52 protein-coding genes (2 of these 52 running past the window's edge) are annotated in these 57,316 nt (G+C 69.1%); 30 read left to right on the forward strand and 22 right to left on the reverse strand.

Annotated features, from left to right (window positions below; genetic code table 11):
* A protein-coding gene (locus tag ACIRQ9_RS01330) for a cupin domain-containing protein (RefSeq protein ID WP_404165876.1) crosses the window boundary here: on the reverse strand, positions 1 to 59 show its start. Its footprint begins 259 nt before the window's first position; the window shows 59 of its 318 coding nt (coding positions 1-59); its start codon is at positions 57 to 59; its stop codon lies beyond the left edge, outside the window.
* Positions 60 to 119: 60 nt separating this feature from the next.
* Here ACIRQ9_RS01330 and ACIRQ9_RS01335 point away from each other — a divergent pair, with 60 nt between their 5' ends.
* From ACIRQ9_RS01335 to ACIRQ9_RS01355, 5 genes are all read left to right on the forward strand, one after another.
* On the forward strand, positions 120 to 497 hold the full coding sequence (locus ACIRQ9_RS01335; RefSeq protein WP_404165878.1) for a phage holin family protein: 378 nt from the start codon (positions 120 to 122) through the stop codon (positions 495 to 497).
* Between the two features lie 6 nt (positions 498 to 503).
* Positions 504 to 995: a low molecular weight protein-tyrosine-phosphatase gene (locus ACIRQ9_RS01340; RefSeq protein ID WP_404165880.1), complete on the forward strand. Its 492-nt coding sequence runs from the start codon at positions 504 to 506 to the stop codon at positions 993 to 995.
* The gene (locus ACIRQ9_RS01345) at positions 992 to 2,137 is read left to right on the forward strand and encodes a cystathionine gamma-lyase (protein ID WP_404165881.1); all 1,146 of its coding nucleotides are present in this window, start codon (positions 992 to 994) and stop codon (positions 2,135 to 2,137) included. Before ACIRQ9_RS01340 ends, ACIRQ9_RS01345 begins: the two co-directional genes overlap by 4 nt.
* Before the next feature lie 233 nt (positions 2,138 to 2,370).
* Positions 2,371 to 3,276 carry a LysR family transcriptional regulator gene (locus tag ACIRQ9_RS01350; protein ID WP_404165883.1) on the forward strand — a complete coding sequence of 302 codons (906 nt, stop codon included), beginning with the start codon at positions 2,371 to 2,373 and terminating at the stop codon, positions 3,274 to 3,276.
* A gap of 86 nt (positions 3,277 to 3,362) precedes the next feature.
* Complete coding sequence (locus tag ACIRQ9_RS01355; RefSeq protein WP_351934129.1) at positions 3,363 to 3,845, forward strand: NUDIX hydrolase; 483 nt, start codon at positions 3,363 to 3,365, stop codon at positions 3,843 to 3,845.
* Between the two features lie 4 nt (positions 3,846 to 3,849).
* Here ACIRQ9_RS01355 and ACIRQ9_RS01360 read toward each other — a convergent pair whose 3' ends face one another.
* The gene (locus tag ACIRQ9_RS01360) at positions 3,850 to 5,268 is read right to left on the reverse strand and encodes a globin domain-containing protein (protein ID WP_404165886.1); all 1,419 of its coding nucleotides are present in this window, start codon (positions 5,266 to 5,268) and stop codon (positions 3,850 to 3,852) included.
* 306 nt (positions 5,269 to 5,574) lie between these two features.
* On the reverse strand, positions 5,575 to 6,207 hold the full coding sequence (locus ACIRQ9_RS01365) for an HAD family hydrolase (protein ID WP_404165888.1): 633 nt from the start codon (positions 6,205 to 6,207) through the stop codon (positions 5,575 to 5,577).
* Between the two features lie 189 nt (positions 6,208 to 6,396).
* On the opposite strand from ACIRQ9_RS01365, the gene ACIRQ9_RS01370 reads away from it, so the two are divergent.
* On the forward strand, positions 6,397 to 7,263 hold the full coding sequence (locus tag ACIRQ9_RS01370) for a GNAT family N-acetyltransferase (protein ID WP_404165890.1): 867 nt from the start codon (positions 6,397 to 6,399) through the stop codon (positions 7,261 to 7,263).
* Between the two features lie 145 nt (positions 7,264 to 7,408).
* Here the strand turns inward: ACIRQ9_RS01370 and ACIRQ9_RS01375 are convergent, their stop codons facing one another.
* Positions 7,409 to 8,617, reverse strand: a complete 1,209-nt coding sequence (locus ACIRQ9_RS01375) for an MFS transporter (protein ID WP_404165892.1) — start codon at positions 8,615 to 8,617, stop codon at positions 7,409 to 7,411.
* 136 nt (positions 8,618 to 8,753) lie between these two features.
* On the opposite strand from ACIRQ9_RS01375, the gene ACIRQ9_RS01380 reads away from it, so the two are divergent.
* Both ACIRQ9_RS01380 and ACIRQ9_RS01385 read left to right on the forward strand, forming a co-directional pair.
* Positions 8,754 to 9,212, forward strand: a complete 459-nt coding sequence (locus tag ACIRQ9_RS01380) for a MarR family winged helix-turn-helix transcriptional regulator (protein ID WP_404165894.1) — start codon at positions 8,754 to 8,756, stop codon at positions 9,210 to 9,212.
* Positions 9,213 to 9,221: 9 nt separating this feature from the next.
* A complete protein-coding gene (locus tag ACIRQ9_RS01385; RefSeq protein ID WP_404165896.1) occupies positions 9,222 to 9,674 on the forward strand; it encodes a GNAT family N-acetyltransferase in 453 nt (150 codons plus the stop codon).
* Positions 9,675 to 9,734: 60 nt separating this feature from the next.
* On the opposite strand, the gene ACIRQ9_RS01390 is transcribed toward ACIRQ9_RS01385, so the two are convergent.
* Together ACIRQ9_RS01390 and dnaB are read right to left on the reverse strand one after the other, a co-directional pair.
* Positions 9,735 to 11,129 carry a serine hydrolase domain-containing protein gene (locus ACIRQ9_RS01390; protein ID WP_404165898.1) on the reverse strand — a complete coding sequence of 465 codons (1,395 nt, stop codon included), beginning with the start codon at positions 11,127 to 11,129 and terminating at the stop codon, positions 9,735 to 9,737.
* Positions 11,130 to 11,184: 55 nt separating this feature from the next.
* Entirely contained in the window at positions 11,185 to 12,660 is a 1,476-nt protein-coding gene (gene dnaB, locus ACIRQ9_RS01395; protein ID WP_404165900.1) for a replicative DNA helicase, read from the reverse strand.
* A gap of 460 nt (positions 12,661 to 13,120) precedes the next feature.
* Between dnaB and ACIRQ9_RS01400 the strand changes: the two genes are divergently transcribed.
* On the forward strand, positions 13,121 to 14,458 hold the full coding sequence (locus tag ACIRQ9_RS01400; protein WP_404165902.1) for an MATE family efflux transporter: 1,338 nt from the start codon (positions 13,121 to 13,123) through the stop codon (positions 14,456 to 14,458).
* Positions 14,459 to 14,619: 161 nt separating this feature from the next.
* Here the strand turns inward: ACIRQ9_RS01400 and rplI are convergent, their stop codons facing one another.
* The 4 genes from rplI to rpsF all read right to left on the reverse strand — a co-directional run bounded on the left by rplI (position 14,620) and on the right by rpsF (position 16,326).
* Entirely contained in the window at positions 14,620 to 15,066 is a 447-nt protein-coding gene (gene rplI / locus ACIRQ9_RS01405; RefSeq protein WP_351934107.1) for a 50S ribosomal protein L9, read from the reverse strand.
* 18 nt (positions 15,067 to 15,084) lie between these two features.
* Positions 15,085 to 15,321: a 30S ribosomal protein S18 gene (rpsR, locus tag ACIRQ9_RS01410; protein ID WP_006381652.1), complete on the reverse strand. Its 237-nt coding sequence runs from the start codon at positions 15,319 to 15,321 to the stop codon at positions 15,085 to 15,087.
* 46 nt (positions 15,322 to 15,367) lie between these two features.
* A complete protein-coding gene (locus tag ACIRQ9_RS01415; protein WP_404165904.1) occupies positions 15,368 to 15,961 on the reverse strand; it encodes a single-stranded DNA-binding protein in 594 nt (197 codons plus the stop codon).
* 74 nt (positions 15,962 to 16,035) lie between these two features.
* Positions 16,036 to 16,326, reverse strand: coding sequence for a 30S ribosomal protein S6 (gene rpsF / locus ACIRQ9_RS01420; RefSeq protein ID WP_005482942.1), 291 nt, complete (start codon positions 16,324 to 16,326; stop codon positions 16,036 to 16,038).
* A 266-nt stretch (positions 16,327 to 16,592) separates the two neighbouring features.
* On the opposite strand from rpsF, the gene ACIRQ9_RS01425 reads away from it, so the two are divergent.
* The 3 genes from ACIRQ9_RS01425 (at position 16,593) to ACIRQ9_RS01435 (ending at position 19,279) form a co-directional block, all read left to right on the forward strand.
* On the forward strand, positions 16,593 to 16,895 hold the full coding sequence (locus ACIRQ9_RS01425) for a hypothetical protein (RefSeq protein ID WP_404165906.1): 303 nt from the start codon (positions 16,593 to 16,595) through the stop codon (positions 16,893 to 16,895).
* 165 nt (positions 16,896 to 17,060) lie between these two features.
* Positions 17,061 to 18,182, forward strand: a complete 1,122-nt coding sequence (gene femX, locus ACIRQ9_RS01430; protein ID WP_404165908.1) for a peptidoglycan bridge formation glycyltransferase FemX — start codon at positions 17,061 to 17,063, stop codon at positions 18,180 to 18,182.
* A gap of 65 nt (positions 18,183 to 18,247) precedes the next feature.
* Complete coding sequence (locus ACIRQ9_RS01435; protein WP_404165910.1) at positions 18,248 to 19,279, forward strand: alanine racemase; 1,032 nt, start codon at positions 18,248 to 18,250, stop codon at positions 19,277 to 19,279.
* A 104-nt stretch (positions 19,280 to 19,383) separates the two neighbouring features.
* Here the strand turns inward: ACIRQ9_RS01435 and ACIRQ9_RS01440 are convergent, their stop codons facing one another.
* Positions 19,384 to 20,883 carry a glycosyltransferase family 87 protein gene (locus ACIRQ9_RS01440; protein ID WP_404165911.1) on the reverse strand — a complete coding sequence of 500 codons (1,500 nt, stop codon included), beginning with the start codon at positions 20,881 to 20,883 and terminating at the stop codon, positions 19,384 to 19,386.
* Positions 20,884 to 21,100: 217 nt separating this feature from the next.
* Here ACIRQ9_RS01440 and ACIRQ9_RS01445 point away from each other — a divergent pair, with 217 nt between their 5' ends.
* Complete coding sequence (locus ACIRQ9_RS01445; protein WP_404165913.1) at positions 21,101 to 21,472, forward strand: hypothetical protein; 372 nt, start codon at positions 21,101 to 21,103, stop codon at positions 21,470 to 21,472.
* 88 nt (positions 21,473 to 21,560) lie between these two features.
* Here the strand turns inward: ACIRQ9_RS01445 and ACIRQ9_RS01450 are convergent, their stop codons facing one another.
* Positions 21,561 to 24,227 carry a transglycosylase domain-containing protein gene (locus tag ACIRQ9_RS01450; protein ID WP_404165915.1) on the reverse strand — a complete coding sequence of 889 codons (2,667 nt, stop codon included), beginning with the start codon at positions 24,225 to 24,227 and terminating at the stop codon, positions 21,561 to 21,563.
* Positions 24,228 to 24,590: 363 nt separating this feature from the next.
* On the opposite strand from ACIRQ9_RS01450, the gene ACIRQ9_RS01455 reads away from it, so the two are divergent.
* The 3 genes from ACIRQ9_RS01455 (at position 24,591) to ACIRQ9_RS01465 (ending at position 27,801) form a co-directional block, all read left to right on the forward strand.
* Positions 24,591 to 25,271 carry a helix-turn-helix transcriptional regulator gene (locus tag ACIRQ9_RS01455; protein WP_404165917.1) on the forward strand — a complete coding sequence of 227 codons (681 nt, stop codon included), beginning with the start codon at positions 24,591 to 24,593 and terminating at the stop codon, positions 25,269 to 25,271.
* 43 nt (positions 25,272 to 25,314) lie between these two features.
* Positions 25,315 to 26,397, forward strand: a complete 1,083-nt coding sequence (locus tag ACIRQ9_RS01460) for an inositol-3-phosphate synthase (protein WP_404165919.1) — start codon at positions 25,315 to 25,317, stop codon at positions 26,395 to 26,397.
* A gap of 141 nt (positions 26,398 to 26,538) precedes the next feature.
* On the forward strand, positions 26,539 to 27,801 hold the full coding sequence (locus ACIRQ9_RS01465; protein ID WP_404165921.1) for an MFS transporter: 1,263 nt from the start codon (positions 26,539 to 26,541) through the stop codon (positions 27,799 to 27,801).
* 110 nt (positions 27,802 to 27,911) lie between these two features.
* Here ACIRQ9_RS01465 and ACIRQ9_RS01470 read toward each other — a convergent pair whose 3' ends face one another.
* The gene (locus ACIRQ9_RS01470; RefSeq protein ID WP_404165923.1) at positions 27,912 to 29,381 is read right to left on the reverse strand and encodes a CCA tRNA nucleotidyltransferase; all 1,470 of its coding nucleotides are present in this window, start codon (positions 29,379 to 29,381) and stop codon (positions 27,912 to 27,914) included.
* 287 nt (positions 29,382 to 29,668) lie between these two features.
* Between ACIRQ9_RS01470 and ACIRQ9_RS01475 the strand changes: the two genes are divergently transcribed.
* From ACIRQ9_RS01475 to trxA, 7 genes are all read left to right on the forward strand, one after another.
* Positions 29,669 to 32,077 carry a DUF6049 family protein gene (locus ACIRQ9_RS01475; protein ID WP_404165925.1) on the forward strand — a complete coding sequence of 803 codons (2,409 nt, stop codon included), beginning with the start codon at positions 29,669 to 29,671 and terminating at the stop codon, positions 32,075 to 32,077.
* A 46-nt stretch (positions 32,078 to 32,123) separates the two neighbouring features.
* Positions 32,124 to 34,457 (forward strand): murein biosynthesis integral membrane protein MurJ, encoded by a 2,334-nt coding sequence (murJ, locus tag ACIRQ9_RS01480; RefSeq protein ID WP_404165926.1) that lies wholly within the window; start codon positions 32,124 to 32,126, stop codon positions 34,455 to 34,457.
* A 119-nt stretch (positions 34,458 to 34,576) separates the two neighbouring features.
* A complete protein-coding gene (locus ACIRQ9_RS01485) occupies positions 34,577 to 36,268 on the forward strand; it encodes a protein kinase family protein (protein ID WP_404165928.1) in 1,692 nt (563 codons plus the stop codon).
* Between the two features lie 19 nt (positions 36,269 to 36,287).
* The gene (gene sigM / locus ACIRQ9_RS01490) at positions 36,288 to 37,013 is read left to right on the forward strand and encodes an RNA polymerase sigma factor SigM (protein WP_404165930.1); all 726 of its coding nucleotides are present in this window, start codon (positions 36,288 to 36,290) and stop codon (positions 37,011 to 37,013) included.
* Complete coding sequence (locus ACIRQ9_RS01495) at positions 37,010 to 37,918, forward strand: anti-sigma factor family protein (protein WP_404165931.1); 909 nt, start codon at positions 37,010 to 37,012, stop codon at positions 37,916 to 37,918. The genes sigM and ACIRQ9_RS01495 overlap by 4 nt, the downstream gene beginning before the upstream one ends.
* Before the next feature lie 206 nt (positions 37,919 to 38,124).
* Positions 38,125 to 39,093 (forward strand): thioredoxin-disulfide reductase, encoded by a 969-nt coding sequence (gene trxB, locus ACIRQ9_RS01500; protein WP_404165933.1) that lies wholly within the window; start codon positions 38,125 to 38,127, stop codon positions 39,091 to 39,093.
* Between the two features lie 46 nt (positions 39,094 to 39,139).
* Positions 39,140 to 39,472, forward strand: a complete 333-nt coding sequence (gene trxA / locus ACIRQ9_RS01505) for a thioredoxin (protein WP_404165935.1) — start codon at positions 39,140 to 39,142, stop codon at positions 39,470 to 39,472.
* 111 nt (positions 39,473 to 39,583) lie between these two features.
* Here the strand turns inward: trxA and ACIRQ9_RS01510 are convergent, their stop codons facing one another.
* The 9 genes from ACIRQ9_RS01510 to rpmH form a co-directional block, all read right to left on the reverse strand.
* Positions 39,584 to 40,201 (reverse strand): GNAT family N-acetyltransferase, encoded by a 618-nt coding sequence (locus ACIRQ9_RS01510; protein ID WP_404165936.1) that lies wholly within the window; start codon positions 40,199 to 40,201, stop codon positions 39,584 to 39,586.
* 308 nt (positions 40,202 to 40,509) lie between these two features.
* On the reverse strand, positions 40,510 to 41,613 hold the full coding sequence (locus ACIRQ9_RS01515; RefSeq protein ID WP_404165938.1) for a ParB/RepB/Spo0J family partition protein: 1,104 nt from the start codon (positions 41,611 to 41,613) through the stop codon (positions 40,510 to 40,512).
* Positions 41,610 to 42,683, reverse strand: coding sequence for a ParA family protein (locus tag ACIRQ9_RS01520; protein ID WP_404166391.1), 1,074 nt, complete (start codon positions 42,681 to 42,683; stop codon positions 41,610 to 41,612). The genes ACIRQ9_RS01515 and ACIRQ9_RS01520 overlap by 4 nt, the downstream gene beginning before the upstream one ends.
* Positions 42,684 to 43,106: 423 nt before the next feature.
* On the reverse strand, positions 43,107 to 43,823 hold the full coding sequence (rsmG, locus tag ACIRQ9_RS01525; RefSeq protein ID WP_351316538.1) for a 16S rRNA (guanine(527)-N(7))-methyltransferase RsmG: 717 nt from the start codon (positions 43,821 to 43,823) through the stop codon (positions 43,107 to 43,109).
* A 118-nt stretch (positions 43,824 to 43,941) separates the two neighbouring features.
* Positions 43,942 to 44,451, reverse strand: coding sequence for a protein jag (locus ACIRQ9_RS01530; RefSeq protein ID WP_404165940.1), 510 nt, complete (start codon positions 44,449 to 44,451; stop codon positions 43,942 to 43,944).
* Positions 44,452 to 44,466: 15 nt separating this feature from the next.
* On the reverse strand, positions 44,467 to 45,780 hold the full coding sequence (gene yidC, locus ACIRQ9_RS01535; protein ID WP_404165942.1) for a membrane protein insertase YidC: 1,314 nt from the start codon (positions 45,778 to 45,780) through the stop codon (positions 44,467 to 44,469).
* A gap of 3 nt (positions 45,781 to 45,783) precedes the next feature.
* Positions 45,784 to 46,149 carry a membrane protein insertion efficiency factor YidD gene (gene yidD / locus ACIRQ9_RS01540; protein ID WP_404165944.1) on the reverse strand — a complete coding sequence of 122 codons (366 nt, stop codon included), beginning with the start codon at positions 46,147 to 46,149 and terminating at the stop codon, positions 45,784 to 45,786.
* The gene (gene rnpA, locus ACIRQ9_RS01545) at positions 46,146 to 46,517 is read right to left on the reverse strand and encodes a ribonuclease P protein component (protein ID WP_351316548.1); all 372 of its coding nucleotides are present in this window, start codon (positions 46,515 to 46,517) and stop codon (positions 46,146 to 46,148) included. Before rnpA ends, yidD begins: the two co-directional genes overlap by 4 nt.
* Positions 46,518 to 46,538: 21 nt before the next feature.
* On the reverse strand, positions 46,539 to 46,676 hold the full coding sequence (gene rpmH / locus ACIRQ9_RS01550) for a 50S ribosomal protein L34 (protein ID WP_005482975.1): 138 nt from the start codon (positions 46,674 to 46,676) through the stop codon (positions 46,539 to 46,541).
* Positions 46,677 to 47,049: 373 nt separating this feature from the next.
* On the opposite strand from rpmH, the gene dnaA reads away from it, so the two are divergent.
* The 7 genes from dnaA to gyrA form a co-directional block, all read left to right on the forward strand.
* Positions 47,050 to 48,978 (forward strand): chromosomal replication initiator protein DnaA, encoded by a 1,929-nt coding sequence (gene dnaA / locus ACIRQ9_RS01555; RefSeq protein ID WP_404165946.1) that lies wholly within the window; start codon positions 47,050 to 47,052, stop codon positions 48,976 to 48,978.
* A gap of 1,088 nt (positions 48,979 to 50,066) precedes the next feature.
* The gene (gene dnaN, locus ACIRQ9_RS01560; RefSeq protein WP_385673484.1) at positions 50,067 to 51,197 is read left to right on the forward strand and encodes a DNA polymerase III subunit beta; all 1,131 of its coding nucleotides are present in this window, start codon (positions 50,067 to 50,069) and stop codon (positions 51,195 to 51,197) included.
* Positions 51,198 to 51,382: 185 nt separating this feature from the next.
* On the forward strand, positions 51,383 to 52,258 hold the full coding sequence (gene gnd, locus ACIRQ9_RS01565) for a phosphogluconate dehydrogenase (NAD(+)-dependent, decarboxylating) (protein WP_404165949.1): 876 nt from the start codon (positions 51,383 to 51,385) through the stop codon (positions 52,256 to 52,258).
* A gap of 26 nt (positions 52,259 to 52,284) precedes the next feature.
* Positions 52,285 to 53,406, forward strand: a complete 1,122-nt coding sequence (gene recF / locus ACIRQ9_RS01570; protein ID WP_404165950.1) for a DNA replication/repair protein RecF — start codon at positions 52,285 to 52,287, stop codon at positions 53,404 to 53,406.
* On the forward strand, positions 53,403 to 53,930 hold the full coding sequence (locus tag ACIRQ9_RS01575; RefSeq protein WP_404165952.1) for a DUF721 domain-containing protein: 528 nt from the start codon (positions 53,403 to 53,405) through the stop codon (positions 53,928 to 53,930). Before recF ends, ACIRQ9_RS01575 begins: the two co-directional genes overlap by 4 nt.
* Positions 53,931 to 54,349: 419 nt before the next feature.
* Entirely contained in the window at positions 54,350 to 56,389 is a 2,040-nt protein-coding gene (gene gyrB / locus ACIRQ9_RS01580) for a DNA topoisomerase (ATP-hydrolyzing) subunit B (RefSeq protein ID WP_404165954.1), read from the forward strand.
* Positions 56,390 to 56,431: 42 nt separating this feature from the next.
* On the forward strand, positions 56,432 to 57,316 hold the 5' portion of the coding sequence (gene gyrA, locus ACIRQ9_RS01585) for a DNA gyrase subunit A (RefSeq protein WP_404165956.1). 1,719 nt of this gene lie beyond the right edge of the window; 885 of the gene's 2,604 nt are visible here — the first part of the coding sequence; it begins with the start codon at positions 56,432 to 56,434; its stop codon lies beyond the right edge, outside the window.

Below are 57,316 nucleotides of genomic sequence, written 5' to 3' on the forward strand. Positions count from 1 at the left end.
TAGGCCCCGTCGTTGGCGGCGCGCTCCGCCTCCAGTTCGTCCAGCCGGAATGCCTTCATCGCCGTCGTTCGCCCTCGCCTCACTGCTTGCATCGGATCTCGTCTGCCACGATCAGACACATGATGAATTTCCTAGTCAAGACGATCGCCAACGCGGGTGCCCTCGCCGTCGCCGTGTGGCTGCTCGACAAGATCACGCTGACCGGTGACAGCACCACCAAGAAGGTCTTGACGCTGATCCTGGTCGCCCTGGTCTTCGGCCTGGTGAACTTCCTGGTCAAGCCGATCGTCAAGATCCTTACCTTCCCGCTGTTCATCCTCACGCTCGGCCTGATCACCCTCGTGGTCAACGCGCTGATGCTGCTGCTGACCTCCTGGGTCTGCGACAAGCTGGACCTGAGCTTCCACGTGCAGGGGTTCTGGACGGCCGTGCTCGGCGGCCTGATCATCTCGATCGTGTCCTGGGCCCTGAACATGATCCTTCCCGACACGGACTGAGCCCCGATGACCTACCGCGTCTGCTTCGTGTGCACCGGGAACATCTGCCGCTCCCCGATGGCCGCATCCGTCTTCCGCGCCCGGACGGCCGAGGCCGGGCTCGACGACCGCGTCGAGGTCGACAGTGCCGGCACCGGCGGCTGGCACGAGGGCGACGACGCCGATCCGCGCACCGTCCGCGCCCTTGAAGAGCACGGCTACGAGGCCGAGCACACCGCGCGCCGGTTCCAGGCGTCCTGGTTCGACCGCCTAGACCTCGTGATCGCCCTCGACTCCGGCCACCTCAAGGCACTGCGCGCCCTCGCCCCCACCGACGAGGACGCCCGCAAGGTACGGCTCCTGCGCTCCTACGACCCCGAGGCCGCCGACGCCCTCGACGTACCGGACCCGTATTACGGCGGTCCGGACGGCTTCGAGGAGTGTCTTGAGATGGTGGAGGCGGCGAGCGAGGGACTGCTCGCCGCCGTACGCGACGCAGTGGAGGGAACGGCGATATGAATGAACACGGCTCCGACTCCGGCCTGACGGGTGAGGGCACGCGCGCGGTGCGCGCGGGACTGCCCGAGCCGGTCAAGAACGAACCGACCCTGCCCGGTCCGGTGTTCGCCGCGCACTTCCATCTGCCCGGCGAGGTCAGCGGGCCCTACGCCTACGGCCGTGACGAGAACCCGACGTGGACCCACCTGGAGCGCGCCATCGGCGAGCTGGAGGCACCGGGCGAGGACGTCGAGACGCTGGTGTTCGCCTCGGGCCTCGCGGCCGTCTCGGCCGTGCTCTTCTCGCAGCTGCGCGCCGGGGACGCCCTCGTGCTGCCGTCCGACGGCTACCAGGTGCTGCCCCTGGTCCGCGCCCAGCTGGAGGCCTACGGCATCGAGGTGCGCACCGCGCCGACCGCGGGCGACGCCCAGCTCGACGTCCTGGACGGGGCGAAGCTGCTGCTGATCGAGTCGCCGTCCAACCCCGGGCTCGACGTGTGCGACATCCGGCGGCTGGCCGTGGAGGCGCACGCGCGGGGTGCCCTCGTCGCCGTGGACAACACCCTCGCGACCCCGCTCGGCCAGCGGCCGCTGGCACTGGGCGCCGACTTCTCCGTGGCCAGTGGCACCAAGCAGCTCACCGGACACGGCGACGTCCTGCTCGGCTACGTCTGCGGACGCGACGCCGAGACCATGGCCGACGTACGGCGGTGGCGGAAGATCATCGGTGCGATCTCCGGGCCCATGGAGGCCTGGCTGGCCCACCGGTCTCTGGCCACCCTGCAATTGCGCGTGGACCGGCAGAACGCCACCGCCCTGGTGCTCGCCGAGGCGCTCGGCGAGCGGCCGGAGGTGACCGGGCTGCGCTACCCGGGGCTGCCGGACGACCCCGCGCACAAGATCGCCTCACAGCAGATGCGGCGCTACGGCTCGGTGGTCTCCTTCACGCTGCCCACGCGCGCGCGTGCCGACCGTTTTCTGGAAGCCCTGCGGCTGGTCGACGACGCGACGAGCTTCGGCGGGGTGCGCTCCACGGCCGAGCGGCGGCGGCGCTGGGGCGGGGACGACGTACCGGAGGGCTTCATCCGGCTGTCGGTCGGGGCCGAGGACCCCGAAGATCTGGTGGCCGACGTGCTCCGCGCCCTCGACGAGTCGGATCAGTGACCGCATTACGGACGCTCGGGCCGGTCCTGCTACGCATGACGGACGGTCCGAGCCTCCCCCCTCGTGGCTCGGACCGTCCCGGTTCCCGCGCGTCAAGAACCGCGTGACCTAGGCTAGTTGACTCTGCGTCAGTGTCCAATCACTGTAGGGACAGAGACCTATCGACTTATTTATAGTTGGGGATCTGCCCCCCCGAGGGCCGGTACGGGGCTGGGTGAAGGGAAGGGCGAACGATGGACCTGGCCTTGCTGCGGACCTTCGTGACCGTGCACCGGGCCGGCTCCTTCACCCGCGCCGCGGCCCTGCTCGGACTCTCGCAGCCGGCCGTGACCTCACAGATCCGCACCCTGGAGAAGCAGCTGGGCCGTCCGCTCTTCCTACGCAAGGCCCGCGGGGTGACCCCGACGACCATCGGTGACGAACTCGCCCACAAAGCCGCACCGCACCTCGACGCTCTCGTGGAGATAACGGAACGCGGCCTCCACGACGACTCCTCGGTGCGCACCCTGCATCTCGCGGGGCCGCCCGAGTTCACCGCCGAGCGCGCCCTGCCCGCCCTCTCGGAACTCGCCGCCGACGACGGCCAGGCGTTCGCGCTGCGCGCCTCGTTCGGCAATGCCGAGGAGACCCTGGAGGGGCTGTCCGCCGGCCACCACGACCTGGTCATCAGTACCGTCAGGCCGCGCGGCGCCCTGCTCACCGCCACCGCCCTGTGCGACGAGGAACACGTCCTGGTCGCGGCTCCCCGCTGGGTCGAGGAGATCGGCGCCGGGACGGTACGGGACAAGGGCGCGCCGGTCCTGGAGAACCTGCCCGTCGTCGAGGTGCACGAGTCGCTGCCCTTCGTCTCGCGTTACTGGGCTTCCGTCTTCGACGCCCGCCCGGCCGCCTCCGGCACCGTCGTCGTACCCGATCTGCGGGCCGTTCTCGCCTGCGCGGTCGCGGGCGCCGGTCTTGCCGTGCTGCCCCGCTATCTGTGCGCGGCCGCCCTGGACCGCGGCGAGGTCCAGGAGCTGCACGAGCCCGCGATACCCCCGTTGCGGACCTACTTCCTGGTGGCGCGGACCGGCACGCTCGCCCTGCCGCATGTGGCGCGGGCACACGAGTGGCTCCACCGTGCCGCCGCGGACTGGGGCTGAGCACATCGGGCGGTGTTGACGCGCTGCGGCCGTCCGGTGGCGGTTCGCGATGTTTCACGTGGAACGAGCTGGGCCACATTTCTCCCATGACCGTCCGACCCGTGGTCAAGCGCACCGCACGTGCCGTCCTCCTGGACGGCGACGACCTGATCCTGATCAAGCGCACCAAGCCAGGTGTCGATCCCTACTGGGTCACCCCCGGTGGCGGGGTCGAACCGGAGGACACCACCGTCGTCGACGCCCTCCACCGCGAGGTGCACGAGGAACTCGGCGCCAAGATCACCGACGTGGTGCCGTGCTTCGTGGACACCGTGGAGCACATCGGCGACACCGGCAGTGCCACCGGCGTGAAGGTGCAGCACTTCTTCGTCTGCCGGCTGGAGTCCATGGACCCGGCTCTGCGGCACGGCCCCGAGATCGAGGAGCCCGCCGGCGAGTACGAGATCGTGCGCGTCCCGTTCACCCGTGTCGGGATCGCCTCCGTGCACCTCGTGCCGCTCTCCCTGCGCCACTACCTCGACGGCAACATCGAAGGCGTGCGAGCCATGCATGCCCCCGACCTCGGCTGACGGATCAGTCGCCGACGAAGACCAGTTCCTCGACCGAGTCATGGCGGATGCGGTGCGCCGGGATACCGACGTCCCTCAGGGCGTGCACGCCGCTGCGGATCATGCCGGGCGGCCCCGACAGGTAGGCGTCGTACTCGCTCCATGATCCGTACGTGCGGATGGCGTCCGGGAGCTGGAGGTGCGCCTGCTGGTCGGTGATCGCCCGGACCGAGAGCCAGGGGTGGCTCCGCTGGAGCCGGAGCAGGGGGTCGATGTCGTACAGGTCGTGGTCGGTGCGGGCGCCGTAGAACACCTCGACCGGCCGGCGTGCGCCGCGTTCGGCGATGTCCTCCACCAGCGCCTTGATGGGGGCGATGCCGGTGCCGCCGCCCAGACACAGCAGTCCGTTGTCCTTCGTGTGGTCGACGGTCATCGAGCCGACGGGCGGCCCGAGGCGGATGACGTCACCGGGACGGGCCCGGTGCACGAGTGCGTTGGAGACCCAGCCCGCCGGCACGGCCTTCACGTGGAACGTCAGCAGCCCGTCCGAACGGGGCGCGGAGGCGAAGGAGTAGTGCCGCCAGACCCGTGGCCACCAGGGCGTCTCCACGCTCGTGTACTGCCCGGCGAGGAAGGGGTACGGCTGGTCGGGGCGGACGGTGAGCACCGCTACGTCCGGGGTCCTGAGGTCGTGGGCGACGACCTGCGCGTGCCACCAGGCCGGTGCGCGCAGTTCGTCCACCGACGCCGCGTCGATCATCACCTGCGACATCGTCGTGTACGCCCGTACCCAGGCCGCCTCCGTCTCCGGGTCCCAGATGGCCGCGGCGTACTTGCCCAGCGCACCGATCAGGCATTCACCGACCGCCGGGTAGTGCTCAGGACGGGTGCCGTACTTGCGGTGGCCGCGGCCCAGGTTCTGGAGGTACTCGACCAGGACGGGCGTGTTGTCGATGTGTTCGGCCGCGGTGAGCAGCGCCTTCAGCAGCCGGTCCCGCTGGGTGTCCATGGCGGCCGGGAACAGGGAGCGCAGTTCGGGGTGACGTACGAAGAGCAGCGCGTAGAAGTACGAGGTGACCTTGTCGGCGACCGGGCCGACCTCGGCCATGGTGTTCTGGATGCGTGCCGCGTCCGGGGAGGCCCCCGAGCCCGGCTGCGTGGGGCGCTGCGGTGGGACCTGCTGCCCCGCCGCGGGGGCGTGCTGCCCGGCGGCAGGGCCCTGAGCGGGGCCCTGGAGGCCGGCGGGCTCCTCCGTCGGCCGTATTCGCGCCTGAGTCCCTTCCGGCGCGGGAGGGCGGCCCTGAGGCGGTTCCTGGCGGTTGCCCGGCCCCGCGCCCGGGTGTTCGGCGGCGGGCTCGACCGGGGCCGCCTTGCTGGGGGACGTGAACCAGCTGCTGCCGCCGGCCTCGTCGTTGCCCGCCGACGTGGTGGTCGGAGCATCCATGGTGTGCCTCGCCTCGAACATCTTTCGGTCGGTCTGCGCACTTCACTGAGAAGGTGCTGGTCTTCCCCCGTTGACGGCTGGCTCTTCCTGGTCCGGCCCGTGGCCGACCCACGGCCACATTGAACCCGCGCTTCCTTCGCGTACGGACAAGTAAGGCGAAAGTGTGACATGGACCGCAGTCACTCCCGATGGGACATCTCGCCCCGGACGGGAACCGGAGTCGACCCTACCGGCCGCCGCCCCCCACACAAGTCCCCTCTGTATCCCCCACCAATCCGACAACGGGCGAACCATTCGGTCCCTCAACTACCGGGCGCCACGAGTCAATTCGTAGGCATCCCATAGATCCCGGCCCGTGTACGAGTACGTCGCGAGACCGGCGAGATGTCCGTCCGCGTTGACCGCCACGGACATCGGAACCACGCGGAACAGTTCCCTGTCCGACAGCGAGTCCCCGTAGGCGACACAGTCCGCACGGCCCACTCCGAACTCCGCGCACAGGCGGTCGGCGATGGTCACCTTGGCAGCGGCGTCGAGAAGGCCCGCCGGATCCACCGGGTCGACGAAGGGCACCGCGGGGAAGCGCGATCCGACGGCCGCGTGGGCGCCCCAGTCCAACAGCCGTTCCACGAAGAACGAGGGCGAGAGCGAGACCACAGCGCAGTAGTCACCCGCTGCCCTGATCTCGGCCCAGACATCCCGTATGCGGGCCAGCCAGGGCGCTCCGTCGAAGGCAGCGGTCACCTTCGCGACGGTCAGCTCGGCCCAGAGGGTGTAGACCCGCGCCGCGTACTCGGGCGGGGACATCCGGCCCGCCGACATCACCCGGTCAAGCTCCACCGTCTCCGCTTCCAGACCGAGTTGACGGGAGATCTCGACGGGCGCGGAGGTGCCGTGCAGCAGGGTGCCGTCCAGATCGAAGAGGTGAAGTCTCGCCATGCGTCCCGAGGCTACTGGGAAGCCCCCTCGTCCTGGCGGGGTCCCCGGCTGCGACCGCGGCGATGTTTCACGTGAAACGTCCCCTGTCTGTCCAGGGGTTGTGCACCGGGCTACCGCATGGCCAAAACCGCGTGCGTCTCCCTCGAAACGGGTGGACGCCATGGGTTCGGGTCGGACAGCCTGACCTGCGTGCCCACTCCTGCCGTCGCCACTCTGCCCATTCGCCGGCTGACGCCACGCGACCTCATCGCCTGCGCCGACTTGTCCGAGGACCGGGGGTGGCCGCGCGAGGAACACAAGTGGCGTCTTCTCCTGTCGGCCGGAACGGGTCACGGCATCGACGACCCCGCCGGAGGCCTCGTCGCCGCCTGCGTCGTCACGGAGTACGGCTCTGGGCAACGTCCGGATCTCGGTGCGATCGGCATGGTCCTGGTGGCCACGCGGCACGCTCGCCAGGGCGTCGGACGCCGGTTGATGCGCCACATCGTCTCGGCGATGGGGACGATCCCCCTGACCCTGTACGCCACTCCCTACGGCCGTCCGCTCTACGAGGAGCTGGGATTCAAGACCACGGGACGCTCGGAGATGCTGACCGGACTCTTCACTCCGGGCGGTCCTCCATCGCGCGTGGCGACGCGGAAGGCCACCGCCGAGGACCTCGGTGCCGTCCTGCGGCTGGACGAGGAGGTGTTCGGTACCGACCGCACCCCTCTCATCGCCCGCCTGCCCGCGTTCTCGGACCAGTTCCGGGTGGCCGTGGACGGCGGAGAGATCGTCGGCTTCGCGGCCGCCTGGCCCAACATGGACACGCACGTCGTCGGGCCGCTGATCGCCCGTGACACGGAGACGGCGAAGTCCCTCGTCGCTTCCCTCGCCGCCCACACCGACCGGCCGCTCCGCACCGACATCGACGTCCGTCACGAGGAACTGCTGGCCTGGGCCAAGGAACGGGGGCTCGCCTCCGTGGCCATGAACTCCGTCATGACCTACGGCATCACAGAGTTGCCGGGAGACTGGACCCGGCGGTTCGCGCCGCTGACGGTGGCGGCGGGCTGAGGCTCCGCCCGCACGGCGGCCGCCGGCCTCCCGGAGGAGCCGGCGGGCCGCGTGGACCGAGGGTGTGGTCGCGGGAGTGCGCGCGGCGTCCACGGCGAAGCCGCGGTCCTGGCCGGGGTGGCGCCGCCGACGCCTTGCGGCCGGCTCAGTGGTGGACAGACTCGCGGCGCGCCGTCGGCACGCCGTCCGCGGTCACGGGGTTCGGGACGGCATCGCGGCGCTCCAGTGCGGCCGACAGGAAGGCGAGCAGGAGAGCGCCCGCGGCGAGGGCGGCGCCGACCCAGTTGGGGGAGGTGTAGCCGAAACCGGCGGCGATCACCATGCCGCCGAGCCAGGCGGAGAGGGCGTTGCCGAGGTTGAAGGCGCCGATGTTCACCGCCGATGCCAGGGTGGGGGCGCCGTGTGCCTGGTCGAGCACGCGCTTCTGCAGAGGGGGTACGGTCGCGAAGCCCAGGGCGCCGATCAGGGCGACGGTCACCGCGGCCGCGATCTTGTTGTGCGCCGTGACCGTGAAGAGGGCGAGGACGACCGCCAGGGCGCCCAGGGACACGTACAGCATGGGCATCAGGGCCCGGTCGGCGAACCTGCCGCCGACGAGGTTGCCGCCGACCATGCCGAGGCCGAAGAGGACCAGCAGCCAGGTGACGGAGCCGTCGGCGAAGCCCGCGACGTGGGTCATCATCGGCGCGATATAGGTGACGGCCGCGAAGACACCACCGAACCCGAGGACGGTCATCGCCATGGCGAGCAGGACCTGGGTGTTCTTGAACGCGGCCAGCTCGTGCCGCAGCTGCACGCCTGCCGGCTTGGGCAGCTCGGGCACCAGCCTGGCGATGCCGACCAGGCCGGCGACACCGAGGGCGGCGACGATGCCGAAGGTCACACGCCAGCCGACGTGCTGTCCCACCAGGGTGCCGAGCGGGACACCGACGACGTTGGCGACGGTGAGCCCGGTGAACATCATCGCGATGGCCCCGGCCTTCTTGCTCGGCGCGACCAGTTCGGCCGCCACCACCGAGCCGATGCCGAAGAAGGCGCCGTGGGCGAGGGAGGCGATCACGCGGCCGATCAGCATGACGGCGAAGGAGGGGGCCACGGCGGACACCAGGTTGCCCGCGACGAACAGCGCCATCAGCAGCATCAGCATCCGCTTGCGCGGGACCTTGGTGCCGAGGACGGTCATCAGCGGGGCGCCCAGCACCACACCGAGCGCGTAGCCGGTCACGAGGAGGCCTGCGGTGGGGATGGAGACCCCGAAGTCACCGGCGACCTCGGGCAGCAAGCCCATGATCACGAACTCGGTGGTGCCGATCCCGAAGGCCCCGATCGCGAGGGCCAGAAGCGCGAGAGGCATGGAGGAACACCTTCCCAGACGATTGCAGATGCGCTTAGCGTGCGTCCACATTAATTGCACACGCGGGCTAAATGCAACCGCCGGATATTGCGTCTCTGCTCTATCCTGGGTTCAGCCGCTCCGGGACGGAGGAACCATGACAGCGACGGACCCAGCACTCACCGCCCTTGCCCAGGGCTGGTGCGCCCTCTCCCTGCTCCACGGGAGGATCGAGGCGCACATCGAGCGCGCCCTGCAGGCCAAGCACGACCTCAGCGTGCGCGAGTACTCCCTGCTGGACGTCCTGAGCCGACAGCACGACGACGAGGGAGGCCATCTGCAGATGAAGCAGGTCGCCGACGCGGTCGTGCTCAGCCAGAGCGCCACCACACGGCTGGTGACCCGCCTCGAGGACCGGGGCCTCCTGGAGCGCTACCTCTGCCCGACCGATCGGCGCGGCATCTACACGAACGTCACCGAGAGCGGGCTGCGGCTACTCGAAGAGGCTCGTCCCACCAATGACAGCGCGCTGCGTGAGGCCCTCGACGAGGCGGCCAGGAACCCGGAGCTGGCTCCCCTGGTACGGGTCGTGGAATCGCTGAACGTGCCCGCATAGGCTGCGAGCATGGGAGATCTTGACATACGCGCCGCGGTCGCCGACGACGTCCCGGCCATCGTCGCCATGCTCGCCGACGACCCGCTGGGCGCCCGGCGGGAATCACCGGACGACCTGACCCCCTACTTCGGCGCCCTGGAGCGGCTCAGCGCCGATCCCAACCAGCGGCTGGTGGTCGCCGTGCGCGAGGGCCGCGTCGTCGGCACGCTCCAGCTCACCTTCATCCCCGGTCTGTCGAGGCGGGGCGCGACCCGGTCGATCATCGAGGCCGTGCGCATCCACGCGGACGAGCGCGGCGGCGGGCTGGGAACCCTGTTCATCGAGTGGGCGATCGAGGAATCCCGCCGGGAGGGATGCCAACTGGTGCAGCTGACCTCGGACGCGTCCCGCACCGGCGCCCACCGCTTCTACGAGCGGCTCGGTTTCACCGGCTCCCACGTAGGTTTCAAGCTGGAGCTCTGACCGGCGGCCGTCGACGGTCCGCGCGTTCCCCAGGGTGGCGTTTCACGTGAAACGCCACCCTCAGCTCGTCCAGCCGATCCCCCGCCACCCCTCGGGGTCCACCCCGCCGGGTACCGGAGCCGTCTCCTCGTACGGCTGGCGCGTGAACACGAAGGACCCGAGGTCCAGGTGGCTCACGGTGCCGTCGGGCCGCCGTACGGGCCGTAGAAGCTCTCCCGCGTAGTAGCCCTCGAGTCCGGTCCAGGTGCCGTCGCCGTTGGACCGGAACCGCGCACGGCGGCCCGCGCCCGCCAGCGGCCCGAGTGAGACCAGGCCGTCGGCCGTCACCCGCAGGGCGAAGGGGTGCGTACCCCAGTACCACTGGCCCGCCAGCTCCAGCACCGCCGGATCCACCTGGGCCAGCGGCCGCCACGGCTCGGGAATGCGCGGCTCGGCCTCCGCGACGATGCGTACGAGATCGGCGGCCGTGGCGGACACCATCGGGCCCGAGGTGCAGTTCGCCAGCACCACGGCCGCCACGTCGTCGTCCACGCTGATGGTGAGGTTGGCCAGGAAGCCGGGCAGTGAACCGGAGTGCCCGGCCAGCAGCCGGCCGTCACGGCGCTGGATCTGGAGACCGAGCCCGTAGGTGGCGCCGTCCAGCACGTCGGCGGGCTCGGCGGGAGCCGCCGGAACGCGCATCTCCCGTACCGACTCGGTACTCAGAACCCGGTCGTCGCCGGCCGCCAGGAACACGGCGAAGCGGGCCAGGTCGCCCGTGGTCGACCAGAGTTGCCCTGCCGGCGCCATCCGCCCGAGGTCCTCCAACGGCTCCGGGAGCATCGCGTCCGCCCAGGGATGCACCGCCCAGCCACCCGCGTGCGGCGCGAGCGGCCGGCAGCTCGTGCGGTCGAGACCCAGCGGTTCGAGCACCTCCCGCCGGAGCACCTCCTCCCAGGGAGCACCGCGGACCTCCTCGACCAGGGCACCGAGCAGGGTGTAGCCGGGGTTGGAGTAGTGATGCCGGCGGCCGACCGGGTGCAGAAGAGGCTGCTCGCCGAGGACGTCGCTCAGCTCGGGCCGCAGCGAGCCCGGAGTCCGCTCCCACCAGGGGGCGGGCGACTCGGCCGCCAGCCCGCCGGTGTGCGCCAGGAGTTCGGCGATCGTCGCCTCCCCCGCGCCGGTGCCCGGCAGGTGCTTCTCCAGCGGATCACCGAGATCGAGCAGCCCTTCGTCGCGCAGCCGGAGCACCAGGACCGCCGTGAACGTCTTGGTGATCGAGCCGATCCGGTACTGCACGTCCTCGTCCGGCTGGTGCCCGCCCACCGAGGTCCGCGCCCCGTGCCAGACGGCCCGGCCGCCGCGCACGACGGCGGCCACCAGTGACGGCGCCCGCCCCTCGGCCTGGGCTACGGCGATCCGGTGCAGCAGCGCCCGCCGGGTGGCGGGCAGCAGCTCTTCCTGAAATGTCGTCATGCGCCCAGTCCACCCGCTGAGCAGGGCCGCGTCGAGTCCATTTCGGTGGTGCGGATCAGGTCTGCGCCATGTCCACGAAACGGGAGTAGTGACCCTGGAAGGCCACGGTGATCGTCGCGGTCGGACCGTTTCGGTGCTTGCCGACGATGATGTCGGCCTCGCCCGCGCGCGGTGACTCCTTCTCGTAGGCGTCCTCGCGGTGGAGCAGGATGACCATGTCGGCGTCCTGCTCGATGGAGCCGGACTCACGCAGGTCGGACACCATCGGCTTCTTGTCCGTGCGCTGCTCGGGGCCACGGTTGAGCTGCGAGAGCGCGATCACCGGGACCTCCAGCTCCTTGGCCAGGAGCTTGAGGTTCCGGGACATGTCCGAGACCTCCTGCTGACGGCTCTCGGAGCGCTTGGAACCGGACTGCATCAGCTGCAGATAGTCGATGATCACGAGCTTGATGTCGTTGCGCTGTTTGAGCCGGCGGCACTTGGCCCGGATCTCCATCATCGACAGGTTCGGGGAGTCGTCGATGTACAGCGGCGCCGCCGACACGTCGGGCATCCGGCGGGCGAGCCGGGTCCAGTCCTCGTCGGTCATCGTGCCGGAGCGCATGTGGTGCAGAGCGACCCTGGCCTCGGCGGACAGCAGACGCATCGCGATCTCGTTGCGGCCCATCTCGAGGGAGAAGATGACGCTGGGCAGGTTGTTCTTGATCGAGGCGGCACGGGCGAAGTCCAGCGCGAGGGTGGACTTACCCATGGCGGGACGGGCGGCGATGACGATCATCTGGCCCGGGTGCAGGCCGTTGGTGAGCGAGTCCAGGTCGGTGAAGCCGGTGGGCACACCGGTCATCTCACCGGTGCGGGAGCCGATCGCCTCGATCTCGTCGAGGGCGCCCTCCATGATGTCGCCGAGCGGCAGGTAGTCCTCGCTGGTCCGCTGCTCGGTGACCGCGTAGATCTCGGCCTGGGCGCTGTTGACGATCTCGTCCACGTCGCCGTCGGCCGCGTATCCCATCTGCGTGATCCGGGTCCCGGCCTCGACGAGACGGCGCAGCACCGCGCGCTCGTGGACGATCTCCGCGTAGTACTCGGCGTTCGCCGCCGTCGGCACCATCTGGACGAGGGTGTGCAGATAGGAGGCCCCGCCGACCTTGTTGATCTCACCCCTCTTGGTGAGTTCGGCGGCGATGGTGATGGGGTCGGCCGGCTCGCCCTTGGCGTAGACGTCGAGGATCGCCTGGTAGATCGTCTCGTGCGCGGGCTTGTAGAAGTCGTGGCCCTTGAGGATCTCCACGACGTCGGCGATGGCGTCCTTGGACAGCAGCATGCCGCCGAGCGCGGACTGTTCGGCGTCCAGGTCCTGCGGCGGGATCCGCTCGAAGGTGGAACCTCCGCCGTCCCAGTCACCGCTGTCCCGGCCCCGGTCGTGCCGGTCGTCCCGTCCTCGGCCGCTGTCGCCGCGTTGGCGGGAGGCGGGCAGGCGATCACTGGGACCGGCCTCGGCCCACGGATCGTCCAAGGGCTCGGAAATACTCACCGAGCCACCTCCTCCCGTCCGCCCGGCGGACCTCGCCGTGGCCACATTTCTACGGCACGGCACTGACAAACCAAGGCGCCCCATTCCGGTTCCCAGCGCGTCGGTTTTGTGAGGTTTCCGAGGCCATGCGGGGGAGCGTGCGCCGGACCACGGTAGGCCCGCGGGCACCGTCAGCCAATCTGGTTATCCACAGGCCATGTGGACGACGGCCCGTATGCTGTGGAGAACTCGCCGAAACCTGTGCACGACCCGGTGGACAGCCCTGTGAACAAGCCCTCGAACTTTCTTGGCGAGCGGCTGTGACCTGGCCCTTTCCCGCCCACCGGCTGTGCAGAAGAAAAACTTTCCCAGTCGGATCAAGATCGCTTCGACCGATCCGTGAAGGCGTGGCCCACGCCAGCCGAAGTAAGGGTCGCATGGCAATTGCATCTCTTACCTGTGGACGATTAGATTAGCGCCCATGTCACAGGCTCCCGCGATCCCCAAGGCCACCCGACGCCGGCACGACCGAGAGATCGTCGCCCTGGCCGTTCCGGCCTTCGGCGCACTCGTCGCCGAGCCTCTTTTCGTCATGGCCGACAGCGCGATCGTGGGCCATCTCGGCACCGCGCAGCTCGCCGGCCTCGGCGTCGCCTCAACACTTCTCACCACCGCCGTGAGCGTCTTCGTCTTCCTCGCCTACGCCACGACGGCGGCCGTCGCCCGCAGGGTAGGGGCCGGCGATCTTCCCGCAGCCATCCGCCAGGGCATGGACGGCATCTGGCTCGCGCTGCTGCTCGGATTGGGCGTCATCGCCGTCACCCTGCCTCTGGCACCCGACATCGTGGATCTCTTCGGGGCCTCCACCACCGCGGGCCCCTACGCGACCACCTATCTGAGGATCTCCTCGCTGGGCATCCCGGCCATGCTGATCGTGCTCGCCGCCACCGGCGTCCTGCGCGGCCTCCAGGACACCCGAACCCCGCTGTACGTAGCCGTCGCGGGCTTCGTCGCCAACGCCGCTCTGAACGCCGGGCTCGTCTACGGCGCCGGACTGGGCATCGCGGGCTCCGCCTGGGGCACCGTCATCGCCCAGTGCGCGATGGCGGCCGTCTACCTGACCGTCGTCGTACGAGGAGCCCGCAGGCACGGAGCTTCCCTCCGCCCCGACGCCGCCGGGATCCGCGCCTCGGCCCAGGCCGGGGCACCTCTGCTCGTCCGGACGCTCTCCCTGCGGGCCGTCCTCATGATCGCCACGGCCGTGGCCGCCCGGCTCGGCGATGCCGACATCGCCGCCCACCAGATCGTGCTGTCGCTGTGGAGCCTGCTGGCGTTCGCCTTGGACGCGATAGCCATCGCCGGACAGGCCATCATCGGCCGCTATCTCGGCGCGGGCGACACCGCCGGCGCTCGTGAGGCGTGCCGACGGATGGTCCAGTGGGGCATCGCCACCGGAGTCGTCCTCGGCCTGCTCGTGGTGATCGCCCGGCCGTTCTTCCTGCCCCTGTTCAGCAGCGACCCGATCGTCAAGGACATCGCACTGCCGGCGCTGCTCATCGTGGCGCTCTCCCAGCCGATCTCCGGGGTGGTCTTCGTCCTGGACGGCGTCCTCATGGGTGCGGGAGACGGGCCCTATCTCGCCGGGGCCATGGTCGTGACGCTGGCGGTCTTCACGCCGGTGGCGCTCCTGGTCCCCGCCTTCGGCGGCGGGCTCACGGCTCTGTGGGCAGCCATGACCCTCATGATGGTCACGCGGATGCTGACTCTCTGGCTGCGCACCCGCTCGGGCCGCTGGATCGTGGCCGGCGCGACACGCTGACGGTCCACACCCTGGCCAGTTTCACGTGAAACGTGAATCACCGCGAGCCGCCACGTTTCACGTGAAACACCCGCCGCACCCACACGAGGTGGGCAGACCGAAAGGGGCCGCACCCTCGCGGGTGCGGCCCCCTTCAGCTACTGCTCGATCCGATCGCAGCCTCAGGCCGCGACGACCTCGATGTTGACCTTGGCGGCAACCTCGGGGTGCAGACGCACGAACGTCTCGTGGGCGCCCAGCGTCTTGATGGGCGAGCCCAGCTCGATGCGGCGCTTGTCGACCTCGGGGCCACCGGAGGCCTTGATCGCCGAAGCGACGTCGGCCGGGGTGACGGAACCGAAGAGACGACCGGCGTCGCCCGAGCGGACGGCCAGACGGACCTTGACGCCTTCGAGCTGGGCCTTCACGGAGTTGGCCTGCTCGATGGTCTGGATCTCGTGGATCTTGCGAGCACGACGGATCTGCTCGACGTCCTTCTCGCCACCCTTGGTCCAGCGGATAGCGAACTTCCGCGGGATCAGGTAGTTGCGAGCGTAACCGTCCTTGACGTCGACGACATCGCCGGCGGCACCGAGGCCAGAGACCTCGTGGGTGAGGATGATCTTCATGTGTCGGTCACCCTTCCCTTATCGCGCGGTGGACGTGTAGGGCAGCAGCGCCATCTCACGGCTGTTCTTGACGGCCGTGGCGACGTCACGCTGGTGCTGCGTGCAGTTGCCGGTCACGCGGCGGGCACGGATCTTGCCGCGGTCGGAAATGAACTTCCGCAGCATGTTCGTGTCCTTGTAGTCCACGTACTGGACCTTGTCCTTGCAGAACGCGCAGACCTTCTTCTTAGGCTTGCGCACAGGCGGCTTCGCCATGGTGTTTCTCCTGTGTGATCAAGAAGTGGGGATGCGAGCCGTTGCCCTAGAAGGGGGGCTCGTCCGAGTAGCCGCCGCCACCGCCACCGCTGCCGCCGGAGCCGCCGCCCCAGCCGCCGCCGCCCTGGTTGCCGCCACCGGCGGGAGCGCCGGAGGCCCAGGGGTCGTCGCTGGGAGCGCCGCCCTGCTGGGCGCCGCCGGAGCCGCCGCCCCAGCCGCCGCCACCCTGGCCGCCACCGCCGCCGTAACCACCCTGGCCACTGCGGCCGCCACCACCGGCGGTCTTGGTGACCTTGGCCGTGGCACTGCGCAGGCTGGCGCCGACTTCCTCGACGTCCAGCTCGTAGACCGTGCGCTTGACACCCTCACGGTCCTCGTAGGACCGCTGCTTCAGCCGGCCCTGCACGATGACGCGCATGCCTCGCTGGAGCGACTCGGCGACGTTCTCCGCCGCCTGACGCCAGACCGAGCAGGTCAGGAACAGGCTCTCGCCGTCCTTCCACTCGTTGGTCTGACGGTCGAAGGTGCGGGGAGTGGACGCGACGCGGAACTTCGCGACCGCCGCACCGGACGGGGTGAAGCGCAGCTCGGGGTCGTCGACAAGATTGCCGACGACCGTGATGACGGTCTCGCCTGCCATGGGGGTACCTCTCGGCGGGTTTGCTGCTGGCTGCTTGCTGCTACTCGAAACCCGAGATCAGCTGAGCGGGAAGCTCAGTGGGTCTCGGGACGGAGGACCTTGGTCCGGAGGACCGACTCGTTCAGGTTCATCTGGCGGTCGAGCTCCTTCACGACCGCAGGCTCGGCCTGCAGGTCGATGACCGAGTAGATGCCCTCGGGCTTCTTCTTGATCTCGTACGAGAGACGACGACGGCCCCAGGTGTCGACCTTCTCCACCTTGCCGTTGCCCTCACGGACGACGGAGAGGAAGTTCTCGATCAGGGGGGCGACAGCGCGCTCCTCCAGATCGGGGTCGAGGATGACCATCACCTCGTAGTGACGCATGTGGAACCCACCTCCTTTGGACTCAGCGGCCACGGTCGTTCCGTGGCAGGAGGGTTGTGATGCGTACGCAACGGTATCGGCCGCCACTGACAAGCGGTGGGCTTCCCTCGGGATCCCCGGCCGCGGGCCTGGGCAGACACCGGTGCAGACGGTACACAGTACCCGCACACCTGCTTCCGGTTGAAATCCGGCCGCCGGGACCCTCAATCTGTACACATCGGGTGTGTACGGCGCTACGATGCGCCGCTTTCCGCAGGAGGTGCCCTATGGCACAGGCATTGCGACCCAACACCGCCGGTTCCCTGTTCGCCACCGACGGCGAGACCCATCCGCTCCAGGACGCGCTGATGGCCGTGACGCTGGCGCTCGGCCTGATCGCCTTCATCACGTCGTTCTTCCACGGCCTGCACCTGCTCAGCTCGTGGGCAGGCCTGATCGGGATCTTCACCGGCCTGTACGGCCAGTGGGTCTCGATCACCACACGCGAGCGCTTCGGTCTGATCCTGGGTCTCGGTGCCGCGGGCATCGGCTTCTTCATCGGCATGGCACACGGCGGCCTGTTCGGATAGGCCTCCGGCCCCTTCCGCACCACCGCGTCACGCCCCGGCCGCACCGGAGCCGGGGCGTTGGTGGTGTACGCCCAGTCGGGTCATGGGCAAGGCGCAGTAGGCTTCGCCGCGAGAGCCGGAGCCCCTGAACCCATGGGGACACACCAGCCCGAGGAGCGCCCCGACATGAGCCTGACCCTGCGGACCATCAGCCGCGAACAGCATCTGGCATACATCCAGAGCCTGCCTGCGGCTAGCCACATGCAGGTCCCGGCCTGGGCAGATGTCAAGGCGGAGTGGCGTTCGGAGAACCTTGGCTGGTTCGACGAGCGCACCGGCGAGATGGTCGGCGCGGGCCTGGTGCTGTACCGCCAGCTGCCCAAGATCAAGCGTTATCTCGCGTACCTCCCCGAGGGCCCGGTCATCAACTGGTTCGCGCCGAATCTCGACGAGTGGATCCAGCCGATGCTGGCCCACCTCAAGCAGCAGGGCGCGTTCTCCGTGAAGATGGGCCCGCCGGTGATCATCCGGCGCTGGGAGGCCACCTCCATCAAGGCCGGCATCCAGAACCCGGACGTGAAGCGCCTGCGTGACATAGAAGCCGACTTCATCGAGCCGCGCGCCTTCGAGGTGGCCGACAAGCTGCGCCGGATGGGCTGGCAGCAGGGCGAGGACGGCGGCGCCGGCTTCGGTGACGTGCAGCCGCGCTACGTCTACCAGGTGCCGCTGGCGAACCGTTCCCTTGAAGAGGTCCAGAAGAACTTCAACCAGCTGTGGCGGCGCAACATCAAGAAGGCCGAGAAGGCCGGCGTCGAGGTCGTCCAGGGCGGTTACCAGGACCTGGCGGAGTGGCAGCGGCTGTACGAGATCACGGCGGTGCGCGACCACTTCCGGCCGCGCCCGCTGTCGTATTTCCAGCGCATGTGGACGGCGCTCAACACCGAGGACCCCAACCGCATGCGGCTCTACTTCGCCCGGCACAACGGGGTGAACCTGTCCGCGGCGACCATGCTGATCGTCGGCGGCCACGTCTGGTACTCCTACGGCGCCTCCGACAACATCGGCCGCGAGGTGCGCCCGTCCAACGCCATGCAGTGGCGGATGCTGCGGGACGCCTACGCGCTCGGCGCCACCGTCTACGACCTGCGCGGCATCTCGGACTCGCTGGACGAGACGGATCACCTCTTCGGCCTCATCCAGTTCAAGGTGGGCACCGGCGGCCAGGCCGCCGAATACCTCGGCGAATGGGACTTCCCGCTGAACAAGCTGCTCCACAAGGCGCTCGACATCTACATGTCGCGCCGCTGACGTCACGCTCCGTGCTTCTATAACCTGAAACACCCCAGCCATCCAGAAAGGTCCCAGGTCCGGCCATGGCGCTCACGCTCTACGTCGACACCGCGCGCTGGCGTGCGCACCACAAGCACGTGCAGGAGCAGTTCCCGGGTCTCGTCCCGGTCTGCAAGGGCAACGGCTACGGATTCGGGCACGAACGTCTGGCGGAGGAGGCCACCCGCCTCGGCTCGGACATCCTGGCCGTCGGCACGACGTACGAGGCCGCGCGCATCAAGGACTGGTTCGGCGGCGACCTGCTGGTGCTGACGCCGTACCGGCGCGGTGAGGAGCCCGTCCCGCTGCCCGACCGGGTCATCCGCTCGGTGTCGTCCATCGACGGCGTGTACGGCCTGGTGGGCGCGCGCGTGGTCATCGAGGTGATGTCCTCGATGAAGCGCCACGGCATCAGCGAGCAGGAGCTGCCGCAGCTCCACTCGGCCATAGAGAACGTCCGGCTGGAGGGCTTCGCCATCCACCTGCCGCTGGACCGGACCGACGGCTCGGACGCCGTCGAGGAGGTCATCGGCTGGATGGACCGGCTGCGCGCGGCCCGGCTGCCGCTGCACACGATGTTCGTCAGCCACCTCAAGGCCGACGAACTCGCGCGGCTGCAGCAGCAGTTCCCGCAGACCCGCTTCCGGGCCCGGATCGGCACCCGGCTGTGGCTGGGGGACCACGACGCCACCGAGTACCGCGGCGCGGTATTGGACGTCACCCGCGTCGCCAAGGGCGACCGGTTCGGCTACCGGCAGCAGAAAGCGGCCTCGGACGGCTATCTGGTGGTCGTGGCGGGCGGTACGTCGCACGGGGTGGGCCTGGAGGCACCGAAGGCCCTGCACGGCGTCATGCCGCGCGCCAAGGGCGTCGCACGGGCCGGCCTGGCCACGGTGAACCGGAACCTGGCGCCGTTCGTCTGGGGCGGCAAGCAGCGCTGGTTCGCGGAGCCGCCGCACATGCAGGTGTCCATCCTGTTCGTGCCGAACGACGCTCCGGAGCCTACGGTGGGCGAGGAGCTGGTGGCCCATCTGCGGCACACCACCACCCAGTTCGACCGCATCGTGGACCGCTGACCGGTCTCCAGGAACGCGGGAAGGGCCGTACACGGGTTCCGTGTACGGCCCTTCCCTTTGGCGTTCTCAGCTCCTGTGGCCCGCTCCCGGTACGAGCTGTTCGCTCAGAGCGAACGGTCCTCGGGGGCCCGGGTGCCCCACTCCACCTGCGGCCCCTCGAACTGGGCGGCATGGCGCGGAGGACGGGCCGCCGCGCCGAGCGCGAAGACGTCCTCCGCGCCGTCCAGCACTCCGCCCGAAGGGTCGTCGTCGCCGGAGCGGCGCACCACGTCCCGCTCGGGCATGAGGACGTCGCGTACGACCATCGCGCAGAGGTAGAGCGTGCCGAGCAGGTGCACCGCGATGGCCCAGTGGTAGCCGTGGGTCGGCAGGCCCTTGTGGGCGTCACCGCTGGTCGTGTACGCGAGGTACATCCAGATCCCCAGGAAGTACGCCACCTCGCACGCCTGCCAGATCAGGAAGTCCCGCCACTTGGGCCGGGCCAGGACGGCCAGCGGCACCAGCCACAGGACGTACTGCGGGGAGTAGACCTTGTTGGTGAGGATGAAGGCCGCCACCACCAGGAAGGCCAGCTGCGCGAAGCGCGGCCGGCGCGGGGCGGTGAGGGCCAGGGCCGCGATCCCCAGGAAGCAGAGCACCACCAGGATCGTCGCCGCGTTGTTCACGAACGTGGTGCTGGGCGGGGTCGTCGTGTTCTGCGCCCAGATCAGCCAGAAGGACCCGAAGTCGACGCCCCGCTCCTGGCTGAACGTGTAGAACTTCGACCAGCCGTCGAAGGCGAAGATCATCACCGGCAGGTTCACGGCGAGCCAGGCCACGACGGCGCCGCCGGTCGCGGTGCGGAAGTCCCGCCATTTGCCCGCGCGCCAGCACAGCAGGAACAGGGGACCCAGCAGGAACACGGGATACAGCTTCGCGGCCGTGGCAAGCCCCAGGAGGACGCCGAAAGCGAGGGGACGGCTCCGGGACCACATCAGCATCGCCGCGGCCGTCAGAGCGACCGCCAGGAGGTCCCAGTTGATGGTGGCGGTCAGGGCGAAGGCGGGCGCCAAGGCGACCAGCAGGCCGTCCCAGGGCCGCCGACGCTGCGTACGGACGACGCACACCGCGATGACGGCGGCGCAGATCATCAGCATCCCGGCATTGACGAACCAGTACACCTGCTCCTGGAGCTGGATGCTGCCGCTGCCCGGCGTGAGCCACGCGGCCACCTCCATGAACACACCGGTCAGCACCGGGTATTCGAGGTAGTCCATGTCGCCGGGGAGCCTGTCGAAGTACGGCACCAGGCCGTCCGCGAAGCCCCGCCCCTGGTAGAGGTGCGGGATGTCCGAGTAGCAGGCGTGGGTGTACTGGGAACTCGCGCCGAAGAACCAGCCGCCGTCGTAACAAGGCGCCTTCTGGATCAGGCCCAGGGCGAACATGCCGATCGCCACGAGTACCACGACCCGTAGCGGTGTCCACCACGACGTCCCGAGCAGCGCACGCCGCCCGATGGGACCGCCGATCAGCTCACTACCGGCGGCGGCGACCGGGTCCTCCCGGGTCGGACGCACCGGCTCCGGCTCGCGCACGCCCGCGGGCGTCGTCTCTGCACTGGGCATGGGGCCCATCCTGCCGTATGGACCTGAGAAGGACACACCACCAGGCAATTCGCCTTTTATTTTGGATTAATATACACCAATTAGGAAGATTAATAATCTTGCCAGATCGGCTCGCCCAGAACTAGGGTCCTCACACGTTCAAGACACATGAAAACTTGGGGGATAAGTGAAAAAAACGGCAAGGATCAGCCTCATAGGCCTTAGCTCCGCACTCTTCGTGGGTTTCGCCGCCGCTCCGTCGCAAGCACTCACGGTGCACACTGCGAGCTGTTCCGCCACCGGCTCCAGCGGGTCGTTGATCACTACCGGGTGGGACTACAACGACAACAGCATCCCCAACCTCTCCCTGACGCTCAAGGACACCCTCGCCGACGGCCACCACGTGCAGATCCGGCTGGTCGTGCAGTACCCGGACACGGTCAGCTATTTTCCGTGGCACTCCAATTACAACGGCGCCGGGACCACTGTTCAGTTCAACTCCTACGTAGCCTCCGGTGGCACCATCACCGATGCCGGAGTTCAGGTGGCCACCTATGAGGGCTCCACACAGCTGAGCTACTGCACAAAATGGGTTTCCGCATCCGATTAGGTCCGGTCGACCACGTACCGTGCCAGGCACACAAAGAGGCCGGTGTTCCTCGCCCCCAGGGCGAGGAACACCGGCCTCTTTTTACAGGTCAGCCTGTCGTGCCACCGAAGAGATTCCCGTTCCCTCCGCCGTTTCCTCCGCCGTTCCCGCCACCGTTGGCATTGCCCGAACCGGTCGACTCCGTAGCTGACGGCGAGGACGTTGCCCCTCCGGCTCCGCCCGCGCCGGTACCACCGGCGTCCGAGCAGTTCCAGGCGAACCGGCAGCTCTCGCTGATCGTGGGTGAGGGCAGACCAGGCGTCTCACTCGGCGTGGGGGCGCTGGGCGTCTCGCTGGGCGTCTCGCTGGGCGTGATGGTCGGGCTCGGCGTCGGGGACGGAGCACCCAGCTCGTCGGAGACCTTGCCGATCTTGGTGGCGTCCGGGAAGCTCAGGTCATTCTTGCCCTGCAGCGCCGCCCTCATGTACTCGGTCCACACGGAGGTCGGGATGTCACCACCGTGGATGGACGCCACGCCCGCGGTCCCGTTCATGGAGAGCAGTTCGGCGTCCTTGGGGTTCTCACGGAACATCGCCACCGAGGTCGACAGCTGCTGCGTGTAGCCGACGAACCAGGCCGACTTGTTGCTGTCGGTGGTACCGGTCTTGCCCGCTGCCGTACGGCCCAGGGCCTTGGCGTTGGTACCCGTACCGTTCTGGATGACGTTCTGCAGGACGTCCGTCACATTGTTCGCGACGTTCTCATCCATGGCCCTGGTCGGCTTCGGCTTGTCGAAGCCGCTCAGCTCCTGCCCGTCCTCCTTGACCGCGGTCACGGAGTACGGGTCCACGTGCTCGCCGGACGCCGCGAAGGTAGCGTACGCATCGGCCATGCGGATGGCGCTGGGGGTGGACGTACCGATGGCGAACGACGGGTTGAGGTCCCGCGACATGCTGTCAAACAGGACCCCGGACGCCTGAGCCATGTCCCGCACCTTCGTCATGCCGACGTCCACGCCGAGCTGCACGAACGGCGTGTTGACCGACTGCTCCATCGCCTTGCGCAGGGAGATGTAACCCCAGGGATACCCGCTCTCGTTCCTCTGCCGGAAGATCGAGTTGTCCTTGTTCAGGTAGTACGTACCGTCCGGCCGCCGCACCTTGAGGTTGTCGTCGCCGTTGTACTTGCTCAGCGGCGAGACCCCTTCGCCGTCGGTCTTGTACGTGCCGTACTGCATGGCCGCGGCCAGGACGAACGGCTTCCACGTCGAACCGACGGGGACACCCGAGGTGTCGGCGTTGTTGGTGAAGTGGTTGTTCTCGTAGCCGGCGCCGCCGTACAGGGCGACGATCGCACCGTCCTTGGGAACGACGGACGCGGCGCCGAACTGGACGTACTTGTCCTTGTCCCGGTGCTTGGGGTCCAGACGCGCCTTCTGGACCTTGTTCACGGCCGCGTTCAGCGCGTTGACCTTGGCCTTGTCGAAGGTCGTGTAGATCTGGAAGCCGCCCTTGTCGAACTGCGCCTCCGTGACCTTGGAGTGCGCCAGGACATACTTCTTCGCCGTGTCGGCGAGGTAGCTGATCTGCCCGGTCATGCCCTTGACCGCCTTGCGGCCCTGGGGCTCCGGGTACTTCTTGATGGCCGTCTGGTACTCGGCGTCCGAGAGGTGCTGATCCTTGTGCATCTCCCCGAGGATCCAGCCCCAGCGGTCGTGCGAGCGCTTGTAGTTGGCGTCCTTGGTGGCCGCCTGGTCGATGTCCGTGTTGCCCGCGGGGTCGTAGTAGGTCGCGCCCTTCAGCAGGGCCGCCAGGACCGCGCACTGGCTGGGCGTGAGTTTCTTCGCGTCCACGCCGTAGTAGGTCTGGGCAGCGGCCTGGATGCCGTACGCACCACGCCCGAAGTACGAGGTGTTCAGGTAGCCCTGGAGGATCTCCGGCTTGGTGAACTTGGTGCCCACCTTGACGGAGATGAACATCTCCTTGAACTTGCGGGTGACCGTCTGGTCCTGGCTGAGGTAGGTGTTCTTCACGAACTGCTGGGTGATCGTCGAACCACCCTGCGTCTCACCGCCCTGGGCCATGTTGACCAGAGCACGGGCGATGCCCTTGAAGTCGACGCCGGGGTCCGTGTAGAAGCTCTTGTTCTCCGCGGAGATCACCGCGTACTGCATGGCCTTGGGGATCTGGTCGATCGTGACGTTCTGCCGGTTGATGCCGGTGCCCGTCGCGACCATCTGCTTGCCGTCGGCCCAGTAGTAGACGTTGTTCTGGGACTTCGCGGCGGTGTTCTCGTCCGGGACGCCCACCATGGCGTACCCGACGCCGACCAGCGCCACCAGGCTGCCGAGGAACGTGAGGCACAGGCCGGAGGTGAGCTTCCAGGAGGGTACCCAGCGGCGCCAGCCGAACCGGTTCGCCCTCGGGTAGTCGATCAGGCGCTTCTTGTCGGGCGGCGTCGACGCCCGGCCTCTGCCACGGCCCGGCCCGGCAGGACCACCGGGACCGCGACCTCCGTTGTCGGGCGTTCTGCGGCGGCCTCCGGTGTTCTTCTGCGCCGCCCGGCGTGCCTCGGCTCGGCCGCCGTAGGGGCGCTCTTCACCCCCCGAGCCCTGGGAGTCCGACCCGGAGGAACGGAACCCATAGGAGTCGGAAGGAGACCCGGTGGCGCCCCGCGGGGCCGCACGGCGGCCGGCGGACGGGTCGGACTGGCCGCGTCGGGCCGCGGCACGTCCGCCTCCCTGCGGCTGCTGCGGTTTGCGACGGTGCTCGCTCATCGAACGATTACTCCTCGGGCAGGCGCACCCGTGCGCGCCTGGAAACGGCGGCTGGTTTCCGGTCCCCCCGAAGTACGGATGTGGTCGGTCCTGCATTCACCCGTACTGCACCGAGGACGGGGACGCCCCCCAGGCGTCACTTGGTTCCCGGTGGTCTGCATGCCGCACAGACTACGCACCACCAAAACCTGTCGAGCCCCGAAGTTCACCCCAAATCAGGCAAGTTGCCTCCTACGAATCGGTGATGTGATCCCGTTCACCGTCGTTGCTCTTGTCGCACCGGGATCGCCGATCTATCGTCATGATGTATCGAGCCGATACATCAGAGCGAGATAAGCGCATCAGAGACGAGAGGAGGCGACCATGAGCCGACGGTCCGGCATTCTTGAGTTCGCCGTACTCGGCCTGCTCCGCGAATCCCCGATGCACGGCTATGAGCTGCGGAAACGGCTCAACACCTCGTTGGGTGTCTTCCGGGCGTTCAGCTACGGGACGCTCTACCCCTGCCTCAAGACGCTGCTCGCCAACGGCTGGTTGATCGAGGAGCCGGGCAGCACCTCCGAGGACGCCCTCGCCGCGCCGCTCGCCGGCCGCCGCGCCAAAATCGTCTACAGGTTGACGGCCGAAGGCAAGGAGCACTTCGAGGAGCTCCTCTCCCAGACCGGCCCCGACGCCTACGAGGACGAGCACTTCGCGGCCCGGTTCGCCTTCTTCGGCCAGACCTCGCGCGACGTGCGGATGCGCGTGCTGGAGGGCCGACGCAGCCGGCTGGAGGAGCGCCTGGAGAAGATGCGCGCCTCGCTGGCACGCACCAGGGAACGCCTCGACGACTACACACTTGAGCTCCAGCGCCACGGAATGGAGTCCGTGGAGCGTGAAGTGCGCTGGCTGAACGAGCTCATCGAGAGCGAGCGGGCCGGGCGGGACATGAAGAGTCCCGTTTCCGGGGGATCCGCTCAGCAGAACACCACCAATGGAGCGACGGGCAACCTGCCCCGGTCCGGGGAGACCCGGCCGGATTTGCCCGGCGACACCACCACGTGAGACCCGGTCAGGGCCTCACTCGTACACACAGGGAGCAACCGGAATGGGTTCGGTGCGCGTAGCCATCGTCGGCGTCGGCAACTGTGCCGCGTCGCTGGTGCAGGGAGTCGAGTACTACAAGGACGCCGATCCGGCGGCCAAGGTCCCCGGCCTGATGCACGTCCAGTTCGGCGACTACCACGTCAAGGACGTCGAGTTCGTCGCCGCGTTCGACGTGGACGCCAAGAAGGTCGGCCTCGACCTGGCGGACGCCATCGGCGCCTCCGAGAACAACACCATCAAGATCTGCGACGTGCCGAACACCGGCGTCACCGTCCAGCGCGGCCACACCCTCGACGGTCTCGGCAAGTACTACCGCCTGACCATCGAGGAGTCCGAGGCCGAGCCGGTCGACATCGTCCAGATCCTGAAGGACAAGCAGGTCGACGTCCTCGTCTGCTACCTGCCCGTCGGTTCCGAGGACGCGGCGAAGTTCTACGCCCAGTGCGCCATCGACGCCAAGGTCGCGTTCGTCAACGCCCTCCCGGTCTTCATCGCCGGCACCAAGGAGTGGGCGGACAAGTTCACCGAGGCGGGCGTCCCGATCGTCGGTGACGACATCAAGTCGCAGGTCGGCGCCACGATCACGCACCGCGTCATGGCGAAGCTGTTCGAGGACCGGGGTGTCATCCTGGACCGCACGATGCAGCTGAACGTCGGTGGCAACATGGACTTCAAGAACATGCTGGAGCGCGACCGCCTGGAGTCCAAGAAGATCTCCAAGACGCAGGCCGTCACCTCGCAGATCCCCGACCGGGACCTCGGCGAGAAGAACGTCCACATCGGCCCGTCCGACTACGTGGCCTGGCTCGACGACCGCAAGTGGGCCTACGTCCGCCTCGAGGGCCGCGCCTTCGGCGACGTCCCGCTGAACCTGGAGTACAAGCTCGAGGTCTGGGACTCCCCGAACTCCGCGGGTGTCATCATCGACGCCCTGCGCGCCGCGAAGATCGCCAAGGACCGCGGCATCGGCGGCCCGATCCTCTCCGCGTCGAGCTACTTCATGAAGTCCCCGCCGGTCCAGTACTTCGACGACGAGGCCCGTGAGAACGTGGAGAAGTTCATCCGCGGCGACGTCGAGCGCTAGGCCGACACGGCACCGGGCGCCGGATCGACACAGCGCGGAGCGCTGCCGTCCGTCGCGCGCAAAAAATCGCTCCTGCCAGGGCTGTGAGAGTCCCCGGGTCCCCCGACCCGGGGACTCTCCCCATGTGTGAGGCTGTGCCCCATGCCTGTCGTCCGCGACCTGCGTGTCCTGCTCCGCCTGCGGAACTTCCGCCGTCTGCTCGCCGTCCGTCTTCTCTCCCAGGGCGCCGACGGCGTCTACCAGGTCGCGCTCGCCGCCTACGTCGTCTTCTCCCCTGAGAAGCAGACCTCACCGGCCGCGATCGCCTCGGCGATGGCGGTCCTGCTCCTCCCGTACTCCCTCGTCGGTCCCTTCGCCGGTGTCCTGCTGGACCGCTGGCGCCGCCGTCAGGTCTTCCTCCACGGCAATCTGCTGCGCGCACTGCTGGCCGCCGTCACCGCCGCCCTCATGGCCGCCCATGTCCCCGACTGGCTCTTCTACGCCTCCGCCCTGTGCGTCACCGCCGTCAACCGCTTCGTCCTCGCCGGCCTGTCAGCCGCCCTGCCGCGGGTCGTCGACACCGAACGCCTGGTGCTGGCCAACTCCCTGTCCCCGACCGCGGGAACCCTCGCCGCGACGCTCGGCGGCGGGCTCGCCTTCACCGTCCGGCTGCTGGCATCGGACTCCGACACCGCCGTGGTGCTCCTGGGCGCGACGCTGTACCTGTTCGCGGCGCTCGCCTCACTGTCCATGGCCCCCGGACTCCTCGGCCCGGACCGGCACCCGGCACGGCCCGGTCTGGGCACGGCCGTGATCACCACCGCACGTGAGCTCAGAGAGGCGATACGCCACCTCGCCGAACCCCGACGCCGCGAGGCGGTCTGGGCGCTGCTCTCCATGACGGTGATGCGCTTCTGCTACGGCGCCCTGCTGGTGCTCGTGCTGATGCTGTGCCGCTACGCGCTCTCCTCCGACCCCGACGACGGACTCGGGCTGCTCGGACTGGCGCTGGGTATATCCGGCGCGGGCTTCTTCGCCGCGGCCGTGGTGACCCCGTGGGCCGTGGGACGACTCGGCCCCGGGCGCTGGATCGCCGTGTGCGCCGCGACCGCCGCCGTACTGGAGCCCGCCCTGGGGCTCCCGTTCACGACCGTCCCCATGCTCATCGCCTCCTTCGTCCTGGGCCTGATCACCCAGGGCGCGAAGATCGCCACGGACACCATCGTCCAGTCGTCCGTCGAAGACGACTTCCGGGGCCGGATCTTCTCCGTGTACGACGTGCTCTTCAACGTGGCCTTCGTGGGCGCCGCCGGCGTCGCCGCCCTGATGCTTCCCCCGGACGGCCGCTCCGCTGTTCTCGTGGTCACGGTCGCTCTCATCTACGCCGGTGTGTCGACGTTCATGGCCCGCTTCGAACGCCGCTGACAGGCACCGCTGCTCCGCCGGTACGCCGAAGGGCGATGTTTCACGTGAAACATCGCCCCTCCCTGCGTTCCTGGGTCGTGTTTCACGTGAAACACGACCCGCTCACACGCTCAGCCCTGCTCGGCCCACCACTCCTTGAGCGCCGCCACGGCAGCGTCCCGTTCCATCGGGCCGTTCTCCAGCCGGAGCTCCAGCATGTGCTGGTAGGCCTTGCCGACTTCCGGTCCGGGCCGGATGCCCAGGATCTCCATGATCTGGTTGCCGTCGAGGTCCGGCCGGATGGCGTCGAGTTCCTCCCGCTCCTGAAGCTCGGCGATCCGCTCCTCCAGGCCGTCGTAGGCACGGGAGAGCGTCGCCGCCTTCCGCTTGTTACGCGTGGTGCAGTCGGAACGGGTCAGTTTGTGGAGCCGGTCGAGCAGCGGTCCCGCGTCCCTGACATAGCGACGGACCGCCGAATCCGTCCACTCCCCGGAGCCGTAGCCGTGGAAGCGCAGATGCAGTTCGACCAGGTGCGAGACGTCCTTCACCAGTTCGTTGGAGTACTTCAGGGCCGTCATGCGCTTCTTGGTCATCTTCGCGCCGACCACCTCGTGGTGGTGGAACGAGACGCGACCGTCCTCCTCGAAGCGGCGCGTACGGGGCTTGCCGATGTCGTGCAGCAGCGCGGCGAGACGGAGGGTGAGGTCAGGTCCGTCCGCCTCCAGCGCCATGGCCTGCTCCAGGACGATCAGCGTGTGGTCGTAGACGTCCTTGTGCCGGTGGTGCTCGTCGCTCTCCAGGCGCAGGGCCGGAAGCTCGGGCAGGACGTGGTCGGCCAGGCCCGTGTCCACGAGCAGCGTCAGCCCCTTGCGCGGATGAGCGGAAAGGATCAACTTGTTCAGCTCGTCCCGGACCCTCTCGGCCGAGACGATCTCCAGCCGGCCCGCCATGTCCTTCATCGCGGCGACGACCTCAGGTGCCACCTGGAAGTCGAGCTGAGCCGCGAAGCGGGCGGCGCGCATCATCCGCAGCGGGTCGTCCGAGAAGGACTCCTCGGGCGTCCCCGGAGTGCACAGCACGCCGGCCGCGAGGTCGTCCAGCCCGCCGTGCGGGTCGATGAACTCCTTCTCCGGCAGCGCCACCGCCATGGCGTTGACCGTGAAGTCACGCCGGACGAGGTCCTCCTCGATCGAGTCGCCGTACGACACCTCGGGCTTGCGCGAGGTGCGGTCGTAGGCCTCGGACCGGTACGTCGTGATCTCGATCTGGAAGGCTCGGACGGCGCCTCCCACGTGGGCTTCCTTCTGCACCCCGACGGTGCCGAAAGCGATGCCGACCTCCCAGACGGCATCCGCCCAGGGCCTGACGATCTTCAGTACGTCCTCGGGTCGCGCGTCGGTCGTGAAATCGAGGTCGTTGCCGAGCCGGCCCAGCAACGCGTCCCGGACCGAGCCGCCGACCAGGGCAAGCGAGAACCCGGCCTCCTGGAATCGGCGGGCGAGATCGTCGGCGACGGGCGCCACCCGCAGCAGCTCGCTCACCGCGCGCTGCTGCGCCTGGCTCAGGGCAGGGGAAGGAGTCTCTTCATTGGCGTTCGGCACAACAGAAAAGGGTACGTGCCCCGGGCGGCCCGCATCTCCTCCATATCCCGGCGGCGGTCCCCGCAGAGCCTCCCTGCAAAGGCGTGGGACATCTCACTGGATTCCCGCACAAGAGCAGCACTCGGTGCCTACACGAATCCCGCGGTGATACTGGATATAGGGGACGGGCCGGTCCCCTCTCCCGATCTTGCGGACCAGACCGTGGCACTTCCGTTCAGCGCACCTCGTTACCATGCGTGGACGCACATTCCGACGACCGCTGACAATGACGAGGGACGGACGAGCGCGTGGCCGAGGCGGCAGACTTCCAGGGGACGCCCTCACCTGCCCGCCGCTGGCTGCGGCGCACCGGGGCACTGCTCGCGGGCGCGCCGCTGCTGGCCGCACTGGTGCAGTTGCCCGCCGCGCTGCCGGCGCAGGCGGCCGACTCGGACACCGTGTCCGTCGCCCTGGACTCGCTCAGCCCCAGCGCGCCCACGGACGGGGACACCGTGACGGTCTCCGGCACGGTGACCAACAACGGCAAGCAGGCCGTCACGGACGCCCACGTGGACGTACGCGTGGGTTCTCAGCTCAGCGCCCGCTCCGCCATCGACGCCGCGGCCCGGCATCCCGACGATCTCCAGTCGGGCGTCGGTACCGCGGTCGGCGGCAAGTACACCGAGGACTACGACTCGCTCGCCCCGGGCGTCGCCGAGCACTTCAGCATCGCCGTGCCGGTCGACAAGCTCGGCCTCGACCAGGACGGCGTGTACCCGTTCGGCGTCTCGCTGTCCGGCCAGACCTCGGCGCAGCCGTGGGAGCAGGTGCTCGGCATCCAGCGGACGTTCCTGCCGTGGCAGTCCTCCGCGGCGGACACGCAGACCAGGACGACGTATCTGTGGCCGCTGATCTCCTCCGTCCACGTGACGGCGAAGACCGGCGCCGGTGAGCTGCAGACGCCGGTCTTCCTGAACGAGGACCTCGCGAAGGAGATCTCGCCCGGCGGCCGGCTGGCGCAGATGCTGGCGCTCGGCAAGGACCTCGACGTCACCTGGGTGCTCGACCCGGATCTGCTGGCCTCCGTGGACGCGATGACCCGCAGCTACCGGGTCCAGGGTCCCGGAGAGAGCACCACGGCGGGCACCCACCAGGCGGTGGCCAAGCAGTTCCTGGCCGACCTGCAGGCCGCGGTGGCGGACAAGGAGGTCGTGACCCTTCCCTTCGCCGACCCGGACCTCGCTTCCCTCGCCCACAACGGCACCAGCGTGACCGGCTCGCTGAGCCACCTCAAGGACGCCACCGAGGTCGCCGCCACCACGGTGGAGACCGTGCTCCACGTCACACCGAGCACGGACTTCGCGTGGCCCGTGAACGGCGCGGTGGATCCGTCGATCATCAAGGTCGCCACCTCGGCGGGCGCCGACAAGGTGATCGCCCGCAGCGACAGCCTCCAGGAGACGGGCGGGCTGTCCTACACCCCCTCCGCGGCGCGGCCGATCGGCGGCGGCACGACGGCGGTGGTCGCCGACGCGCGCCTGTCCACGGCGTTCCAGGGCGACCTGACGAACGCCGACTCGGCCACCCTCGCCGTGCAGCGGTTCCTGGCCCAGAGCCTGGCGCTGAACACCCAGACCGACAAGCAGCGCAGCATCGTGGTCGCCCCGCAGCGCATGCCGTCGGCCGGCCAGGCCCAGGCGATGGCCGCGGCGATCACCGCGCTCCAGGACAGCAACTGGTCGCAGCCCCAGACTCTCGCGGCGGCGGCCAAGGACAAGCCCGATCCCGGCGCGACCACGAAGATCCCCTCGTCGTCCGCCTACCCCTCCTCGCTGCGGAAGCAGGAGCTGCCCCGGACGGCCTTCGAGCAGATCGCCCGCACCCAGGACAAGCTCGACAACTTCCAGGTGGTCCTCACCAACCAGTCGCGGGTGGTGACCCCCTTCGGGCGGGCCATAAACCGCGAGATGTCCACGTCGTGGCGGGGACGCGGCAGCGAGGCCGACAGCTTCCGCACGGGCGTGGAGTCCTGGCTCGACAGCCTCCTCGGCCAGGTCAAGCTGATCGACAAGTCCGAGACCAAGCTCTCCGGCCGCAGCGCCGTCATCCCGGTGACCGTCCAGAACAACCTCGTCCAGGGCGTCGACCACCTCGTCCTGCGGCTCACCTCGACGATGCCCACCCGCCTGGAGATCGGCGGCAAGGCCTACTACGAGCAGCCGGTCGAGGTCTCCGGCGGCCACACCCAGTCCGTGAAGTTCTCCACGTCGGCCAACGCCAACGGCCGGGTGGAGGTCATCGCCCAGCTCTACACGGAGGACGGGCAGGAGTACGGCGCCCCGGTCCAGTTCGACGTGAAGGTCACCGAGGTCACGCCCACCGTGATGCTGGTCATCGGCGGCGGTGTGCTGCTGCTGGTGCTGGCCGGCTTCCGGATGTACACCCAGCGCAAGCGGGCGGCCGCCCGCCGCGCCGAGGAGGGCGGCGGCCCCGACGAGACGGGCGAGGACGCCCCGGAGAGCCCCGAGGCCCCGGAGGGCACCGGACCCGAGTCCTCCGGCCGGCCCGGGAACCCCGGCACCCGTGGCGATCGTCTCCCCGAAGAGTCCGAGGCGGGCTCCGGGGCAGACGACCCTGAGCAGCCGAGTGACCCGACACCGGACACCGCACCGGAAAGCGCCGACCCGTCCGGAACGGGTGAGAGAGTGGACCGTTGAGCGATGTCGTGGCCGGTGTGGCCCGGGACGATGAGGTGGGGTAACCATGAACGCGCCGTACGACGGTGAACGCGGCCAGGGCGCGGCCGGTTCGGGCTACCCCGAGCCGCCGCCGGAGGCCGGTCAGGTCCCGCCGCAGCAGCAGGCGGCTGACATGTACCTCCAGGACGCCTACGACCAGGACCCCTACCGGGCGCGGGACCTCTCCGCCCAGGACCCGGTCGCCGAGGCGCTCTACGACCGCGCCGCGCACCCTCCGCCGCCGCCCGGCACGTACCCGCAGCAGCCGCTGTACGGCCGGCCCGCCCAGTCACCGTACGCTCCCGACCCGCACGTGTGGGCCCAGACGCCGGCACCGGAGCCGGAGAGCCCGAACCCGTACCTGCCCTACGGCGACAACCCGCGCACCACCCAGTACGTGGGCGTGGACGACCTGGTCACGCACTCCGGCGAGGAGCACCACGAGCCGGACGCCTTCGCGCACCTGTTCCGGGACCAGCAGCAGGGCGGCGGCACCCCGCAGAGCGACCCGCGGTCCGTCCCGGGTCCCGCGGCCCGGTACCCGCAGCCCTCGGGTGCGTACCCGCCGGCACCGCAGGCTCCCGCCGCCCAGAACCAGTACGGGACTCCTCAGTACCAGGCGCCCCGCCACCCGCAGGCCCCCGCCGCTCCCGAGACCCCCGCCACCGAGCCGGAGCCCGTCGCTCCCGCCCCCGCCACGGCGTCCTCGGCCCCCGCGGCCAAGAAGGGCGGGCGCGCCTCGGGGCTGCTGAAGTCCAGTGCCGTCATGGCGGCGGGCACGATGGTCTCCCGCCTCACGGGCTTCGTCCGCTCCGCGCTGATCGTCTCCGCCCTCGGTGTGGGCCTGCTCGGTGACACGTTCCAGGTCGCCTACCAGCTGCCGACGATGATCTACATCCTGACCGTCGGCGGCGGCCTCAACTCCGTCTTCGTGCCGCAGCTGGTGCGGGCCATGAAGGAGGACGAGGACGGCGGCGAGGCCTTCGCCAACCGCCTGCTCACCCTCGTCATGGTGGCGCTCGGCCTGCTCACCGCGGCCACGATCGCGGCCGCCCCCCTGCTGATCCGCGTGCTGTCCGACTCGGTCGCCAGCGACCCGGCGGCCAACGACGTCGCCATCACCTTCGTCCGCTACTTCCTGCCCTCGATCTTCTTCATGGGCATCCACGTGGTGATGGGTCAGGTCCTCAACGCACGGGGCAAGTTCGGCGCGATGATGTGGACCCCGGTCCTCAACAACATCGTCATCATCGTCACCCTCGGCCTGTTCATCTGGGTGTACGGCACCGCGGCGCACTCCGGGATGAAGGTCACCACGATCCCGCCGGAGGGCCAGCGGCTGCTCGGCCTCGGTGTCCTGCTCGGTCTCGTGGTCCAGGCCCTGGCGATGATCCCCTACCTGCGCGAGACCGGCTTCCGGATGCGGCTGCGCTTCGACTGGCGGGGCCACGGCCTCGGCAAGGCCGCCACCCTCGCCAAGTGGACCGTGCTGTTCGTCCTCGCCAACCAGGCGGGCGCGCTCGTCGTCTCCCAGCTGTCGACCTCCGCCGGAAAGAGCTCGCCGGTCGACGGCACCGGCTTCGCGGCCTACGCCAACGCCCAGCTGATCTGGGGTCTGCCGCAGGCCATCATCACGGTCTCCCTGATGGCGGCCCTGCTGCCGCGGATCTCTCGCTCGGCCGCCGAGGACGACACCGGCGCCGTCCGCGACGACATCTCCCAGGGCCTGCGGACCACCGCCGTCGCGATCGTGCCGATCGCCTTCGGCTTCGTCGCACTCGGCATCCCGATGTGCACCCTGATCTTCGGCTCCTCTGGCACCAGCTCGGCCACCAACATGGGGTTCATGCTGATGGCCTTCGGCCTCGGCCTGATCCCGTACTCGGTGCAGTACGTCGTCCTGCGCGCCTTCTACGCCTACGAGGACACCCGCACCCCCTTCTACAACACGGTCATCGTCGCCGCGGTCAACGCGGGCGCCTCGGTCGCCTGTTACGTCCTGCTGCCCTCCCGCTGGGCGGTGGCCGGCATGGCCGCCTCCTACGGCATCGCCTACGCGATCGGCGTCGGCGTGGCCTGGAAACGGCTGCGCAAGCGGCTCGGTGGCGACCTGGACGGCTCCCGCGTCACCCGCACCTACGCGCGGCTGTGCATCGCGTCCCTGCCGGCCGCTCTGCTCAGTGGTGCGGCCTGCTACGGCATCGGCCACACTCTGGGTCAGGGCGTGGGCGGATCCCTCGCCGCGCTGCTGGCCGGCGGGGCCGTCCTGCTCGGCGTCTTCTACATCGCCGCGCGCCGCATGCGGATCGAGGAGCTCAACTCTCTCGTCGGTATGGTGCGCGGGCGTCTGGGGCGCTGAGGCAGGGGTACGCGCACAACCATCGACCGCCGCCGTGTGTCGTGCATAGCGGCAGACTGTGGGCACAATTGGTTTCGGCGTCGGACGGCGTGCAACGGATGGGGAGGCAGGGAACGACGGTGGCGGAACGGAGCACGGCTGCCGTCGACGTGGCAGACAACAGCGGTGACGAGCCGCTGACCGCCAAGGCGGTCCAGTCCACGGCCGACGGGGTGGCCCAGAACCCGGAGCGGGACACGGACAGCGAAGAGGTACAGGGGAGCGGCACGGCGGCAGCTACGGGAAACAAGGCCGCACCCCCCGAACTGCACAGCGGTCACAAACTCGCCAGACGTTACCGCCTGGAGGAATGCGTCACCCGTCTGGACGGATTCAGCAGCTGGCGTGCGGTCGACGAGAAACTGCGTCGCGCGGTCGGCGTGCACATCCTGCCGTCCGACCATGTCCGCACCCGTGCCGTGCTCGCCGCGGCCCGTTCCGCGGCGCTGCTCGGGGATCCGCGCTTCGTGCAGGTCCTCGACGCGGTCGAGGAGAACGACCTCGTCTACGTGGTGCACGAGTGGCTGCCGGATGCCACCGAGCTGACCGCGCTGCTGGCGGCCGGACCGCTGGAGCCGCACGACGCGTACCAGATGGTCAGTCAGATCGCCTCCGCGATGGCGGCCTCGCACCGTGAGGGGCTGGCCCATCTCCGACTGAACCCCAACGCCGTGCTGCGCACTTCCACCGGCCAGTGGCGCATCCGCGGTCTGGCGGTCAACGCGGCGCTGCGCGGGATCGGTTCGGACACCCCGCAGCGCACCGACACCGAGGCCATCGGCGCCCTCCTGTACGCGGCGCTCACCCAGCGCTGGCCGTACCCGAGCGACGCCTACGGCCTGCCGGGCCTGCCCAAGGACATCGGGCTGATCGCTCCCGACCAGGTACGGGCCGGTGTCCACCGCGGCCTGTCGGAGCTCGCCATGCGGGCCCTGGTCAACGACGGCGCCACCGCCTCCCGCCACGAGTCCGCGTGCACCACGCCGGAGGAGCTGGTGAAGGCGATCGGCGAGATGCCCCGCATCCGGCCGCCGGAGCCGGCGTTCGCCGCTCCGCCCGAGTACCAGCGCACCACGTACCAGCAGGGCACCTACGGACGCCCCACGCCTCCCGGCACCACCCAGGTGCTCCAGAGCCCGCCGCCCCCGCTCCAGAGCCGTACCGGCAAGGCCCTGAAGTGGGCGGTCTCCGCTCTGCTGATCGCCGCGCTGGGCCTGGGCAGCTGGCAGCTCGCGGACGCCCTGATGGAGCAGGGCGACAAGTCCGGTGACACCACGAACACCAAGACCACCGACGACGGCGACAAGAACGCGCCGAAGCCGGTCAGCAAGCCGATCGCCATCAGCGGGGCCCAGGACTTCGACCCGTTCGGAGACGGCTCCGAGAAGCCGGCCGACGTGGGCAAGGTCTACGACGGCAGCCCGTCGACCTACTGGCAGACCGACTTCTACAAGGGCGCCACCTTCGGCAACCTCAAGCCGGGCCTCGGCGTCATCCTCGATCTCGGCAAGGTCCAGCAGATCGGGAAGGTGACCGTTACCTTCGTGGGAGACACGTCCGTGGAGTTGCGTGCCGCATCCAGCGGCGCCGGCTCGGAGCCGACCTCCTTCACCGCGTACACGAAGGTGGCCGAGGGCTCGGGTACGAGCGTGACCCTGAAGCCGGGCAGTTCCCTCAAGTCCCGCTACCTGCTGGTGTGGCTGACCAAGCTGCCGCTGACGGAGGACGGTAACTACCGCGGACGGGTGGCGGACATCAAGGTGACCAGCTGATCGCAGGGCGGAGGGGCAGATGGCGGAGGGGGCCGGCTACGACGGGGTGAGCGACCAGGATCTGCTCGCCCGTCATGTCGAAGGCGACCCCGACGCCTTCGGGGAGATCGTGCGCCGTCACCGGGACCGGCTCTGGGCGGTGGCGCTGCGGACCCTGGGGGACCGCGAGGAGGCCGCGGACGCCGTCCAGGACGCCCTCGTCTCCGCCTACCGGGCCGCCCACACCTTCCGGGGCCAGTCGGCCGTCACCACCTGGCTGCACCGGATCACGGTCAACGCCTGCCTCGACCGGGCCCGCAAGGCGGCCTCCCGGAAGACCGCGCCCGTCGACGACACGGAGCGGCTGGAGCAGCTGCTGGAGCCGCACGAGTCGGCCTCCGCTCCGGCCGAGCGCAATGATCTGCACCGCCAACTCCTCGAAGCCCTCGGCACCCTCCCGCCCGATCAGCGCGCGGCCCTCGTCCTGGTCGACATGCAGGGGTATCCGGTCGCTGAGGCGGCCCGGGTCCTCGACGTGCCCATAGGGACGGTCAAGAGCCGCTGCGCCCGTGGCCGAGCCAGACTCCTCCCACTGCTCACCCATCTCCGACCGGAGAACCCGGCCGCCCGCAAAGAGGCGGACCCGGCACGGAACCGGGCGGAGGGTACATCCGTCCCACCGGCAGCGGGTCCCGAGAAGAGAGACTCACGGAGGACCGGGCCGAGTGATTCAGCCGCAGTGAAGGGCGGAGGTGGGCGAGCGTGACGTCCTCGACAGACACGACCGGGCACCCGGACGTCGCGGAGATCTCCGACCTCACCGAGGGCCTGCTCCCGGCCGGCCGGACCGCGGAGGTGCAGCAGCACCTGGACACCTGCGCCCTCTGTGCCGACGTCCACGCCTCGCTGACGGAGATCCAGGACCTCCTGGGCGAGCTGCCGGGACCGCAGCGCATGCCGGCGGATGTCGCGGGCCGCATCGACGCCGCGCTCGCCGCCGAGGCACTGCTCGCCGCCCCGGCACCCGAGACTCATGTTTCACGTGAAACATCGCCCGTCCCCTCGCCTCCGGTGAACCCTCCCCCCGGGCGCCGATCGGCCGCGTCGACCGGTCCGGGCCGCAAGGACCGCGGCCAGGGACGCGGACACGACCGACGTGGGCGACGCCGCCGCACCGTCGCACTCGGAGCCGTCCTCACCGCAGCCGTCCTGGGGGCGGGTTCGTTCCTCCTCCATTCACTGAGCGACAACGGGACGACGACCGCGCAGAACCGGCCGAGGAACTCCGCCGAGGGCTTCTCCAAGTCCACTCTCCAGACCGAGGTGGACCACCTTCTCGGCACGAAGACGGGTCTGCGCGGCTCCAAGAAGCCGGATCTGGGGATCCAGGGAACGTCCACCGCGCCCGGCACGTCGGACACTCCCTACACCACCCGGATCCAGCCCTCGGTGTCCGTGCCGCAGTGCGTCCGTCAGGGCATCAGCCGCGCCGACGACGTCCTCGGCGCGAAGAAGGGGACGTACGAAGGGAAGGACGCCTTCCTTGTCGTTCTTCCCGATGCCTCCGACAGCTCCCGGGTCACGGTCTTCATCGTCGACGCCACCTGCGTCAGCCACCCGTCGGCCCCCGTCGGCCGGGTTCTGCTGACGGAGTCCATGGCCCGCCCCTGAGCGGTCCTGGAGTGCCCCCGGAGCGATCCACCGCGGCACGGGACGCATCGTCCGCCGCACCCTGGAAATCCGTACGGTAGGGGACGCCCGTGTGCCCGGACACACCGGGAATGCGCGCCCCGTAGGATCCGTTGGGTGGGATGAGAGCTTCTGAGAAGAGCTCTCACCGGTCGAATTGACGTAGACCAGAGACGAGGAATCAAGCCGTGAGCGACGTCCGTAACGTGATCATCATCGGCTCCGGGCCCGCCGGCTACACGGCGGCGCTCTACACCGCGCGCGCGTCGTTGAAGCCTCTCGTGTTCGAGGGTGCCGTCACCGCCGGCGGTGCGCTGATGAACACCACCGAGGTGGAGAACTTCCCGGGCTTCCGCGACGGCATCATGGGTCCCGACCTCATGGACAACATGCGCGCCCAGGCCGAGCGCTTCGGTGCCGAGCTGATCCCCGACGACATCGTCTCCGTCGACCTGACCGGTGAGATCAAGACCGTCACGGACACCGCCGGTACGGTCCACAAGGCGAAGGCCGTCATCGTGACCACGGGCTCGCAGCACCGCAAGCTGGGTCTTCCGAACGAGGACGCCCTGTCCGGCCGTGGCGTCTCCTGGTGTGCCACCTGTGACGGGTTCTTCTTCAAGGAGCAGGACATCGCCGTGATCGGCGGCGGCGACACCGCGATGGAGGAGGCGACCTTCCTCTCCCGGTTCGCCAAGTCCGTGACGATCGTCCACCGCCGGGACACCCTGCGCGCCTCCAAGGCGATGCAGGAGCGGGCCTTCGCCGACCCGAAGATCAAGTTCGCCTGGGACAGCGAGATCGCCGAGGTCCAGGGCGAGCAGAAGCTGGCCGGTCTCAAGCTGCGCAATGTCAAGACCGGTGAGCTGTCGGACCTCCCGGTCACCGGTCTGTTCATCGCGATCGGCCATGACCCGCGCACCGAGCTGTTCAAGGGTCAGCTGGACCTGGACGAGGAGGGCTACCTGAAGGTCGCCTCGCCCTCGACGCACACCAACCTGACGGGTGTGTTCGCCGCGGGTGACGTGGTGGACCACACCTACCGCCAGGCGATCACCGCGGCCGGTACCGGCTGCTCCGCTGCTCTCGACGCCGAGCGTTTCCTCGCCGCCCTCGCGGACGGGGAGAAGGCCGAGCCCGAGAAGACCACCGTCTGATCATCCCCCTTCCGTCCCACCGCACGAACAAATAAAGGAGCCCGCCGTGGCCGGCACTCTGAAGCATGTAACCGACGCCGACTTCGATGAGGTCGTCCTCAAGAGCGACAAGCCTGTCCTGGTGGACTTCTGGGCCGAGTGGTGCGGGCCGTGCCGCCAGATCGCCCCGTCCCTTGAGGCCATCGCCGCCGAGCACGGCGAGAAGATCCAGATCGTCAAGCTGAACATCGACGAGAACCCGACGACCGCAGCCAAGTACGGGGTCATGTCGATCCCCACCCTGAACGTGTACCAGGGCGGCGAGGTCACCAAGACCATCGTCGGTGCCAAGCCGAAGGCCGCGCTCCTGCGCGACCTCGACGACTTCATCGCCGAGTGACGTTTCACGTGAAACACGAATGGGCCAACCCTCCGGGGTTGGCCCATTCGCTGTGAGGGCTCGCCCGGAGCGGCCGGACGGCACCCTGAGGCTGACGGACTCAGTGGCACCTCAGAGCGGCCGCAGGGCCGGCTCCTTCTGCACGGCCCCCAGAAGCCGGTCCAGGGCCATCTCCACGTCTTCCTTCCAGGAGAGCGTGGTGCGCAACTCCAGCCGCATCCTGGGTCGCGTGGGGTGCTGCCGGACCGTCTTGAAGCCCACGGCGAGCAGATGGTCGGCGGGAAGCAGACAGGCCGGCTCCTTGTAACGGGCGTCGCCGAACGCCTCGATCGCCTTGAAGCCCCGTCGCAGCAGATCCTTGGCGACCGTCTGGACCATCACGCGTCCGAGTCCCTGTCCCTGGTAGCCGGGCATGATGTAGCCGGTCATCAGCTGGACCGCGTCCGGCGAGACCGGGCTCGTGGGGAACGCGGTGGACCGGGGCACGTACGCAGGCGGTGCGTACATCACAAAGCCCACGGGCGCGTCGTCGACGTAGACCACCCGGCCGCACGATCCCCAGTCGAGCAGGACGGCGGAGATCCAGGACTCCTTCTCGACCGCGGGCGTGCCCGCCCTTACCGCTGCTTCGCCGCTGACGGGGTCCAGTTCCCAGAAGACGCACGCGCGACAGCGCTTGGGGAGGTCCTGGAGGTTGTCCAGCGTGAGCGGTACGAGCCGACGCCCCATGAAGGCTGATCCTCGCTTCCTTCGCTCGCAGCATCGCGAGCGGCTGTCAGAGCACTGCGTTCTCTGAGCAGACTGCCGACGAATCCGACGGCCGCGCCCAGTCCCAGCGCCGCGCTCACCAGTCCGGTGCGGCTCATCGATCGCATGGCCCTCGCCTCCCATTCAGAGGTGCTGCCAGCTGTCAGGTGGATCCGCCGTACCCGAACGCATGCTATCCACACAGCGATTCCATCGAAACCGACTGAAAGCAAAGAGCGGATCGTGTTCCGGTACACACCGGACACGACCCGCTCTGCTGGGCGCCGAGGTCAGTCCTCGGACTCCTCGGAGTCACTGTCGTGGACTCCCTGGGGCAGGACCGGGCCCTCGCCCGGAGCGAGCGTGCCGAGGATCCGCTCAAGGTCCTCCATCGAGGCGAACTCGACGGTGATCTTGCCCTTCTTCTGGCCCAGGTCGACCTTCACCCGGGTCTCGAAGCGGTCCGAGAGCCGGGTCGCGAGGTCGGTCAGTGCCGGGGAGACCCGCGCGCCCGCACGAGGCCCCTTGGCCCGGGTCGCCGCCTGCGGTCGCGACCCCATGAGGGTCACGATCTCCTCGACGGCCCGCACCGACAGCCCTTCGGCGACGATCCGGTGGGCCAGGCGGTCCTGCTCCTCCGAGTCGTCGACGGAGAGCAGCGCCCGGGCATGCCCGGCCGACAGGACCCCGGCGGCGACCCTGCGCTGGACGGCCGGCGAGAGCTTCAGAAGGCGCAGGGTGTTGGAGACCTGCGGCCGGGAACGCCCGATGCGGTCGGCCAGCTGGTCGTGCGTGCAGTTGAAGTCCTTCAGCAGCTGGTCGTAGGCGGCGGCCTCTTCCAGCGGGTTCAGCTGAGCACGGTGGAGGTTCTCCAGCAGCGCGTCCAGCAGAAGCTTCTCGTCGTCCGTCGCTCGGACGATCGCCGGGATCGCCTCCAGACCGGCCTCACGGCAGGCCCGCCAGCGCCGCTCGCCCATGATGAGCTCGTAGCGGGAAGGCGCGAGCTGGCGTACGACGACCGGCTGGAGGAGACCGACCTCCTGGATGGAGGTGACCAGCTCCTGCAGAGCGTCTTCGTCGAAGACCTCACGCGGCTGGCGCGGGTTCGGCGTGATGTCGTCGAGCGGGATCTCCGCGAAGTGGGCGCCCATCGGAGAAGCCGGGGCCTCGGGGACCACACCGAAGACCGAGGGCTCCTCGGGCTCCTGGGACACCGCCGGCAGGGTCGTCACCTTCGCGGCGGCGACCCCCCGCTCGGTCGTCAGCACCGGACCCGCTGCCACCGACGCGGACCCCGTGCCGCCCATCGCTGCCTGGGCCGGGTTCTTCTCGGTCGGGGCAGCAGGGATCAGTGCGCCGAGGCCACGTCCCAGCCCCCTCCGTCGCTCGCTCACTGGATGCCCTCCACCATGCTCGTGTTGCTCTGGGTGCCGATGTGGGCCTGCGTCGGGTCGTAGCCGACGTCGCTGCCCCTCAGCGCGATTTCTCGGGCCGCCTCAAGGTAGGAGAGGGCACCGCTCGATCCAGGATCGTAGGTCAGTACCGTCTGCCCGTAGCTGGGCGCCTCGGAGATACGGACCGAGCGGGGAATGCTCGTCCGCAGCACCTCGCCGCCGAAGTGACTGCGCACCTCGTCCGCGACCTGGGAAGCGAGGCGCGTCCGGCCGTCGTACATGGTGAGCAGGATGGTCGACACGTGCAGCGTGGGGTTGAGGTGCCCCCGCACCAGGTCGACATTGCGCAGCAGCTGACCGAGGCCCTCCAGCGCGTAGTACTCGCACTGGATCGGGATGAGCACCTCGGCGCCCGCGACCAGTGCGTTGACCGTCAGGAGGCCGAGCGAGGGCGGGCAGTCGATGAGGATGTAGTCCAGCGGCTGCTCATACGCCTGGATCGCCCTCTGGAGACGGCTCTCCCGCGCCACCAGGGACACCAGCTCGATCTCCGCACCGGCGAGATCGATCGTGGCGGGGGCACAGAAGAGGCCTTCGACGTCCACCACCGGCTGGACGACCTCGGCCAGCGGCTTGCTCTCGACCAACACGTCGTAGATGGACGGAACTTCGGCGTGATGGTCGATGCCCAGCGCGGTGGAGGCATTGCCCTGCGGGTCGAGGTCGATCACCAGTACCCGGGCACCGTGAAGGGCCAGTGACGCGGCAAGGTTGACGGTCGTCGTCGTCTTGCCGACACCACCCTTCTGGTTGGCCACCACCATGACGCGGGTCTGCTCCGGACGTGGCAGACCTTCGCCGGCACGGCCCAGCGCTTCTACCGCGAGTTGGGCAGCACGACCGATGGGAGTGTCGTCCATCGGAGGCGGTGTTTCACGTGAAACATCCGCCCCCATCGACTCGGTTCGGGGACCGGGGACCGGATCGGTCATCGGTCCCGCGATGTTGGCGTCGGACCGCAAGGATTCACTCTCCTCGACTTCAGGCTCGCAATGAACAGAGCCTCCCATGCCTTCGGGGTCGTGAACCAGTGAGGCCTGGTGTTCTGTGGAGAAATCCACCTCTGTGGACAACTCCGTGCCCCGCCGGAAGGACGGAGTGTCACGGGAGGCCCCCTCTCTGAGAGAACCGAGGGGCTTTCGGTCGCGTGGTTCGGCCGCGGCGCGGCCCCGGCCGATGATGCCGTGCAACAGTGAGCGACGTTTCACGTGAAACACGATGACAACAAATTGTCCTTTATGCGGGTGACACTCCGCCGCAGAGCGTTCCGTCTCCCCCTCAGGGGTAAAGATCGTGACTGCCAAGAAGGCGTGCCGGCCGATCTCGCTGTCTCCCGACGTCTACTGCACCCAAGGACCCGTAGACGCGCCTGTAGCGACACAGAGGCGCTCTCCCAGGCCGGGAAGCGCCTCTGTGTCGGTCGAGCCCTGAGGTCAGCGCCGGCGCCGTACCCGACCCGTCCGAGCGGCCTTGGCCCGCTTCGCCGCGAACCGCACGCCACCCGGGCTCTCGCCGACCTCCACCCGCACGACCGTGGAGAGCGGGTCCACCACCCCTTCACCCACATGCAGGATGGACGTGGAGACCGCTCCGAGCTTCGTCAGAGCGGTGGAAGCGGCCTTCAGCTCCTCTTCCGCCGTGTCCCCCTTGAGGGCCAGCATCTCGCCGTAGGGACGCAGCAGCGGCACACCCCAGGTCGCCAGCCGGTCGAGCGGGGCCACGGCCCGCGCCGTGACCACGTGGACGGGAGGCAGCTTGCCCATGACCTCTTCGGCCCGGCCCCGCACCACCGTCACATGATTCAGGCCGAGCAGCTCGACGACCTCGGTGAGGAAGTTGGTGCGCCGCAGCAGCGGTTCCAGCAGGGTGATGTTGAGGTCTTCCCGGACCAGCGCCAGCGGAATGCCCGGCAGACCGGCGCCGGAGCCGACATCGCACACCGTCACCCCTTCGGGGACGGCCTCGGAGAGGACCGCGCAGTTCAGAAGGTGCCGCTCCCACAGGCGGGGCACCTCCCGAGGGCCGATCAGACCACGCTGCACGCCTGCCTCGGCGAGCAGCTCCGCGTAGCGGACCGCGTCGGCGAAGCGCTCGCCGAACACTTCGCGCGCCTGCTCAGGCGCCGGGGGGAGCTCCGCAGCCTCCGTCACGGGGGACCGTCCTTCCGTACCGCGCCGGCGCTCCACGCACCGGCCACCAGAACCACCAGGCTGACAAAGTTCGGCCCCGCCTGCTCAACAGACGGGGCCGGTGAAACGGTGCGACCGATCAGGCGGGCAGCACGACGACGAACCGCTGCGGCTCTTCGCCCTCCGACTCGCTGCGCAGCCCGGCGGTCTTGACCGCGTCGTGCACGACCTTGCGCTCGAACGGGCTCATCGGCTGGAGCTTCACGGGCTCGCCCGTGCTCTTCACCTCGGCCGCGGCCTTGGCCCCCAGCTCGGAGAGCTCGGTGCGCTTCTTGGCGCGGTAGCCCGCGATGTCGAGCATCAGGCGGCTGCGGTCACCGGTCTCCCGGTGCACGGCCAGCCGGGTCAGCTCCTGGAGCGCCTCCAGCACCTCGCCGTCACGGCCGACCAGCTTCTGCAGGTCGCGGCCGCCCGCGTCGCTGATGATCGACACGGAGGCTCGGTCGGCCTCGACGTCCATGTCGATGTCGCCGTCGAGATCGGCGATGTCCAGCAGACCCTCGAGGTAGTCCGCCGCGATCTCGCCCTCCTGCTCCAGGCGGGTCAGGGTGTCTGCACCCTCGGCAGCGGAGGTGGTGCCTTCCGTCACGGGATGGGCTCCTTCTTACTTCTTGGACGGGGACTTGGGGCGCTGCTGACCGCCCTTGCGCTGGCCGGACTGGGCCCTACTGCGGCCGTTGGACCCGCCCTTCGGGGGCTGCTGGGGGGCCGGCTTGGCGTCCTGCGGCTCGTCGGACTTCTCCAGCGAGGTCGTCGGCTCGCCGGAGTCCTCCTTCTCGGCGGAGGCGATCGGCTCGGCGGAGGCGGACGGCTCACCGGCCGTCTTCGTGAGGCCGGACTGGCGCTGGGCCTTGGTCTGGCGCTTGGGCTGCTGACGCTTGGCGGCGGTGGCCGCGACGCCGTCCTCGGTCTGCGCGGCGGCCTGGGCCTCGCCCTTGATCACGCTGCCGTCGGCCTGGGCCACCAGGCCCGCCTTCGTCAGCGAGTTGATGAACTTGCGCTCGAACTCGTTGCGGTCCCGGCCCTTGGACACGATCGCCTTGATGATGGTGCGCTCGCTGCGCTTGCGGGCCTTGCCGTGGGCGGTGACGTGGTGGGTCAGCCGCTCCAGGTAGGAGGCCTGCGCCTTGGAACCCGGGGTCGGGTTGTTGCGGATGACGTACATCTGCTGACCCATCGTCCACACGTTGGTGGTGAGCCAGTAGACGAGGACACCGACCGGGAAGTTCACGCCGAAGACGGCGAACATGACCGGGAAGACGTACATCAGCATCTTCTGCTGCTGCATGAACGGCGTCTTCACCGTGGTGTCGACGTTCTTCGTCATCAGCTGACGCTGCGTGTAGAACTGCGACGCCGACATCAGCACGATCATGACGGCCGTCACGATCCGGACGTTGGTCTGCGAAGCGTCGAGCGAGGTGATCTGCGCCTCGCTGCTGAAGAACTTGGCAGCGAGGGGAGCGCCGAAGATGTGCGCCTTCTGCGCGCTCTCCAGCAGGCCCTGGTTGATCACGCCGATCGTCGTGCCCGAGGCGATGCCGTTGAGCACGTGATACAGGGCGAAGAAGAACGGGGACTGCGCGAGGATGGGAAGGCACGAGGAGAGCGGGTTGGTACCCGACTCCTTGTACAGCTTCATCATCTCTTCGGACTGGCGCTGCTTGTCGTTCTTGTAGCGCTCCTGGATCTTCTTCATCTCGGGCTGCAGCGTCTGCATGGCCCGGGTCGCCTTGATCTGCTTCACGAAGAGCGGGATCAGGCAGATGCGGATCAGGATCACCAGAGACACGATGGACAGGCCCCAGGCCCACCCCGTGTCGGGACCGAAGATCTTCCCGTACACCGTGTGGAACTGGACGATGACCCATGAAACGGGTGTCGTGATGAAGCTGAAGAAGCTGGCAATCGTGTCCACTAATCATGCTCCTTGGACATGGGACGAAGTCTCTGCGGCCGGGCTCGAAGGAAGCTCTGGCGCGAGCTTCTCCTCGGTGGCCGGTCCGGCGGCGGAGGGCCCGCCCTTGCGTGCACGCCACGCGTCACGCAGCATTTCGTGCCACCGCGGTCGCTTGCGCGGAGGAACATGATCCACACCGCCGAGCGACCACGGATTGCACCGCAGGATGCGCCAGGCAGTGAGCGCCGTCCCCTTGATCGCACCGTGCCGGTCGATGGCGGTGTAGCCGTAGTGGGAGCACGACGGGTAGTACTTGCACACCGGCCCCAGCAATGGACTGATCGTCCATTGGTAGAGCTTGATCAGAGCAAGCAGTGGGTACTTCATCGCGCGCCCCCTCCCAGTAGCCGTTCGATGGCGGCGTCCAGGTCTCGGGCCAGCTGTCCATGGTCGGCGTCGCCCGCTCCGGGCAGCGCTCGTACGACTACCAGGCTACCGGGGGGGAACAGGGCGACTCGGTCACGCATCAGGTGACGCAGTCTGCGCTTGACTTTGTTGCGCACCACCGCGCCACCCACTGCTTTGCTCACGACGAAACCCGCACGCGTCGAGGGAGCGCTCTCCCCAGGCGCGTGCGGGTCCGTGGCACCGCTACGAAGGTGGACGACGAGGGACGGGCGGCCGGCCCGGCGCCCCCGTCGTACCGCGGTCGCGAAGTCCTCGCGCCGCCTCAGCCGGTTCTCGGTGGGCAGCACGATGTCATGACCTGATCGGAATCAGGCGGACAGGCTGGCGCGACCCTTGCTGCGGCGGTTCGCCAGAATGGCGCGACCGGCACGGGTACGCATCCGCAGGCGGAAGCCGTGGGTCTTGGCGCGACGACGGTTGTTCGGCTGGAAGGTGCGCTTGCTCACTCGGGGGCTCCAGAAATCAAATCGGTGTGGCGGGTGCCGTCCTGGCTGTCACCGTGCGCCCACGAGAAGCTCGCGTCACGCCCGAGTGCACCGCTTCCCGATCACCTTCAGCGATCTGTGCCCATCGGAGGCAGGCGGCAGCAGCCATCGACAACTCGACCTGGTTACGGTACGCGGGGCTACGCCATTCGGTCAAACCAGCGGTGACGGAGAGACACTATCCACAGGCTGGGGACAACAACTTGAACCGCACCCGCCACGCTGACTACCGTGGCTGAACTCCGATTCGTTCCTTTATCCCCGCCCGACCCGATATTCATCCCGACCCGTCCGCGAACCACACGTTCGTGGGACCCGTGAGAGAGCGTGCCCTGTGGCTGACGTACCTGCCGATCTTGCCGCAGTGTGGCCACGCGTATTGGAGCAGCTCCTCGGCGAGGGCCGCGGACAGGGCGTGGAGGGCAAGGACGAGCACTGGATCCGGCGCTGCCAGCCGCTCGCCCTGGTGGCGGACACCGCCCTGCTCGCCGTGCCGAACGAATTCGCGAAGAACGTGCTGGAGGGCCGTCTGGCCCCCATCGTGAGCGAGACGCTCAGCCGCGAGTGCGGGCGCCCGATCCGGATCGCGATCACCGTGGACGAGTCCGCGGGCGAACCCCCGACCCCGCCGGCGCCTCCCGCGCAGTCGCACCGCTACGAGGAGCCCGAGCAGCTGCCCTCGCCCCCGTACGACGGCGGCTACGGCCGGCACCGCGCCGACCGCCCGGCCGAGCAGGGGGGCCGCGATCAGCTGCCCAACGCCCGGCCCGCCTACCCGTCCGAGTACCAGCGCCCCGAACCCGGCGCCTGGCCGCGCGGCGGCCAGGACGACTACGGCTGGCAGCAGCCCCGGCTCGGCTTCCCCGAACGCGATCCCTACGCCTCGCCGTCCCAGGAGACCTACCGCTCGGACGGCTACGGTGACTCCTACTCCCAGGAGTACCGGCCCCAGCAGCCGATGGACCGCCCGCCCTACGAGCAGCAGCGCGGCGACTTCGAACCGAAGCGCTCCGACTACGACCGTTCCGAGTACGACCGGCCGGACTACGACCGTGGCGACTACGACCAGCGGGACGGCGGCCGCCGCGAGCGCTCCGAGCCGCCGGGCGGCCAGGGCCAGGGCCGGCGCGGCGGACCCGGTCGCCCGGACCTGCCGGCGGCCGGCGGTGCGCCGGGCGCGCCAGGACCGCTGGGGGCCAAGCCCGCGCCCGCGCCGGGCCCTGGTGAGCCGACCGCCCGGCTGAACCCCAAGTACCTGTTCGACACCTTCGTCATCGGCGCGTCCAACCGCTTCGCCCACGCGGCCGCGGTCGCCGTCGCCGAGGCGCCCGCCAAGGCCTACAACCCGCTGTTCATCTACGGCGAGTCGGGCCTCGGCAAGACCCACCTGCTGCATGCCATCGGGCACTACGCGCGCAGCCTCTACCCGGGCACCCGGGTGCGCTACGTCAGCTCGGAGGAGTTCACCAACGAGTTCATCAACTCGATCCGCGACGGCAAGGGCGACAGCTTCCGCAAGCGGTACCGCGAGATGGACATCCTGCTCGTCGACGACATCCAGTTCCTCGCGGACAAGGAATCGACGCAGGAGGAGTTCTTCCACACCTTCAACACGCTCCACAACGCGAACAAGCAGATCGTGCTCTCCAGCGACCGGCCGCCCAAGCAGCTGGTCACCCTGGAGGACCGGCTGCGGAACCGTTTCGAATGGGGCCTGATCACCGACGTCCAGCCGCCGGAGCTGGAGACGCGCATCGCGATCCTCCGCAAGAAGGCGGTGCAGGAGCAGCTCAACGCGCCTCCGGAGGTGCTGGAGTTCATCGCCTCCCGGATCTCGCGCAACATCCGTGAGCTGGAGGGCGCGCTGATCCGGGTGACGGCGTTCGCCTCGCTCAACCGGCAGCCGGTCGACCTCGGCCTGACCGAGATCGTGCTGAAGGACCTGATCCCCGGCGGCCAGGACTCGACGCCGGAGATCAGCGCCACGGCGATCATGGCGGCGACCGCGGACTACTTCGGCCTCACGGTCGAGGACCTGTGCGGCAGCTCCCGCGGCCGGCAGCTGGTCACGGCCCGGCAGATCGCCATGTACCTGTGCCGTGAACTCACCGACCTGTCGCTGCCGAAGATCGGGGCGCAGTTCGGGAACCGGGACCACACGACGGTGATGCACGCCGACCGGAAGATCCGGGCGCTGATGGCGGAGCGACGCTCGATCTACAACCAGGTGACGGAGCTGACCAACCGCATCAAGAACGGATAGCGGTCCGGCCGGCGGCGCTACCGGGCTACGGCGTTCAGGGCGCCCTTGGGAGAGATCCCAAGGGCGCCTTTCGGCGTCCTGAGGTGGTTCCGAACGGCGGATCCAGTGCGGCGGATCCGGACGGTGGATCCGGTGCGGTGGATCCGGTGCGGTGCCGTGAGGTGGTCCCTGGGGTGATCCAGGGGGTGGTCCAGCGCGGCGCCGTGGGGTGGTCCAGCGCGGCGTCGTGGGGGCTGATCGCGCGGTTCCCCGCGCCCCTGATGGGGCGGGCGCACGGAGCGGCACCCGAGGCCACGCCCTCCGCTGTTCGATTACCAGCCGGGTTACGGGCGTCCTCCACAGATTTGCGGACTTTCTTGCGTCCACACCCTGGGGACTGCGAAGTTGTCCCGAACGCCGTCCACAGGTAGGCCAGTGAAACGGCATCAGACCAGCTCAGGCGGGTGTGGATTCGTGGACGACGGATCTCCACAGCCTGTGGACGAAGAAATGATCCACAGGCTGTGCACGAAGTTGTCCACCGCGACCCCACAGGCTGAGGGGCAGTTGTCCCCAGCGATCCCCAGCTTCTCCACACCGCTGTCCACTGTTCGGCAACGTGACGCGCCCGCTCACCGTGTCGAGTGAAAGGCGTCACACGAAGCTGCCAGGTTGGGCTGTGGGAAAGGTGGGTAAAGCTGGGGACGGCGTTGGGGAGAAGTCCCCTCAGGCTGTGCACGGGATGTGCAGAACTTTCTGTTCTCCACAGAGACACCCGGTTGTCCACCGGCTGAACCCACAGGGGCGGTGGACAAAATCTGGCCCCTGAGCTGCGAAAACAGGGTTATCCACGGTATCCACAGCCCCTACTACTACTGCCAACTAGAGAGAGCTGGGAATCCGTTTCGAAGAGGGCCCTGTGCACAACTCGCTCTTCGGCCTCTGACCGCGCCTCGTCACGACTTGACCCTGAGGGGCACCAGCTGTCAGTGCGGTGCGTCAGACTGGTCCCCGGTGTTCTTCCCCTCCCAGGGACCGACGACACCGAGTCAGACGACGAAGACGCAGCAGGGCGAGAAGCCCCGGCAACAGCAGGAGGCGGGCTTACGGTGAAGATCCGGGTGGAACGCGACGTACTCGCGGAGGCAGTGGCCTGGGCGGCACGCAGCCTCCCGGCCCGTCCGCCGGCGCCGGTCCTCGCAGGCCTGCTGCTGAAGGCCGAGGACGGCCAGCTGAGCCTGTCCAGCTTCGACTACGAGGTCTCCGCGCGGGTCAGCGTCGAGACCGAGGTCGAGGAGGAGGGCACGGTCCTCGTCTCCGGCCGGCTGCTCGCCGACATCTGCCGCGCCCTGCCCAACCGGCCGGTGGAGATTTCCACAGACGGTGTACGGGCCACGGTGGTCTGTGGATCGTCCCGGTTCACGCTGCACACGCTGCCGGTGGAGGAGTACCCGTCCCTGCCGCAGATGCCGAACGCGACCGGAACCGTCCCCGGTGAGGTCTTCGCCTCCGCCGTCTCCCAGGTGGCCATCGCCGCCGGGCGTGACGACACCCTGCCGGTGCTGACCGGTGTGCGCATCGAGATCGAGGGCGACACCGTCACCCTGGCCTCCACCGACCGGTACCGCTTCGCGGTCCGTGAGTTCCTGTGGAAGCCGGAGAACCCCGAGGCGTCCGCGGTGGCCCTGGTGCCCGCCAAGACGCTCCTGGACACCGCCAAGGCCCTCACGAGCGGCGACAGCGTGATCCTGGCGCTGTCCGGCTCGGGCGCCGGCGAGGGACTCATCGGTTTCGAGGGCGCAGGCCGGCGCACGACCACGCGGCTGCTCGAGGGCGACCTGCCCAAGTACCGCACGCTGTTCCCGACCGAGTTCAACTCCGTCGCCGTGATCGAGACCGCCCCCTTCGTGGAGGCCGTCAAGCGCGTCGCCCTGGTCGCCGAGCGGAACACCCCGGTGCGGCTCAGCTTCGAGCAGGGCGTGCTGATCCTGGAGGCCGGTTCCAGCGACGACGCACAGGCTGTGGAGCGGGTCGACGCCCAGCTGGAGGGCGACGACATCTCGATCGCCTTCAACCCGACCTTCCTGCTCGACGGCCTGAGCGCGATCGACTCCCCGGTGGCCCAGCTGTCGTTCACCACGTCCACCAAGCCCGCCCTGCTGAGCGGCAGGCCCGCGCTCGACGCGGAGGCGGACGAGGCGTACAAGTACCTGATCATGCCGGTCCGCCTCAGCGGCTGAGCGGCCGACGTCGTCCACAGCTGTGCACAGTGCCGCGGGATCCCTGTGGGTGACCGGCGCTGTGCACAGGTGGGTTTCCCCAGGTGAGCGGCTGTGCCCACAACTGTGCGCAGAGGGTCGCGATTAGGCTCGGACGCGGCACGCAGGTGCCATTCCTGCCCCACCGCAACCTAAGGAACCAACTGATGGAGCTCGGTCTCGTCGGCCTCGGCAAGATGGGCGGCAACATGCGCGAGCGGATCCGCCGCGCCGGCCACACCGTCGTCGGATACGACCGCAACCCGGACCTCGCCGATGTCCACAGCCTGGAAGAGCTTGTGGGCAAGCTCAGCGCTCCGCGCGTGGTGTGGGTGATGGTCCCGGCTGGCGCGCCGACCCAGTCCACGATCGACGAGCTGGCCGGGCTGCTGGAGCCCGGCGACGTGGTCGTCGACGGCGGCAACTCCCGCTGGACGGACGACGAGCGGCACGCCGAGGAGCTGGCTGCCCAGGGCATCGGCTTCGTCGACTGCGGTGTCTCCGGCGGCGTCTGGGGCCTGGAGAACGGCTACGCGCTGATGTACGGCGGCGACGCCGAGCACGTCGAGAAGGTGCGGCCCGTCTTCGACGCGCTCAAGCCCGAGGGCGACTTCGGCGCGGTGCACGCCGGCCGGGTCGGCGCGGGCCACTTCGCGAAGATGGTCCACAACGGCATCGAGTACGCGATGATGCAGGCCTACGCTGAAGGCTGGGAGCTGCTGGAGAAGGTCGACTCCGTCACGGACGTCCGTGAGGTCTTCCGCTCCTGGCAGGAGGGCACGGTCATCCGTTCCTGGCTGCTCGACCTCGCGGTGAACGCCCTCGACGGGGACGAGCACCTGGACCAGCTGAAGGGTTATGCACAGGACTCCGGCGAGGGCCGGTGGACCGTGGAGGCCGCGATAGACAACGCGGTGCCGCTGCCCGCGATCACCGCCTCGCTGTTCGCGCGGTTCGCCTCCCGTCAGGAGGACTCGCCGCAGATGAAGATGATCGCCGCGCTGCGCAACCAGTTCGGCGGCCACGCCGTAGAGACGAAGTAGCGGGTCGGGAGGTCGGCGAAACACCCATGCACGTCACGCATCTGTCGCTGGCCGACTTCCGCTCCTACGCCCGGGTCGAGGTCCCGCTCGACCCGGGCGTCACCGCCTTCGTCGGACCGAACGGCCAGGGCAAGACCAACCTGGTCGAGGCCGTCGGCTATCTGGCCACCCTCGGCAGCCACCGCGTCGCCACCGACGCCCCGCTGATCCGGATGGGCGCCGAGCGGGCGGTCGTCCGGGCGCAGGTACGGCAGGGCGACCGGCAGCAGCTGATCGAGCTCGAACTCAACCCCGGCAAGTCCAACCGCGCCCGCATCAACAGGTCCTCGCAGGTCAGACCGCGGGACGTGCTGGGGATCGTACGGACGGTGCTGTTCGCTCCCGAGGACCTCGCGCTGGTCAAGGGCGATCCCGGCGAGCGGCGGCGCTTCCTGGACGAGCTGATCACCGCGCGGTCGCCGCGGATGGCCGGTGTGCGGTCGGACTACGAGCGGGTCCTCAAGCAGCGGAACACCCTGCTGAAGTCCGCGGCCCTCGCCCGGCGGCACGGCGGACGCTCGATGGACCTGTCCACCCTTGACGTGTGGGACCAGCACCTCGCGCGCGCGGGGGCCGAGCTGCTCGCCCAGCGGCTCGACCTGATCGCCGCGATCCAGCCGCTGGCCGACAAGGCGTACGAGCAGCTGGCGCCCGGTGGCGGCCCGGTCGCGCTGGAGTACAAGCCGTCGGCGCCCGGCGAGGCCCACACCCGTGGGGACCTGTACACCCAGCTGATGGCCGCGCTCGCGGACGCCCGCAAGCAGGAGATCGAGCGGGGCGTCACGCTGATCGGCCCGCACCGCGACGACCTGGCCCTCAAGCTCGGGCAGCTGCCCGCCAAGGGGTACGCCTCGCACGGCGAGTCCTGGTCGTACGCGCTGGCGCTGCGCCTGGCGTCGTACGACCTGCTGCGCGCGGAGGGCAACGAACCGGTCCTGGTCCTGGACGACGTGTTCGCCGAGCTGGACGCGCGGCGCCGGGAGCGGCTGGCGGAACTCGTCGCGCCCGGTGAACAGGTCCTGGTCACCGCCGCCGTGGACGACGACGTGCCGCATCTGCTGGCCGGCGCGCGGTACGCGGTGGCGGACGGGACGGTGGAGCGCGTATGAGCACCGACAGTCCCGGACCCGGGCAGGAGCCCTCCGGCGTGGACCTGGCGCGGGTGGCGCTCAGGGCCGCGAAGGAGGCGGCACGCGCGCGGGGCGACGCGGCACAGCAGCGGAAGCAGGCGCGGCGCGGCGGCCTGCGCTCCGGCGCGCGCGCCGACGGGCGCGACCCCATGGCGCTGGGTCCGGCGATCAACCGGCTGATCACCGAGCGCGGCTGGGAGACGCCGGCCGCGGTCGGCGGGGTGATGGGCCGCTGGCCGGAGATCGTCGGCGAGGACCTCGCCAAGCACTGCGTGCCCGAGCGGTACGACGAGGACGAGCGGGTGCTGGTCGTGCAGTGCGACTCCACGGCCTGGGCGACCCAGCTGCGCCACCTCGCACCGGCGCTGGTCGCCCGCCTGAACGAGGACCTCGGGCACGGTTCGGTGCGGATGATCAAGGTCCTGAATCCCGGCGGTCCTGCCCGGCGCTACGGCCCGCTGCGCGCCCCCGGAAGCACCGGTCCCGGCGACACCTACGGGTGACTTATGTCACGCGATGAGCCGAGTGCGGAGCCGTCGTACGGCCCCCTCGGCCCCTTGGCGTACCACCCCGCGCCGGTGCGTGTCGCGACCTGACCCCGGAGTAGCCAAGGGTTGACGGCCCGAAGCGCTGAGTGCCGCTGTGAGCCTCTTGGAGCCCCCATCCGTATATCGGGAGTCGGCGGCGACCGGTTCAGGGCGGCACATGCGGACTCAGGTACCGGCAAACCCCCATCACTGTCAGCGCTACCGGTAGACTGGAAGACAATCCCGCCCCGCCCGTGGGGACCGCCCGGGAAAAGCTGAGCAACGCTGATCAAGGCTTACCAACGCAACATGCCGCAGCCGCTCCGGCAGCCCTCTCTCGAGGGGGACCCCCAGGAGTCCGGCTCGTGCTGTGCCAGTGCCAGAAAGGGCGCTTCGTGGCCGATTCCGGCAACCCCAACGAGAACATCCCGTCCACCGACGCCGGCGCGAACGGTGAGGTCACCGCCTCGTACGACGCCAGCGCCATCACCGTGCTCGAAGGGCTGGACGCGGTCCGCAAGCGGCCCGGTATGTACATCGGCTCCACCGGCGAGCGCGGTCTGCACCACCTGGTGTACGAGGTGGTGGACAACTCCGTCGACGAGGCTCTGGCGGGCCACGCGGACACCATCGACGTGACGATCCTGGCCGACGGCGGCGTGCGCGTCGTCGACAACGGCCGCGGCATCCCCGTGGGCATCGTGGCGTCCGAGGGCAAGCCGGCGGTCGAGGTCGTGCTGACCGTGCTGCACGCGGGCGGCAAGTTCGGCGGCGGCGGTTACGCCGTCTCCGGCGGTCTGCACGGTGTGGGTGTCTCCGTCGTGAACGCCCTGTCGACGAAGGTGTCCGTCGAGATCAAGACCGACGGCCACCGCTGGACGCAGGACTACAAGCTGGGCGTACCGACCGCTCCGCTGGTGCGGCACGAGGAGACGGCCGAGACCGGCACCTCGGTCACGTTCTGGGCGGACCCGGACATCTTCGAAACCACCGAGTACTCCTTCGAGACGCTGTCGCGGCGCTTCCAGGAGATGGCCTTCCTCAACAAGGGCCTCACGATCCGGCTCACCGACGAGCGCGAGTCGGCGAAGGCCGTCGCCGGCGCCGACGAGGCGGGCGCGGACGAGAAGGCCGAGGTCAAGACCGTCACGTACCACTACGAGGGCGGCATCGTCGACTTCGTGAAGTACCTCAACTCCCGCAAGGGCGACGTGGTGCACCCGACGGTGATCGACCTGGAGGCCGAGGACAGGGACAAGAGCCTGTCCCTCGAGGTCGCCATGCAGTGGAACAGCGGCTACAGCGAGGGCGTGTACTCGTTCGCCAACATCATCCACACGCACGAGGGCGGCACCCACGAGGAGGGCTTCCGCGCGGCGCTGACCTCGCTGATCAACAAGTACGCGCGCGACAAGAAGCTGCTCCGCGAGAAGGACGACAACCTCACCGGCGACGACATCCGCGAGGGTCTGACCGCGATCATCTCGGTCAAGCTGAGCGAGCCGCAGTTCGAGGGCCAGACGAAGACCAAGCTGGGCAACACGGAGGCCAAGACCTTCGTGCAGAAGGCGGTCTACGAGCACCTGAACGACTGGCTGGACCGCAACCCGGTCGAGGCGGCGGACATCATCCGCAAGGGCATCCAGGCGGCCACCGCGCGCGTGGCGGCCCGCAAGGCCCGCGACCTCACCCGGCGCAAGGGCCTGCTGGAGTCGGCGTCCCTGCCGGGCAAGCTCTCCGACTGCCAGTCGAACGACCCCATCAAGTGCGAGATCTTCATCGTCGAGGGTGACTCCGCCGGCGGTTCGGCCAAGTCCGGCCGCAACCCGCAGTACCAGGCGATCCTCCCGATCCGCGGCAAGATCCTCAACGTCGAGAAGGCGCGGATCGACAAGATCCTGCAGAACCAGGAGATCCAGGCGCTGATCTCCGCCTTCGGCACGGGTGTGCACGAGGACTTCGACATCGAGAAGCTCCGCTATCACAAGATCATCCTGATGGCGGACGCCGACGTCGACGGCCAGCACATCTCCACCCTGCTGCTGACCTTCCTGTTCCGCTTCATGCGGCCGCTGGTCGAGGCCGGGCACGTGTACCTCTCCCGTCCGCCGCTCTACAAGATCAAGTGGGGCCGGGACGACGTCGAGTACGCGTACTCCGACCGTGAGCGCGACGCGCTCATCGAGATGGGCCGCCAGCGCGGCAAGCGGGTCCGCGAGGACTCGATCCAGCGCTTCAAGGGCCTCGGCGAGATGAACGCCGAGGAGCTGCGCGTGACCACCATGGACCAGGAGCACCGGGTCCTCGGCCAGGTCACCCTGGACGACGCCGCCCAGGCCGACGACCTGTTCTCGGTCCTGATGGGCGAGGACGTCGAGGCCCGCCGCGCGTTCATCCAGCGCAACGCCAAGGACGTCCGCTTCCTCGACATCTGAGTCGGTCTCAGCTGACCGCACAGGGAAGGATCTTCACCAGCAATGACCGACGAGAACACTCCCGTCAGCCCTGAAGAGGGCGGCGAACTGGTAATGCGTGTCGAGCCCGTCGGGCTCGAGACGGAGATGCAGCGCTCGTACCTCGACTACGCGATGTCCGTCATCGTCTCCCGGGCGCTGCCGGACGTGCGGGACGGCCTCAAGCCCGTCCACCGCCGGGTGCTGTACGCGATGTACGACGGCGGCTACCGCCCCGAGCGCGGCTTCTACAAGTGCGCGCGCGTGGTCGGCGACGTCATGGGCAACTACCACCCGCACGGCGACAGCTCCATCTACGACGCGCTGGTCCGCCTCGCCCAGCCCTGGTCGATGCGCATGCCGCTCGTCGACTCCAACGGCAACTTCGGCTCGCCCGGCAACGACCCGGCGGCCGCCATGCGGTACACCGAGTGCAAGCTCGCGCCGCTGTCGATGGAGATGGTCCGCGACATCGACGAGGAGACCGTCGACTTCACGGACAACTACGACGGCCGCTCCCAGGAGCCGACCGTCCTGCCCGCCCGCTTCCCGAACCTGCTGATCAACGGCTCCGCCGGCATCGCGGTCGGCATGGCCACCAACATCCCGCCGCACAACCTGCGCGAGGTGGCGGCCGGCGCCCAGTGGTACCTGGAGAACCCGGAGGCCTCGCACGAGGAGCTCCTGGACGCGCTGATCGAGCGGATCAAGGGCCCCGACTTCCCGACCGGCGCGCTGGTCGTCGGCCGCAAGGGCATCGAGGAGGCCTACCGCACGGGCCGCGGCTCGATCACCATGCGCGCGGTGGTCGAGGTCGAGGAGATCCAGAACCGCCAGTGCCTGGTGGTCACCGAGCTGCCGTACCAGGTGAACCCCGACAACCTGGCGCAGAAGATCGCTGACCTGGTC

This window comes from Streptomyces sp. NPDC101237, from assembly GCF_044767465.1.
Taxonomy (GTDB): Bacteria; Actinomycetota; Actinomycetes; order Streptomycetales; family Streptomycetaceae; genus Streptomyces; species Streptomyces gramineus.

Coding starts and splice junctions, on each gene's coding strand:
- ACIRQ9_RS01335 (WP_404165878.1), top strand. CDS start 120: ATGATGAATTTCCTAGTCAAGACGATCGCCAACGCGGGTGCCCTCGCC.
- ACIRQ9_RS01340 (WP_404165880.1), top strand. CDS start 504: ATGACCTACCGCGTCTGCTTCGTGTGCACCGGGAACATCTGCCGCTCC.
- ACIRQ9_RS01345 (WP_404165881.1), top strand. CDS start 992: ATGAATGAACACGGCTCCGACTCCGGCCTGACGGGTGAGGGCACGCGC.
- ACIRQ9_RS01350 (WP_404165883.1), top strand. CDS start 2,371: ATGGACCTGGCCTTGCTGCGGACCTTCGTGACCGTGCACCGGGCCGGC.
- ACIRQ9_RS01355 (WP_351934129.1), top strand. CDS start 3,363: ATGACCGTCCGACCCGTGGTCAAGCGCACCGCACGTGCCGTCCTCCTG.
- ACIRQ9_RS01360 (WP_404165886.1), bottom strand. CDS start 5,268: ATGGATGCTCCGACCACCACGTCGGCGGGCAACGACGAGGCCGGCGGC.
- ACIRQ9_RS01365 (WP_404165888.1), bottom strand. CDS start 6,207: ATGGCGAGACTTCACCTCTTCGATCTGGACGGCACCCTGCTGCACGGC.
- ACIRQ9_RS01375 (WP_404165892.1), bottom strand. CDS start 8,617: ATGCCTCTCGCGCTTCTGGCCCTCGCGATCGGGGCCTTCGGGATCGGC.
- ACIRQ9_RS01380 (WP_404165894.1), top strand. CDS start 8,754: ATGACAGCGACGGACCCAGCACTCACCGCCCTTGCCCAGGGCTGGTGC.
- ACIRQ9_RS01385 (WP_404165896.1), top strand. CDS start 9,222: ATGGGAGATCTTGACATACGCGCCGCGGTCGCCGACGACGTCCCGGCC.
- ACIRQ9_RS01390 (WP_404165898.1), bottom strand. CDS start 11,129: ATGACGACATTTCAGGAAGAGCTGCTGCCCGCCACCCGGCGGGCGCTG.
- ACIRQ9_RS01400 (WP_404165902.1), top strand. CDS start 13,121: ATGTCACAGGCTCCCGCGATCCCCAAGGCCACCCGACGCCGGCACGAC.
- rplI (WP_351934107.1), bottom strand. CDS start 15,066: ATGAAGATCATCCTCACCCACGAGGTCTCTGGCCTCGGTGCCGCCGGC.
- rpsR (WP_006381652.1), bottom strand. CDS start 15,321: ATGGCGAAGCCGCCTGTGCGCAAGCCTAAGAAGAAGGTCTGCGCGTTC.
- ACIRQ9_RS01415 (WP_404165904.1), bottom strand. CDS start 15,961: ATGGCAGGCGAGACCGTCATCACGGTCGTCGGCAATCTTGTCGACGAC.
- rpsF (WP_005482942.1), bottom strand. CDS start 16,326: ATGCGTCACTACGAGGTGATGGTCATCCTCGACCCCGATCTGGAGGAG.
- ACIRQ9_RS01425 (WP_404165906.1), top strand. CDS start 16,593: ATGGCACAGGCATTGCGACCCAACACCGCCGGTTCCCTGTTCGCCACC.
- femX (WP_404165908.1), top strand. CDS start 17,061: ATGAGCCTGACCCTGCGGACCATCAGCCGCGAACAGCATCTGGCATAC.
- ACIRQ9_RS01435 (WP_404165910.1), top strand. CDS start 18,248: ATGGCGCTCACGCTCTACGTCGACACCGCGCGCTGGCGTGCGCACCAC.
- ACIRQ9_RS01440 (WP_404165911.1), bottom strand. CDS start 20,883: ATGCCCAGTGCAGAGACGACGCCCGCGGGCGTGCGCGAGCCGGAGCCG.
- ACIRQ9_RS01450 (WP_404165915.1), bottom strand. CDS start 24,227: ATGAGCGAGCACCGTCGCAAACCGCAGCAGCCGCAGGGAGGCGGACGT.
- ACIRQ9_RS01455 (WP_404165917.1), top strand. CDS start 24,591: ATGAGCCGACGGTCCGGCATTCTTGAGTTCGCCGTACTCGGCCTGCTC.
- ACIRQ9_RS01460 (WP_404165919.1), top strand. CDS start 25,315: ATGGGTTCGGTGCGCGTAGCCATCGTCGGCGTCGGCAACTGTGCCGCG.
- ACIRQ9_RS01465 (WP_404165921.1), top strand. CDS start 26,539: ATGCCTGTCGTCCGCGACCTGCGTGTCCTGCTCCGCCTGCGGAACTTC.
- murJ (WP_404165926.1), top strand. CDS start 32,124: ATGAACGCGCCGTACGACGGTGAACGCGGCCAGGGCGCGGCCGGTTCG.
- sigM (WP_404165930.1), top strand. CDS start 36,288: ATGGCGGAGGGGGCCGGCTACGACGGGGTGAGCGACCAGGATCTGCTC.
- ACIRQ9_RS01510 (WP_404165936.1), bottom strand. CDS start 40,201: ATGGGGCGTCGGCTCGTACCGCTCACGCTGGACAACCTCCAGGACCTC.
- ACIRQ9_RS01520 (WP_404166391.1), bottom strand. CDS start 42,683: ATGGGAGGCTCTGTTCATTGCGAGCCTGAAGTCGAGGAGAGTGAATCC.
- yidD (WP_404165944.1), bottom strand. CDS start 46,149: ATGAAGTACCCACTGCTTGCTCTGATCAAGCTCTACCAATGGACGATC.
- gnd (WP_404165949.1), top strand. CDS start 51,383: ATGGAGCTCGGTCTCGTCGGCCTCGGCAAGATGGGCGGCAACATGCGC.
- recF (WP_404165950.1), top strand. CDS start 52,285: ATGCACGTCACGCATCTGTCGCTGGCCGACTTCCGCTCCTACGCCCGG.
- ACIRQ9_RS01575 (WP_404165952.1), top strand. CDS start 53,403: ATGAGCACCGACAGTCCCGGACCCGGGCAGGAGCCCTCCGGCGTGGAC.